We start from the raw sequence: 57,527 nt of genomic DNA on the forward strand, positions 1-57,527 counted from the left end.
CGAATTGGAAGTGGTTCGTGTCTTGCTCAAACAAGCGGAGCGCATATACTGCTTGTTTGGTGATCCGGATTTGGGAATGGAGCGGCTTTCCTGTCCGGGCCGGGATCATTTTAAACAGTTGTACCAGTTTTTCGTCCAGGTGCCAACTGTTAAAAAAATCCACATGGATGCATTGGCCAGAAAGCTGCAATGGAAAAGAAATCTATTGGACGGCATGATTGCCATCTTTATGGAGCTGGAGTTTTTAGTAGAAGAGGCCGAACAGTACACGTTGCAGGCCAACACTGCGAAAAGACCGCTCGAGAGCTCTATGCTCTACGCGAATTGGAAGGAAGAAGCACAGCTTGCTACGGATTTATTGCTTTCTTCTTCTGATGCAATGATTCAAGCGCTTCATCAATTGGTGGAACCAACCACCGTTTAGGAGGAATTTTTCATGGATTTTAAACAATACATTCGTGTTATCCCAGATTTTCCACAGCCAGGTATTCGTTTCAAGGACATCACTACTCTCTTGAAGGATGGCCCTGCTTACAAAGCTGCGATTCAAGACTTGGCTGTGTTCGCGCGTGAAGTACAAGCAGACGTGATTGCGGGTCCAGAAGCACGTGGATTCGTAGTAGGTGCTCCACTGTCGTATGAAATGGGAATTGGCTTTGTGCCGATCCGCAAGTCAGGTAAGCTGCCATATGAATCCATCAAGGCGGATTACGACCTGGAGTATGGAAAAGATGCACTGGCTGTACACGTAGATGCTATCCAACCAGGTCAGCGTGTTCTGATTGCTGACGATTTGCTGGCGACAGGTGGAACGATTGAGACAACAATCAATTTGATTGAGCAACTCGGAGGCAAAGTGGTAGGAGCTGCCTTCTTCATCGAACTGTCCTACTTGGATGGACGTAGCAAAATAGGTGAAATTCCTATCAAATCGCTCGTTCAATATTAATTGATGTAACAAGGAAAAACGGGTGAAATGCCCGTTTTTTTCTTTTTTCTGGGGCTGTACATACTTTACAGGGGAATTCAGCTTTACAAGACGAACGACATACAAGATAATAGTATGAAATAGACAGACATGATACGTGCAAGTAAGCCTTCGCCTGCGCCAAAAGGCTTGGCAAAGCCCAAGTTTTCTAGACGTATAGGAAAGTTCAAGTGCTTCACAGTGCGAAATGCGTCCAGGCTTAAACTTTCCGGAGCGCATCACGAAGTGCCTCAGCGTCTGCTTCCGGCAATACTTCGGTGAAACTTTCCGCTATAATGCGGTCGCTCCTCCGTGAGAAGGCCTCGAACGAGGTTATTTTACTGAGAGGATAAGGGAAGGGAACTATGATTACCGGCATTGATGAGGTAGTAAAAAAAGCAAGCACCTATTTATCACAATCGGATTTGGACCTGATTACACGTGCCTATCAGCTTGCCGAAAAAGCGCATGAAGGGCAAATACGCAAATCAGGTGTTCCTTACATTATGCACCCAATCGCTGTGGCGGGTATTCTTGCAAACCTGCACATGGATGCCGTTACGATTGCGGCTGGATTTTTGCATGATGTCGTGGAAGATACCGAGATTACGCTTGATCATCTCCGTGAGCAGTTCGGACCGGATGTAGCTCTCCTGGTAGATGGAGTGACCAAGCTGGAAAAAATTAAATACAAGTCCAAGGAAGAGCAGCTCGCCGAAAACCACCGCAAGATGCTGGTTGCCATGGCACAGGACATCCGCGTCATCATGATCAAGCTGGCAGACCGTCTGCACAACATGAGGACACTTCGGCACATGTCCGAGGAGAAGCAACGCGAGATTTCCGATGAAACGCTGGAAATCTTTGCGCCACTTGCCCATCGCTTGGGGATCGCTTCCGTCAAATGGGAATTGGAAGATACGGCGCTTCGGTATTTGAATCCGCAACAGTATTATCGGATTGTGAATTTGATGCAAAAGAAACGGGTGGAGCGCGAAGCCTACCTGAATGAAGCATCGGATACGATCAGAGAAAAGCTGGGCGAGTTAAATATCGAGGCTGAAATTTCGGGACGTCCGAAGCATATCTACAGCATCTTTAAAAAGATGACGAGACAAAACAAGCAGTTCAACGAGATTTATGACCTGCTTGCGTTGCGGATCATCGTGAATGACATCCGCGACTGTTATGCGGTTCTGGGTATCGTGCACACCTTGTGGAAGCCGATGCCAGGCAGATTCAAAGATTACATTGCCATGCCAAAGACGAACATGTACCAATCACTTCATACCACAGTGATTGGGCCAAAAGGTGAGCCATTGGAAGTGCAAATCCGCACTTGGGATATGCACCAGACAGCTGAGATCGGGATCGCGGCTCACTGGGCGTACAAGGAAGGCAAAAGCATCGTGCAAGGCTCTTTTGCAGAGAAGCTCGGTAGTCTGCGGGAGATTATTGAAGGTGGATCGGAAGAAGCTCCGAACGCGCAAGAGTTCATGGAGAGTCTCAAGCAGGATCTTTTCTCCGATACGGTTTTCGTCTTCACGCCAAAAGGCGATGTAGTCGAGTTGCCGAAAGGCTCTGTACCACTGGACTTCTCCTATCGGATTCACTCTGCGGTAGGAAACAGAACGATCGGCGCCAAAGTGAACGGCAAGATTGTCCCGCTCGACTATGCGATGAAAACAGGCGATATCGTCGAAATCCTGACCTCGAAGCATTCGTACGGTCCTAGTCAGGATTGGCTAAAGATGGCCAAATCCGCGCATGCTCGCAACAAAATTAAACAGTGGTTTAAAAAAGAGAAGCGGGAAGAGAATGTCGCCAAAGGTCAGCAGATGGTGGAAGCGGAGATCAAGTCGCGTAGCTTTGATATTAAAGAAGCGATGACGGAAACAAACCTGAAGGAAGCGGCAGCCCGGTTTAATTTCCAAGGGGCAGAAGACATGTTTGCCGCAGTTGGCTATGGTGGCATTACGGCTTCGCAAATTGCGACTCGTCTTGTAGACAAACTCCGTCGGGAGCGCGAAGAACAAAACCCGACGATTCCTGAGGTCAAACCAAATCCAGCAGACCGTTCTGCCAAGAGTGAATCTGGCGTCAAAGTCCGTGGCTTGGATAATTTGCTCGTCCGTATTTCTCGTTGCTGTACACCTGTTCCAGGCGACCAGATTATCGGTTTCATTACAAGAGGTCGTGGGGTATCGGTGCATCGACTGGACTGTCCGAACGTACTGACAGACGAATGTACAGAGCGCTTGATTGATGTCGAATGGGATACCGATTTCAAACATAATTTCCATGTAGAGATCGAGATCACGGGCAATGATCGGAGCGGACTGTTAAACGATGTATTGCAGGTTGTGGCAGAGACAAAGACAAACATTGCGGCTGTCAGTGGCAAGTCAGATAAAAATCGAGTGGCAACGATTCATATGACCATCTCGATTAGCAATGTGGATCATCTGTTGAAAGTAGTAGAGCGCATCAAGCGCATCAAAGATATTTATTCGGTTCGCCGGATACTGAGCACCTGATCCTTTGTGGATTGGGTGTTCTTGTTTAGCTAACAGGAAGGATGAGTCAGTGTGAGGGTTGTCGTACAAAGAACGAGAGAAGCGAGTGTTACCGTAGCAGGAGAGATCGTCGGACAAATTGAACACGGCTTAATGCTGCTGGTAGGCATTACGCATGAAGACACAGAAAAAGAAGTAGAATTTGTCGCAGACAAAATTGCGAACTTGCGTATTTTTGAAGACGAGGAAGGCAAAATGAACTTCTCTATTTTAGACAAGGGTGGCCAAATTTTGTCCGTATCACAATTTACGCTGTATGGTGATTGCAGAAAGGGCAGAAGACCCAACTTCATGGCTGCCGCACGACCAGAGCAGGCTGAACCGCTGTACGAGCTATTTAACGCCAAGCTGCGTGAAAAAGGGCTTCAGGTGGAAACAGGACGCTTTGGCGCAATGATGGACGTACGTCTGTTAAATGATGGCCCTGTCACGCTGATTGTCGAATCGTAAACACAACCATCAGGGGGATGAAAACATGGCCAAAGAAGCATTGGTGATTGGTGCTAGTGGCATGCTTACAGAGGTCTCCCGCTGGCTGGCTCGCCAAGATTATCAAGTAACCGTGCTTGGTCGTGATCCAGTCAAATTAAGCCGTGTCAGAGACGGTTCCACTCATCCAGAATCGATTCATTTGCTGCCTCAAGACTATCACCAGACAGACGGCTTGCGTCAGGCTATGGAAGAGCTCGTAGAGAAGAGAGGGCCGATGGATGTGGTTGTCGCGTGGATTCATTCGACTGCACCGCATGCACTGCCTGTGATCGTGGAAGAACTGTCGCGTCCTGAGAAGCGCTGGCAATTGCTGCATGTGTGTGGGAGCGGTGCTTGGAGAAATCCACCAATAGAACTTACATCAGAAGTTTGTATATATCGGCGAGTCGTCCTCGGGTTTAGATGTACAGATGAGCATTCACGCTGGCTGACGAATGATGAAATCGCGGTTGGGGTGATTGACGCTCTGCAAACAACTGAACGGCAAATGATTGTCGGTCAGGTCGAGCCGTGGGAAAAACGTCCGACGTTGTAACACAGATAGCGAAGTCAAAAACAAAAACGATTGCCGGATGCAATCGTTTTTGTCGTTTCAGTACTAATCGGGTCAGTGAATGAAAGTGGTTGCAGGGAGGATCAGATTTTTGCCGATCAGGTTTGCGGAAATCGGCTTTTTCCCGATTTCTCGTGCCCATATGGATAGCTGCCCGACATGGTGGATTTCATGAGCGATCATATGCCGCATAATTTCACCCCATGTGTACGTAGCAATGCTTCCGTCTGGCTTCGTATCCTGAAAGGCTCTTGTTTCCATACTTTCATCCCAATTGCGCAAAAATTGAAGCACATCCGGGCGAAAAGTCGCCTCCAGGTCACGAACTTTTTCCAACCGGTTGTGCAGGTCGAAGCTCTCTTGAAATTCAGGTCTCCCAAGCATGACTTGAATCCAGCTCCACTCTACATCAATGACATGGAACAGTGTGTGCAAAATACCCCCGACACCACCGACGCGCGCACGAAGCAATTCTTCCATGGGGACATCCTCGCACCATTTCAGCCATTCTTCACGAACGATCCAATTGTACTCAAACATCGTTTTAATAGAAATCACTCCATTTTCAAAGGTTAACTTGTGATCACCTGCGTCCATACCGTACGTTTGTTGATGTTGTGATTATTTTTCATCCGTCATCACTCCTTTCGATGACTTATGATATTCGCAAACCCTCTTGGAATTCCTGCCTGTCTTGCTTTGATGCAATCGGGCGCGCCATAAAAGAACCCCCATACGAGAGAGCTTGAGCCAGCTTCTTTCGCATGGGGGTGGAAGAGAGGGATCAGCCTCCCTGATTGCTTTGTGTATTAAAGTACTGGACAATCCCTTTGAACAGACCTTCCGCTGCAAGATCCTGCTGTTTCTCGGAACGTGCGCGAATCTCGTCGTTGTAGTTGGATAAGAAGGAGATCTCGGCCAAAATGGATGGCACCGGGTTTTCGCGTAGAACGAAATAGTTTCCGTATCGATAATTCATGTCCTTGTAGCTCGTCGCTTTCACCAGCTCCGTTTGAACCAGGGAGGCGAGTTTACTAGAGTTACCTTGGCTGTAGTAGAAAATAATCGAGCCATTGGTTGCTGAGTTTGGATGCGTATTATGATGGACGCTGACAAAAATATCAGCCTGATTTTGAATCGCGATGTCGACGCGCTGTTGCAGGGTCAATTTGCGATCATCAGCCCGTGTCATGATGACTTTGGCACCTGCTGCTTCCAACTTGTTGCGCAGGAGCAGGGAGACTTGCAGATTGACCGTTTTCTCTAAAGTAGAGAAGCTGGAGCCGGTCGAACCACCATCTGTACCACCATGACCAGCATCGACGACGATGACTTTGCCGGCAAGATCATTACTGCGTACCACTGCTGGCGCACCATTAGCAGAAACGAGCCAGCCTGCAATGTAGCCTGTGGAGCCGTCAGGGAAGTTTACTTGGAACCACTCGCCCGATTTATTGGCAATCCCGTATTTTTCGCCAGGCTGTACCTGTTTGATAACATTGTGATCGGTACTCGGACCAGAACGAACATTGGTATCTGGATTCATAATCGTTACGTATGGGCCACTCGGAGTAGGCATACTTGGTTGATTCACCGTAATGTGCCAACCTGCCACCCAGCCAGTTTTTCCGGCCGCCGTGTTGATGCGGTACCAGTCTCCTTGTTTTTCCAAAACAGTCAGCGTGCTTCCGGCTGGAAGTGTCGCTTGAATGGCACTCGTTGTGTTCGGTTCACTACGCAGATTCAATCCGTCCGTTTTTACTGTGGCGGTTTGACTTGAAGAAGACGGTTGTCCAGTCTGAGGTTGCGTGCTTCCGTTTCCATTTTCGGGCAGAGTCGGTTGACCAGTGTCCGGGTTCGTTTGATCGGTGGAGAGCCAAGCGTTGACTCCATCATAAGGGAATTGAATCCAACCATTTTGTCTGTTCAAGACCGTGATTTTCTCGCCCGCATGTAGTTGACCGATAGCCGGTGTACTGGCATCTGGCGTGGCGTATACGTACGGAGCGAAATCCAAGGTTAGGCTGGCTCCTTGTACGGCGGGAGGCTTCGGTTGTGAGCCTGTACCCGCAGGATTGGTTGTTGGGGGTGTGCTACCAGTAGAGGGAGGAGAAACTGCTTGTCCCGCACCTACTTCTTTTACAAGCCAGTTTGCGACCCAGCCTTTAGTTCCTGCGTTGAGTTGGATTTGGATCCATTCGCCACTCTTTTGCACGATGGGGTAGCGCGTACCTGGATTGATTGTTTGAACGACTGCATATGTCTGACCGGGTCCAGAACGAACATTGAGATTCGTCGTGTTGCTCTCCACTTGCTTGGCAGATGCAGTAGCTGGTTTCTGTTGCTGTTGCTGTGTGCTGACGAGCCAGTTTGCTACCCAACCGCTTTGACCGTTCGGAAGCTTTACCTGAATCCAGTCATTTTTTGTGGAGATGACGGGCAACACAGTTTTGTTCGGCAGTGTAGTGACGATAGTGTCTTGGAGGCTAGGACCTGAACGGACATTGAGCTTGTCCACGGTGACCTGAACAGAACCGGCGGCCCAAGCTGCAGAAACGGGGAGGAAAATGGCACAGACGACAGTCAGGAGACTCCTCAGGATCTTTTGACGAACAAACACGATAGACATCCTTTCCGAAATACGTAGCTTTTTGATTTCATTGCGATCTTGCATGTTTTTACCAAAACAATCACTTCGCTATTTCTCCTGCTTTTTCCTGCAAAATACGACAAAGTTCTGCATGGGTTCCCTGATTGCTTTTCGGCAGGCAAGGCAATACTAGATTTTACTAGATGCTAGCGAACGCAGCTTTTCAGGAGGAATTCATCGTGAGACAGTCAAAGAAGGAAACATTCGCGCAAGGATTGAATCGGCAGTTTTTGTCTGTTGATTTTCAAGACGATTTAGAGAAAGAAATGTCACTACAAAATGTAGAAATGGCCAAAGATTTTCATCCAGGCTTGCGGGATATCCAACATCCTCGGCAAAAACGGAAGTGATCGATTTTGCCACCTTGCACACGATGCCACAACTTGTCTAGTTGACCCGAGTAATTCTCGTCGGCTATGATGAGGAGTGGCATTTTTGAAAAAAGCAGGTGAACTCCATGATACAGATCATATGTGAGGGACACGCATTCGAGCGGGAACTCTCCTTAATTCTCGCGTTATTTTATGAAGATCCAGCACTCACTTTTGTGCCCGAGTGGACAGGTGAGGCTAATTTGAAAATCAAGCTGGCACTGGCCGTGCAAGAAAATGGAGTCGTAGCTTCGGGAGAGTTAAACGATGGCAAGCAAAGCATCTCCCATCAGGTGGAGCGAGACTACGTAGCACGTGATGAAAAAGCGATGAAAAAGACGGCTAAGCAAGCTCTTTGCTATGCGCTGCTATTGATGCTGGAAGAATACACAGGTATGGAGCAAGGTTGGGGTATTTTGACCGGGATACGCCCGACGAAACTGCTGCACCAGTTGAACGCCGCTGGTGTAAACAGACAGGAAGCACACAGGAGATTGCAGCAGGATGTGATTTTGCGTCCATACAAGCTAAAGCTATTGCAAGAAATCGTAGACAAGCAGCTCTACGTCGTGCCTGATTTGTATCAAATTGATCGCGAACTGTCCGTGTATATCGGCATCCCATTCTGTCCGACGAAGTGTGCGTACTGTACGTTTCCTGCTTATGCGATTCGCAGTCACACGGCTTCGGTTAATCCGTTTCTCGAAGGTCTCCATTACGAGCTGGAGCGGATGGGAGAGTGGCTTCGTGCGAATGACCAACGGATTACGTCCATTTATTTCGGTGGCGGAACCCCTACAAGTATTACCGCAGATGACATGAACCAGCTGTTTGAGACGATGCATCGCTCTTTTCCACATATGGGAGATGTGCGTGAGCTGACAGTTGAGGCGGGAAGACCCGACACGATTACACGCGAAAAGCTCGATGTGATGAAACAGTGGGAAGTGGATCGGATCAGCATTAATCCACAGTCGTTCACACAGGAGACGCTCCAGGCGATCGGACGTCATCACACCGTCGAAGAGACGATTGAGAAATACCATCTGGCTATGGAGATGGGCTTGACTAATATTAATATGGACCTGATCATCGGGTTGCCAAACGAAGGCGTAGCCGAGCTGGCCCACAGCCTCCAAGAGGTAGAAAAGCTGATGCCCGCCTCGCTGACGGTGCATACGCTGTCTTTTAAAAGAGCCTCAGAGATGACGCAGAACAAAGAGCGCTACAAGGTCGCCAGTCGCGAAGAAATTAGCAAGATGATGGAGATGGCCTCCGAGTGGACAGCGGCGAATGGCTATGACCCGTACTATTTGTATCGGCAGAAAAACATTTTGGGAAATCTGGAGAATGTAGGATATGCCCAGCCAGGGCAGGAGAGCATCTACAACATCATGATCATGGAAGAGGTACAAACCATCCTTGGTCTCGGCTGTGGTGCAGTATCCAAGCTGATGGCTCCAGGAAGCGGCAAGCTGACGCGCTTTCCGAATCCAAAGGACCCGAAAACGTACAATGACACATACAAGGTTCTAGTGGAAAACAAGATCCGTGATTTGGATGAAATCTATTCAGGTGCGAGAACGGCTGGGCAGGTATCTGGCAAGTGAGTGATGGATATACTTGTTATTAATAAAAAACCCTATCGAGGCTTTTTCAAGGAGGAGCGACCGTGTTTTTGCGGAAAGTTTTACCGAAGTAATGCCAGAAGCAGACGCTGAGGCACCTTGTTATGCGCTCCAGAATTTATTAGTATGTCACTAATAAATTCTTACACGTTAAAAAAAGTTTTATTCGAGCGCCTGTTGACGGCTGTTGGCGGGTTTGCTATGATTCACATTAAGCTTTTTTATTGAATAAGCAATGATCTGATGACGGGAACAAGTATCCAAAGAACCGATACCCAGAGAGAAAGCGCCGTGGCTGAGAGTGCTTTCGTATAACGGCTTGGTGAATGACATCCCTGAAGACCGCAGTGAACGGCTGAAAGAAATCTCTTTCCCCAGTAACTGGCAGGCGTGTGCCGGCGTTAACGGCTAATAAGTGGGATAGCCTTTGTGATGTAGGGCTATTCAAACAGGGTGGCACCACGGGAGTATAACCAGTCTCTCGTCCCTGACATGCGGCGATTTGCTAAATGTCAGGAGACGAGGGACTTTTTTATTTGGTCATAAATAAAGGTTCCTTGATCCTGAAGGTTTGGCTTTAGCCCGAGTTTGTGAAAAGACATGGAGGTTCGAGAGGAATGACAAGAATCCAGATCCCACGCGGTACGCAGGATATCATGCCTGGTACTGTAGAGCTGTGGCACTACGTGGAGGCCAAGGCCCGCGATCTGTGTCGCCGCTCCAATTACGCGGAAATTCGTACGCCGCTGTTTGAGAGCACAGAGTTGTTCCAACGGGGTGTAGGCGAGACCACGGATATCGTGGAAAAAGAAATGTACAGTGTAGCCAATCCGCGCAGTACGGATGCTCTCACGCTGCGTCCAGAAGGGACAGCGGGTGTTGTTCGCTCTTACGTGGAAAACAAGCTGTACGGTGTGCCTAATCAGCCTACCAAGCTGTACTACTTAGGACCGATGTTCCGTCACGAGCGTCCGCAAGCAGGCCGCTATCGCCAATTCGTCCAATTCGGTGCAGAAGCGATCGGTTCAAGCGATCCAGCGATTGATGCAGAAGTCATTGGCCTTGCGATTCGACTGTATCAGGAGCTCGGATTGACAGGACTTTCTGTGGAATTGAACAGCGTAGGTACGGTAGAAGACAGAGCGCGTCACCGTGAGCATTTGCTCGCACATTTGAACGGTGTTCGCTCCGAGCTGTGCGAGGATTGCCAATCTCGTATCGATCGCAATCCGCTGCGTGTGCTCGATTGCAAAAATGAAACATGCAAAAGACTGACGATGGACGCTCCGTCCATTTTGGACTACTTGAGCGAAGAATCTGCGGCACACTTCGAAGCCGTACAAAACTATTTGACCGCGCTGGATATTCCGTTTCATGTAAATCCACGTCTGGTTCGCGGCTTGGATTACTACACGCTGACCGCATTTGAAATCAAAATGGCAGAGATCGGTGCGGTAGAAACGCTTTGTGGCGGTGGTCGTTACAACGGACTGGTTGCAGAGCTCGGCGGTGACGATATGCCGGGCATCGGCTTCGCACTCAGTATCGAGCGTCTGCTGTTGGCACTGGAAAAGCAAGGTGTTCAACTGCCGATCTCGGGTGGCATCGACTGCTTCGTAGTGGTGCAGACACCAGAAGCAAAAACAACAGCTTTCGTACTCGTCGACCAATTGCGCCAAGCAGGGATTGCGGCTGAGCTGGATTATCTGGATCGGAAAATGAAAGCACAGCTAAAGCAAGCAGATCGTCTACAGGCTCGTTTTACCGCGATCATCGGTGAGTCTGAATTGGCAAATGGCACGGTTGTTCTGAAGGAAATGGCAACAGGCGAGCAACAAGAAGTGAAACGCGAGGAACTTGTTTCGGTACTCGCTGCAAAAGTAAATCAATAAAACAAATCGTTGGGGGAAATGATCATGTCTTGGCAATATCGCACCGTACATGGTGGAGAAGTAACAACAGCACACGTTGGGCAGGAAGTCGTACTGAACGGCTGGGTACAAAAGCGTCGTGACCTCGGAGGCGTCATCTTCATCGACTTCCGTGACCGCACAGGTATCGTTCAAATCGTATTCAACCCGGAGTACAACAAAGAAGCTTGGGAAGCGGCTGACAAGGTTCGCAGCGAATACGTACTGGTTGTAAAAGGGAAAGTGGTAAACCGTGCACCGGAAGCAGTCAATCCGAAGCTGAAAACCGGCGAAGTAGAAGTGCACATCTCTGAAATCGAAATCCTGAACGATGCAAAAACGCCTCCGTTCCTGATTGAAGACGAGATCGATGTAGATGAACAAGTTCGTCTGAAATACCGCTACCTGGACTTGCGCCGTCCAGAAATGCAGCGCTCCCTGATTTTGCGCAGCAAAGCAGCGAAAGCGTTCCGTGACTACCTGGATGAGAACAACTTCGTGGAAGTAGAGACACCAATTCTCCAGAAGAGCACTCCTGAGGGCGCACGCGACTACCTCGTGCCTTCCCGTGTACATCCAGGAGAGTTCTACGCACTGCCGCAATCGCCACAGTTGTTTAAACAGCTTTTGATGGTATCCGGTTTGGAGCGCTATTACCAAATCGCACGTTGCTTCCGTGACGAAGACCTGCGTGCTGACCGTCAGCCTGAATTTACCCAAGTGGACATTGAAACCTCTTTCCTGTCTATGGAAGAAATCCTGCCAATGATGGAAAAGATGGTCGCTCACGTATTCAAGCAAACGGTTGGTGTAGACGTACCGACTCCATTCCCTCGTCTCACGTATGCGGATGCAATGGCGCGTTACGGTTCTGACAAACCAGACGTACGCTTCGGCATGGAGCTGACAGACGTATCTGATCTGGTTGCGACAAGTGACTTCAAGGTGTTTGCAGCAGCAGTAGCTGGTGGCGGACAAGTAAAAGCGATCAACGCAAAAGGGTGCGGACACTACTCCCGTAAAGAAGCAGACGACCTGGGCAAATTCGCTTCCCGTTATGGTGCGAAAGGCTTGGCTTGGATCGGCTTCAAAGATGGCGAAGTCAAAGGGCCAATTGCGAAGTTCTTTAAAGAAGAAGAACTTAACGAGATGAAAGCACGCTTGGCAGTGGAAGAAGGCGACTTGCTCCTGTTCGTTGCTGACAAACCAAAAGTGGTAGCAGATGCACTGGGTGCTCTTCGTTCCAAGCTGGGTGCTGAACTCGGTCTGATTGACCAAAGCCAGTTCGCATTCCTCTGGGTAGTAGACTTCCCGCTGGTTGAGTGGGATGAGGATGCAAAACGCTACGTTGCCCTGCACCATCCGTTCACACGTCCAAAAGACGAAGACTTGCACCTGTTCGATACTGATCCAGGTCAAATGCGTGCACAAGCGTACGACATGGTTCTCAACGGATACGAGCTCGGCGGAGGTTCCATGCGGATCTTCAAGCGCGACGTGCAAGAAAAAATGTTTACTACACTTGGCTTTACCCTCGAAGAGGCGCGTAAACAATTCGGCTTCCTCATGGATGCATTCGAATACGGTACACCTCCACACGGTGGAATCGCTCTTGGCTTGGACCGCCTGATTATGCTTTTGGCTGGCCGCACTAACCTGCGCGAAGTCATCGCATTCCCAAAAACAGCAAGTGCGAGCGACCTGATGGTAAACGCTCCAGATGTAGTAGACGGAAAACAATTGAAAGAGCTGTCCATTGCAACAATTGTCACAGAAGAAGAAAAGGTGGAAGCGTAATCGACTTGCGCAACTGCATTGCTCTTTGATACATTGGTAATACTATGATGAAAGCCCTGCGATGCCCGTGACATCCGATAGTTTTGAGCCACAAAGTTTGTTTAGGGAGTTTTTCGTCCGTGATTGTAAAGGCATGCCTCCTTAGAGTGGACGTCTGTAACAGTTCGGCAAGACACCCACCTGCGATGAGCAGGTTCAAAACTAAGGAGCAACACGGCATAATGGGGCTCCTTTTTTCTACTTCAATCCTACTTTTCCGATTGACTATAAGTTGCGCGTTGAACTGCCCAATAATCTCGCTTGCGAATGAAAGGTGACACGAAATATGCTTCATCAATTTTCTCGTTGTGAATTGGCCTTCGGTCCTGAAGGTTTGGAAAAAATGAAAAATAGCCGCGTTGCTGTATTAGGAATTGGCGGAGTTGGTTCCTTTACAGTAGAAGCACTCGCGCGTACAGGTGTAGGCAAGCTCGTTTTGGTAGATAAGGATGTAGTAGACATCACGAACATCAACCGCCAAATCCATGCGACTCTGAACACAGTTGGTCAAAAAAAGGCTGAGCTCATGAAGGAGCGTATTGCGACGATCAATCCGGAGTGCGAGGTCGTAACTCTCCATATGTTCTACAATGAAGAAACAGCACATGAGCTGTTTGAGCATGAACTGGATTACATCGTGGATGCCATGGACACCATGTCCGCGAAGCTCCATGTAATTAAAGAAGCAAAGCGCCGCAATATCCCTATTATCTCTAGCATGGGTGCGGCCAACAAAATGGACCCGACCCGTTTTGAGGTTGCCGATATTTCCCAAACGAGTTATGATCCGATTGCAAAGGTCATTCGTCGTGAGCTGCGGAAAAGCGGTATCTACAAAGGGGTAAAAGTTGTATACTCCCGTGAGATTCCCGTCACCGTACGTGTAGATGTACGCGAACAGATCGTTTCCAACCCGGATTCACCGATTAGCAAAGTGCGGATGCCTCCAGCAAGTAATGCTTTCGTGCCTTCTGTGGCTGGTTTAATTTTAGCCAGTGTAGTGGCAAGAGATATTTTGGAGTGGCAGCCTGTAAAAGGATAGTGGAACATGGATGATTTATTCACGTTTGCCTACGACCAGCAGGGTGGTGGCAAACAGAAGCCATTGGCTGCACGGATGCGGCCGCAAACGATTCAGGATGTAATCGGGCAATCGCATATTTTGGCTCCTGGAAAGCTGCTCCGACGCGCGATTGAAGCAGATCAAGTGTCCTCTGTCATTTTTTACGGACCTCCAGGTACAGGGAAAACAACGCTGGCAAAAGTCATTGCTCGAACCACACGCACGCATTTCTCTGAGTTAAATGCCGTTACGGCTGGTGTCGCTGACATCCGCAAAGTGGTAGATGCGGCAAAGGAGCGGCTCGTCATGGACAGTCAGCGGACAACGTTGTTCGTAGACGAGATTCACCGCTTCAACAAATCGCAACAGGACGCCCTTCTTCCTTATGTGGAGGAAGGCACAATCATTTTGATTGGCGCCACGACGGAGAATCCTTTTTTCGAGGTGAATCCGGCGCTTTTGTCGCGTTCACAAGTGTTTTCCCTTCAATCGCTTTCCCATGAGGAATTGAAGCAGGTCATGGATCGGGCACTTCGTGATGAAGAAAATGGATTGGCGGAGCTATTTGTCACCGTTGAACCGGAAGCGGCAGAGCATTTGATTCAATATGCCGAAGGGGATGCCAGACGTTTGCTGAACGCATTGGAACTGGCAGTGACAACGACGCAACCAGGTGTGGATGGACGCATTACAGTGACGCTGGACGTCGCCGTAGAATCCATTCAGCGCAGGGCTGTACGCTACGATAAGAGTGGGGACAACCATTACGACACGATCTCTGCTTTTATTAAATCCATTCGTGGTTCTGATCCGGACGCAGCTCTTTACTGGCTAGCGAGAATGATCGATGCCGGAGAAGATCCACGGTTCATTTCTCGCCGTTTGGTCATTTCGGCTTCAGAGGACATCGGAAATGCTGACCCGCAAGCGATCACAGTTGCGATTTCCTGCTTTCAGGCGGTAGAATTGGTGGGAATGCCTGAAGGGCGTATCCCTTTAGCACAAGCGACGACGTACCTGGCAACCGCCCCCAAAAGCAATGCCGCTTACAACGGAATTAATTCTGCGTTGGATCGTATCCGAACGGATGGTCACAAGCAAGTGCCGATTCATCTGCGAGATTCTGCTTACAAGGGAGCTGCGAAGCTGGGACACGGTCAGGGATATCTGTATCCGCATAACTATCCATATGGCTATGTACCTCAACAGTATCTGCCTGACGGTGTAAACTACTCGTTCTACCAGCCAAAGGACCACGGCTATGAGCGTCACATTCGCCGCTTCCAGGAAGAAAGACAGAAGATGGATGAACGTGGATTGCCAAGGAAAAACTCCCCCGAATAAATAGGGGGAGCTAACATTTACGTGCGGACATTTCCGCCTGGTTTATTGGGCAAATCACCGTTTTCATTCGGCTGTTTGCTCTGCTCACTCGCACCGTAACGGGCTTTGTGAGCAATCGTGCCTGCGGGTTGGTCGTACAAGGTTTCGGACGGGTGGTTGGGACCTCGTTCCGAGCGTTTGTTCGTTGTCATCTGCATATCACCCCCTAAGATGTTAGTGTGTCCCTCGATACAGAAGACATGTAGGGGGCGGGCGCGTATTACCGATACAAAGAGGAGAGTTGTTAACGTGAAGATTTCGACGAAAGGACGTTACGGGCTGACGATCATGATGGAATTGGCCAACCGTTGCGGAGAAGGGCCGACTTCACTGCGGAGCATCGCCCAAAAACACGATTTGTCCGAGCATTATTTGGAGCAATTGATTGCACCTCTGCGTAACGCGGGTTTGGTAAAAAGCATTCGCGGCGCATATGGCGGTTATGTTCTGGCGAAACAGCCGGATGAGATTTCTGCTGGCGATGTGATTCGCGTGCTGGAAGGGCCGATCAGCCCTGTGGAATTTGCAGAGGAAGAAGATCCGGCTAAGCGTTTTTTATGGCTGCGTATTCGGGATAGTATTTCTGCTGTTCTGGATTCGACTTCACTTCAAGACTTGATCAGTTTTGAAGGCGATGGTCCTGCTGATAATTATATGTTTTACATCTAGAATATAAGTTGGTAGAAGGTGACAGCAGTGTCAGATCTAATGTATTTTGACCATGCAGCTACTACGCCTGTACATCCGCGGGTTGTTGCTGCTATGACTCCCTATTTGACTCAAGTTTACGGGAATCCATCCAGTGTCCATGGTGCAGGTCGCGAAGCGCGAAAAGCGTTGGAGCATGCGAGAGACACGATTGCCGACTTTATGGATGCTGATCCGCAATCGCTCATCTTTACGAGTGGCGGGACAGAAGCGGACAATATGGCCATCATCGGTGCTGCAATGGCACAGCGCGAACGTGGTCGTCACGTCATTACTTCGCAAATCGAGCACCATGCAGTCTTGCATGCTTGTGAATTTTTGGAGCAGGCAGGATTTGAAGTGACGTACCTGCCTGTTGACCAGACAGGCATGGTTTGCTTGGAAGACCTGAAACAAGCGGTTCGCCCAGATACGGTACTGGTGTCCATTATGTACGGGAACAACGAAGTAGGAACGATCCAGCCAATCGAGGAAATCGGTACCTTCCTGCGGGAAAAAGGGATTGTTTTTCATACGGATGCCGTACAGGCTTTTGGTGTACTGCCTGTCCATGCACGAAAGCTGCCTGTGGATATGCTCTCGGTATCCGCTCATAAAATTAATGGTCCAAAAGGAGTCGGCGCTTTGTATTTAGCGCGTAAGGTTCCGTTTTCCCCGATTTTGCACGGCGGTTCACAAGAGCGCAAACGCAGAGCGGGAACGGAAAACCTGGCTGGGATTGTTGGGTTTGCCGAAGCGACAAAGGTCGCTGGAGAGGAAATGGCCGAGCGGGTTGAAAAGTATGAGCAGATGAAAGCTGCGATGATCGCAGTCTGGCAGGAAGCAGGAATTACGTTCTGCTTGAATGGACATAGCGAACAGGCATTGCCGCATATTTTAAATGTGTCCTTCCCTGGTGCCCATACAGAAACCATGCTGATGAATCTGGATATCGCCAAGATTGCAGCCGCGAGTGGCTCAGCTTGTACATCCGGATCATTAGAGCTGTCACATGTTCTGAAAGCGATGCACTTGGACGATAAGGTTGCTCTTTCAGCTATTCGTTTTAGCTTTGGGATTACGAATACAGTGGAAGAGGCGAAGCAGGCTGCTATAATGATTGCTGCGATTGTAAAACGTTTGGTTCGTGAATAACGAAGGGTGAAAGCCGTTTGGATAAGCCAAGCGGTTTTTTTCATTTGAGCAAAAGTTGGTTTCTTATTGGAGTTTGGTGGTGAATTGTGGAAGAGGATGGTAAAATAATTCTGTAGTACTATTCCTGAAGAACTATACAACTCGGACCATCCGATAAGGAGAGGACTTTCATGTTGGCCAGACGCTACTCTATTCGCTACAAACTGGTGTTTACGATACTGATCCTAACCATGCTCCCACTAATGGTCGTCGGCTATATCCAATTTGAAAATGCACGCAGTGCGCTATATAAACTGGCGGTATCTGACTTGCGATACATAACGGAAATGAAGGCACGTGAACTGGCTGTTTACGCTCAAGAGGCAACGATTAGTGAGGGAAACAGACAGAAAATTAACGAAATAACACGCGAGGTGGCGGAAGACTACTACAAGCCAAATGGTATGGTTGGCTACGCCTATATCTTGGATGCGAGTGGAATTGCCATCTTTCATCCAGACCCGAAAGTCGAGAATACCTCTTTGGCGAATGAAGAATTCACGCAAGTCATGCTCGCTCAAAAAAACGGCTGGATCGAATATGAATTCGGAGGCTCTACCAAAGTGGCGGCCTATAAGCAGCTACCGAACGGGTGGATACTAGTCATTGGCAGCTACGAGAATGATTTGCTGACGACGATTGAGAGCAGTCGTCCGATGATGTTTCTCCTCAACCTGATAAGTGCCACCTTAGCGCTGGTCACAGGTATTTTTATTGTCAACAAGCTCGTTCGACCGCTAAAAGAGCTGGTATTGGCAATGAAGCGTGCAGAGACAGGAGATTTAACCACCCAAGTGACTGTCCGTTCCCGGGACGAGCTTGGGGAATTATCGTCGATGTACAATGAGATGATGGGGGTATTTCGCGGCATGGTCAACGAGGTGCAGCGAGTAGCCCAGCAGGTCGCGGCAGCTTCGGAAGAATTAACAGCGAGTGCGACAGAAAGTGCACGTGCTTCCGAACAGATTTCCATGGCTTCCTCGGAAATCGCTACGGGTTCCGAACAACAAAAACAAACAGTGACAGATACAGTACGCTTTTTATCTCGCATCGGTGGAGATATCCAACTCATTGCGGCCTCGACCTCTCAAGTAAATGCTGATGCCACAGACGCGAATCGATTAGCACAGGTTGGGGAAGGCAAGCTGCAAGAGCTCGTACAAGAAATGGATCAAATCACGGATCATGCCCGTCGAACGGAGCAGGTTATCCGCGAGCTTGGCTCTCAATCCGAGCAAATCATCGGAATCATCACGACCATTCGTCAAATATCCAACCAGACGAATCTATTGGCTTTGAATGCCGCCATCGAGGCAGCACGGGCGGGGGAACAGGGACGCGGCTTTGCGGTTGTGGCCCAGGAGGTACGTAAGCTGGCTGAGCAATCGGGTGAGGCGGCAGAAGAGATCGCAGGCTTGATTCATACGATCCACACAGATATTCTCGCGGCTGTGTCGGAAATGGGAACGACTGCTGTCGCTATACAGGATGGACGCGAAGGAGTGGCCCAGGCAGGAGATGGCTTCCACCAAATCCTGGTGGCCGTTCAAGACGTCAGCCAGCAAGTACATCGTATGAACGATGCAGCCCAAGCGATTCATCGAGATACAGTCCAATTGGTGAGTCACTCTGAAAAAATAGCAGGACTTGCAGAAACAGCGGCCAGAGATACACAGGAAGTGGCAGCAGCGTCTGAAGAACAGTTAGCAACCTCCGAGGAAATGACAGCAGCATCGGAAACGCTTGCGAAAATGGCTGAGCAGTTGTCAGAACAAGTAAAACGATTTACAATTTAAGACGAGCATATGAGAAATCCACTTTCGAGAGAAGTGGATTTTTCCTTTCTGGAACGGTTTTTATGTAAGGAGGCGTTTAGATGGACGAGCAGCAGTCAATCTCGCTGTTTGCGGAAAGCTTCATTCGAGGATTTGTTTCTCAAGAAATTTTTTACAAGGAAGAAACGTGGTACGGAGTTATCCGTCTTAAGATAGAAGAGACTACCGAATCGATTAAAGAATCGGAGGTCATTATAGTCGGGAATTTTCCTCGCCCGCATCCAGACGAGCTGTACACCTTTTACGGTGAATGGAAGACACATCCTCGTTTTGGCCAGCAGTACGTAGCAAAGCGCTATGAACGTGAAACGCCGAAAACATTGGCTGGGGTTGAGCGATACTTAGCCAGTGGCTTGTTTCAAGGGATCGGAAAGAAGATGGCCAAACGAATTGTCGAGCAGCTCGGGGTAGATGCGCTGTCGATTATCGCGGACTTCCCGGAGCGATTGGCTGAGGTACCCGGCATTTCTGAACAACGTGCCAAAACGATCTACGATTCAGTAGTCGAGCATCGTTCCTTGGAAAGTGCCATGGTTTTCTTGTATGACTTCGGCATTGGTGTGAACATGGCGCTGCGTATTTATCAGACCTACAAGCTGGAAACGATGACAGTGCTGAAGGAAGAGCCTTACCGGTTGATCGAGGATGTCGTAGGAATCGGCTTTAAGCGGGCAGATGACATTGCACGAGCAACAGGAATTGCTGCTTCCTCAGAAGAACGGGTGAAGGCAGCGGCTCTCTTTGTCTTGCAGGAGGCTTCGTATTCAGAAGGACATGTTTATTTGCCTGTGGAGGAGCTTTGTGAAAAAACACTGCGCCTTCTCGAAGAGTGCGGGGGGCACGACTTTTCTGGAGACGATATTCAACTGGCCGTGGAAGCTCTGTTTGTGTCGAGTAAGATTGCCTGGGAAGATGAGCGGGTGTATTTGCCCTCGCTGTTTTTTGCCGAGCTCGGTCTTGCCAAAAGACTGCGCCACTTCGCTGAGCGGGATGAATTCGGTACGTTCCCGACATCAGAATTTTACCGTGCGTTAGGGGCGGTCGAGGATGAGCTGGGGATTACGTATGCCCAGACGCAGCGTGATGCCATTGAACAGGCGATCAAAGCGGGTCTGATGCTGTTGACAGGTGGACCTGGTACGGGGAAAACGACAGTCATTCGCGGGATATGTCGCGTCTTTTCTCAGCTCCATGGATTGTCTTTGGACTTGAAAAAATACAACGAAGAAAATCCGTTCCCGATCGTTCTTGTGGCTCCTACTGGACGTGCAGCAAAACGTATGACAGAGACTACGGGTTTACCAGCAATGACCATCCATCGCTTGCTCGGTTACAAAGGGGAGAGCTTTGAGCATGACGCGGAGCACCCAATCCGTGGTCGGCTATTAATTGTGGATGAAATGTCCATGGTCGATATCTGGCTCGCCAATCAATTGTTTCGTGCGGTCCCAGACGACATGCAGATCATCATGGTTGGTGACCCTGACCAGTTGCCTTCCGTAGGACCGGGCAACGTCCTGTTGGATATGATTCGATCTGAATTGCTGCCGTTGGTACAGCTGACAGAAATTTATCGGCAAGCAGAAGAGTCCACGATTATTCGGTTGGCCCATGATGTACGAAAGGGGAATGTACCGGCAGATTTGCTTCACACCACCCCGGATCGGCGATTCTTCACAAGTTTGCCACAAGAAGTTCCGGAAGCAGTGAAACAAATTTGCTTCGGAGCCGTAAAAAAAGGATATACGGCAAAAGATGTTCAGGTATTAGCCCCTATCTATAAAGGTAATGCCGGTGTGAACCGGTTGAATGAAGAATTGCAGGAGTTGTTTAATCCAAAAACGCCGCAAAAGCGTGAAGTTACTTTCGGAGAGACGACTTTCCGTACAGGAGACAAGGTCCTGCAATTAGTGAACAATGCTGAAGAACAGGTGTTTAACGGTGACATGGGTGAGATCGTCGCCATCTTTTTCCCGAATGAAAATGCGGAGAACCAGGAGATGTTGGTCGCTGCCTTTGATAACAGGGAAGTGGTGTACAAGCGTTCGGATTATCATCAGCTGACGCTTGCCTACTGCTGCTCGGTGCATAAGTCTCAAGGCAGCGAATTTCCGATTGTGATCATGCCGTTTGTCAAAAGCTACTATCGTATGCTCAGACGTAAGCTGGTCTATACCGGGATTACCCGGAGCAAATCATTCCTCATCATGTGTGGAGAGCCGGATGCGTTCCGTGCTGCTGTAGAGTCTGATGAGGAGGGGGTACGGTACAGTTACTTGGAGGAACGGCTGAAGCAAGAGTGAAGTTGGAACCATTTGCGCCGAATGGACGTGTTCATTTCGCCTGATACTAACAAGGCGGAAGGGGGATGTCCCACATGCGCAAGGCAATGGATGCAGTCGGATTGCCAGTTGTTTGCCTCCAAACAGGGGAGACGATTGGAACCGTGCGTGACATTCTTTGCGACTCCACTTGGCATGTACGAGGAGTCTTGCTGAGCGAACAGGGCTGGTTCCAATCAGGTACCTATATTCCTACCGAACATATTCATGCGGTCGGGGAGTCCTGCCTTACCGTATCGGGAAAAGACGCGATCACGCCCTTACCTCATCTCGCCGGACTAGAGCCTGTCGGCATTGTGACGGGAAAGACGAAGTTAAAAGGAAAAGCGGTGATAACCGCATCCGGAGAGTGTTTGGGGAGGCTGGAAGACGTTTACTTTTCAGCCAACTGGGAGAAACTTGTAGGGTACGAACTATCGAATGGCTGGCTTGCAGATATTACGGAAGGACGAAAGCGCCTCCCTGCACCAGCATCCGTTATCATCGGGGAAGAAAACCTGATCGTGCCGGACTAGTTCGTGGCCAGGCGTGAAAGGGAGGAAAAAGCGTGATGCGTGTCATATGCCCGAATTGCAGTTCCAAAGACGTAGGAAAGATTGGAACCAATCAATACTATTGCTGGAACTGCTTTATAGAAATGAGCGTTTCCAATGAGCAGATCGCTTCTGTCTACCAAGTTGAGGAAGATGGATCTTTGCATTCGCTCAACGATCTGTTTATTGAGGAACAGACAGTAACCGCTCACTTGAATATGTAGTGGATTTGAGCGGCAAAACCAATGGAGGTGGCACGATTGTTCATTCGAGGCCTGTTGCGGATTCTTGCCACAAGCGGAATTGTGGCGATCATTGGTTATTGGATGGCTCCGCGACGTCGCAGTCGGTTTTCATTGAATTGGAATCAGTTGCCCTTCTCCATGCGTGATATGACGCGTATGTGGAAATCAGGTCGCAAGCTGATGCGTGCCGTTACTCGTTAACACAAAATGTGCAGTGGAACGTAAATAAACACCCGAACATACACTGTGTTCGGGTGCTTTTTTTCTACGTACATGAAAAAGCTCCGTCGCGGAAACGACGGAGCCTTGCTTTGCATTAAGATTGTTCTGCCAAGCGTTTTTGCTGTTGGCTTTTCATGCGTCCGATCAACAGGACACCAACCACAACAGCTACGATGAATACCCATTTCACCCAAGGATAAGCGGCAAAGAATGGTGTGAGGAACTTCTCGCTTGTTACCATGCTCGCAGCGGTATACGCCAATACGGCAGAACCGATATATATCACAATCGGATATTTCTCGATCAGCTTCAAGATCAATGTGCTACCCCATACCATGATCGGAACACTGATGATCAAACCGATAACTACCAGAAGGAAATCACCATGTGCGGCACCAGCAACCGCGATAACGTTATCCAAGCCCATTACTGTGTCGGCTACGATAATCGTCCAAATCGCTGCTCCAAGTGATCCGCTTGCCTTCATATTCTCATGACCATTATCTTGAATCAGCAACTTGAGGGCGATCCAAATGAGAATCAAACCACCTACAAGTAGCAGACCAGGAATCTTCAACAACCAAACGACAGCGAGTGTCGCCAATGCACGAATGACAATTGCACCAACGGTTCCCCATATGATCGCTTGCTTTTGCTGATGAGCAGGCAGGTTACGAGCCGCCATCCCGATGACGAGGGCATTGTCCCCGGCCAGCACCAGGTCGATAATAACGATAGAAAGTAATGCGGTCCAAAACTCAGGGCTTAACAATAAATCCATTTCTCTTCCTCCTCCTAATCCATTTTGGAAGCGAATAATCCGCTGGCCGTTTTCTTGATACCTCCTATAGTGTGTGTAAAGGGGCGAAAAAGAAAACGACCTTTCCCGGGACAGGAAAAGGTCATTTGAAAAACAAAAATAGACCTTTTACCTGGCCGGCAAAGGTCTTGCTTACAACATTTACGAAAATGTTGCCAACATAGCCGGGGAAAAATCCCGTAATGACGACTATGTTGCGAAAAAGCTACTCCCCTTTGGAGATATCCTCTTGTAATTACATACTACTGAACACGAAATTGTGTGTCAATAGGTTACATGAAATTTATGTGAATGAGACAAGCTAAAAAAGATGTTTGCAAATAGGGAGGAGTTGGGGAACGTGGATGAACTTCGGCGAAGTCGTCTATTTGCTGCTGCTGTTTGGCTCATCGCACTTTTGGTCATCGGCAATCTGCTTTGGCTGCTCCGACCAGTCCTGTCACAGTTGTTTTCGCTCATAAAGGAAGTGCTCGTTCCCGTCATATTGGGACTCGTCATCGCTTACTTGCTCCATCCGGTCGTGCAATTGCTGGAAAAAAGAAGAGTTCCGCGCTTGATGGCAGTTCTGCTCATTTATGGCTCATTTGTATTGGTGATTACCATTGCGATCATCAACGCGATTCCTGTTTTTACGAAACAATTGGTGGAGCTGTCAGACGACATTCCCCGCTTGATGGATTGGTACTATACATGGATGAGTGAGTGGGAAGCGCGAAAATATTTCTTGCCGGATAGCATCTCGAAGGGTGTCGACCGGGTGATCATCCAGTCGAATGAAGGGATGTCTCATTCCGTATCGAAAATCGTGGATAATGCTCGTCATTCGATGGGAAAGCTGTTTGCTTTTGCTATCGTGCCGTTTATCGCTTTTTACTTTTTGAAGGATATGAAGCAATTGCATGAGACGGGGATGTCGATTGTTCCGAAGGCTTATCGGAAGCAAGTGCTGATTGTCTTGCGGGATATTAATGAATCCTTGGGTAAATACATACATGGACAAATGATTGTCGCCCTGATCGTAGGCGTTTTCGCATACTTGGGCTATTGGTGGATCGGCATGCCATATCCTTTTGTACTGGCTGCATTTGTATGTCTTACCAACATCATTCCGTACATTGGACCCTTGATTGGGGCGGCACCGGCAGTTGTAATCGCGATTACGATTTCCACCAAGACACTGCTACTCGTTCTCGTTGTGAATCTCATCATTCAAATCGTAGAAGGGAACATTTTGTCCCCAAACATCGTTGGTCGTTCTTTGCATTTGCACCCGCTTCTCATTATCTTGGCACTGCTGGTAGGGGAGACGGTAGGGGGGATCATTGGGTTAATTGTTGCTGTTCCGATCCTTGCCGTTTGCAAAGTGATCGTTAGCCGAATCGCTGTCATGATGCACGAAAGTTGACAGTGATCAGGGAAAATATTTATAATATGGACAAAGTGATTTATGTGAAATCAATGAGGGAACGAGTATGTTGCAGACCTTTTACAGAGAGGGCGCTCCATGGTTGAGAGGGCGACCAAAAGAAGAGCAGCAGAAGGCTACTCCTAAGACCGGGCAAAACCCGGCGGCTTGGCACCGTTAGACGCCACTTAAGCGACAGGCCTTGGCTAAGATACGTGTAGCGAGCCTGTAAGCAGGGTGGTACCGCGAGAAAATCAGTTCTCGTCCCTGAGGGGATGGGGACTTTTTTTATTTTTAGATGAGGAGAATGTAGATGAAGAAACTGACAGGCAATCAAATCCGCCAGATGTTCCTCGACTTTTTTGTAGAAAAAGGACATCGCATTGAGCCTAGCGCTCCATTGGTTCCAATCGACGATCCTTCCCTTCTGTGGATCAACAGCGGTGTGGCGACCCTCAAGAAGTACTTTGACGGTCGAATCATCCCGGACAACCCACGCATCACGAACTCGCAAAAGTCTATTCGTACAAACGATATTGAAAATGTGGGACGTACTGCTCGCCACCATACCTTTTTTGAAATGCTGGGTAACTTCTCTATTGGTGAGTACTTCAAGGAAGAAGCGATTGAATGGGCATGGGAGTTTTTGACGAGCCCAAAATGGATCGGCTTTGATCCGGCTTTGCTTTCCGTTACGATTCACCCAGAGGACGAAGAAGCATTTGAGCTGTGGAGCAAGAAAATCGGTGTTCCAGAAGAGCGAATCATCCGACTGGAGGGCAACTTCTGGGATATCGGAGAAGGCCCGAGTGGACCGAACACGGAAATTTTCTATGACCGTGGTGAAGCGTTCGGAAACGACCCGAGCGACCCTGAGCTGTACCCAGGTGGGGAGAATGAGCGCTACCTGGAAATATGGAACCTGGTATTCTCCCAGTTCAACCACAATCCAGACGGTACCTACACGCCGCTGCCTAAGAAGAACATTGATACGGGGATGGGTCTTGAGCGCATGACGTCTGTCATCCAAGGCGTAGACAACAACTTTGAGACAGACCTGCTGTTCCCACTGATCGAAAAGACCACGGAAATCTCCGGTGTGAAGTATAAAACAAGCCCTGAGATGGATGTAGCATTGAAGGTTATCGCTGACCATGCACGTACGGTTGTGTTTGCGATCGGTGACGGTGCGCTTCCATCCAATGAAGGACGTGGCTACGTCATTCGCCGTCTGCTTCGCCGTGCCGTACGTATGGGGAAAAAGCTGGGCGTAGAGAAGCCATTCCTGTACAGCTTGACTGAGACAGTAGGTACGATGATGGGTGAGTTCTACCCAGAGGTAGTCCAAAAGCGTGCGTTCATCGAAAAAGTCATTCGTGCCGAGGAAGAGCGTTTCCACGAGACATTGAACGACGGTCTGGCGATCCTGTCTGACATGGTGAAGGCAGCAAAAGAAAGCGGAAAGACAAAACTGTCTGGTCAAGATGTCTTCAAAATGTACGATACGTATGGATTCCCTGTTGACTTGACAGAAGACTTCGCAGACGAGCAAGGGCTGACTGTCGATCGCGATGGCTTTGATCAAGCGATGGAAGAACAGCGTGAGCGTGCACGTGCAGCACGTCAAGATGTAGACAGCATGCAAATCCAAGGTGGTCCATTGTCTGATTTGACGGTTACGAGCCAATTTGTTGGTTATACTGAATTGGTAGCAACAGGTAAAGTTGAAGCGATTATTTTGGACAACCAGCTGGTAGAAGAAGCAGAAGAAGGTCAAACCATACAAGTCGTTCTGAGCCAAACTCCTTTCTATGCAGAAAGCGGCGGTCAGATCAATGACGAAGGTTTCCTGATTTCTGATATCGTGAAAGCACGTGTGACAGATGTACAAAAAGGACCAATGGGTCAAAATGTACATTCCGTCATCGTCGAAGCAGGTACCCTGCGCAAAGGCGATGAGGTTCGCGCGGAAGTGAACCGTGAAGCACGTCTGGCTATCACCCAAAACCATACAGCGACTCACTTGCTGCATCAAGCACTCAAGGATGTCCTGGGAACGCATGTCAATCAGGCAGGTTCCTTGGTAGCACCAGAGCGTCTCCGTTTTGACTTCACTCACATTAGCTCCATTACGCCAGAAGAGCTGGAACGTATCGAAGCGATCGTGAATGAGAAGGTGTGGGCAAACCTGAGTGTCGAGATCTCCAACAAACCATTGGCTGAAGCAAAAGCGATGGGCGCGATGGCGTTGTTCGGTGAAAAATACGGCGACGTTGTACGCGTCGTAAAAGTGGGCGAATACAGCTTGGAGCTGTGCGGTGGATGCCATGTGAACAATACCGCGGAAATCGGTCTGTTCAAGCTGGTTAGCGAGAGCGGTATCGGCGCAGGTACACGCCGGATCGAAGCAGTAACAGGACGCGGTGCTTACCAGTTCTTGAACCAGCAGTTCACTACACTCAAAGAAGTGGCGCAAGCACTTAAAGCACCAGTGCTGGCAGAAGCACCTGCACGTGTAGAAGGTCTGCAACAACAATTGAAAGAAGTTCAGCGCGAAAACGAGTCCCTCCGTGCAAAACTGGGGAACATCGAGGCAGCGTCGTTGACGGATAAACTCCAACAAGTAGACGGCATGAATGTACTCGCTGCACGTGTTTCCGCTGTCGATATGGACAACCTGCGCGGCATGGTAGATGAGCTGAAAAACAAACTCGGTTCCGCTGTCATTGTGTTGGGTGCAGTCGATGGGGACAAGGTGAACCTCGTTGCAGGTGTAACCAAAGATCTCATGGATAAAGGTATCCACGCTGGCAAGATCATCAAGGAAGTCGCAACTCGCTGCGGTGGCGGCGGTGGTGGACGTCCTGATATGGCACAAGCTGGCGGTAAGGACCCATCCAAGCTGCAAGAAGCACTGGATGCAGTGGTTGACTTCGTGAAGAGTCAAGCAGTATCGAAATAGTGCGATTGCGTGAGAAATTTGTATTATCGACAGGAGTAAATGAAATCCGAGTCGAATACAAAAAAGAGTAGGTAACCAAAAGAGTCTCAAAGGAAATCGAGGTGTTGATTGTGAGTTCGTTGGATAATACCATGAAATTCACGGTGCCCAAGGAAGCGAATGCGGCGGATGTGCAAGAAACATTGACAGAGGTGTACAAAGCCCTGCAGGAAAAAGGATACAACCCGATCACCCAGATCGTAGGTTACTTGCTTTCTGGCGACCCGGCGTTTATCCCACGCCACAACAACGCGCGGAGCCTGATCGGCAAATTGGAACGGGACAAAATCATAGAAGAGTTGGTGACCGTTTACTTGTCAGAGCGCAAGTAGACCTTAACGATGACACGATTGATGGGGTTGGATGTAGGCGACAAGACAATTGGAGTGGCTGTCAGCGATGAGCTGGGATGGACTGCGCAAGGAGTAGAGACCATCAAGCGACAATCCAAGGAAAAGGATCTTGCCCGCCTGAGCGAATTAGTTTCGCAGTATCAAATTGGGGCTTTCGTCGTTGGTTTGCCCAAAAACATGAACGGAACCATAGGCCCGCGTGCTGAAATGTGTCAAGCATTTGGCAAGCTTTTGGAGGAACGCATGTCTCTTCCTGTCCACATGTGGGACGAACGCTTGACGACGATGGCGGCAGAGCGTATGCTGATTTCTGCTGATGTCAGCCGTCAAAAGCGAAAGACAGTGATAGATAAAATGGCGGCCACTTTAATCCTCCAAGGATATTTGGACGCGAAATCGAGGTGACCACAATGAGTGAAGAGATGATGGAAGAGTTCGAAGTGGGCGATGTGATCGCGCTGACGGAAGAAGGTACCGAGGAACCGCGAGATTTTCGTATCATGTACATTTTTGACATTGAAGACCGCAGCTATTTGGTGCTCGTACCAGTAGATCAGGAAGAGGAAGAAGAGTATGAGGTTCACTTCCTGCGTTATGACGGTACAGACATGCTCCAGCCAATCGAGGATGATGAAGAGTGGGAGCAAGTAGAAGCTACCTTCGAAACTTTGATTGCTGATTTGGAGAAAGACGGAATTTAATAGATTCGTGGAAAGAGAGTCCGCAACTGGCGGACTCTTTTTTATGTCTTTTTTCGCCAAAATCACCCATGAAGTGACAGTTGGATAAGCCTCTTGTATAATGAATGGGATGGAGATAAAGAGACCCTAAAGGGAGGATTTCTAGCTTGAAACCAATGTCAGCGAAGCCTGATTTTAACCCCGGACGCCCTGTGACAAATCGACGCAGACGTGGCGGACGAATTGTGATGTGGCTGGTAGCCTTGTTGTTGTTGATCATTTTGGCTGCGGGGGGAGCAGCGTGGTACGCGTACCAGCAATTACAGCCAGTTGCAGGTGAACAGACGGTGAAGAACGTGGCAATTCCGTCCGGTTCATCCGTACAAAAAATCGGTCGACTTCTGGAAGAACAAGGTCTGATCCGAAATGCCGATGTATTTAATTACTACGTGAAGTATAAAGGCGTGGCCCCTGATCTTAAGGCAGGAGAATACCAATTTACGACTGGCCAAGCCATTGACGAGATACTAACTGCCATGGTGGAAGGAAACACCGTGATCAATGCGAACCGATTTACGATCCCAGAAGGCTGGAATGTCGAACAGATCGCAGATCATCTCGATAAAGAAGGCATTGTAGAGAAGGCAGCATTCTTAAAAGAAGTAAATGAAGGTGCATTCCCCGACTATCCTTTTGTCGCAGCCATACCGAAGCATGCAGATCGAAAACACCGTCTGGAAGGGTATCTGTTCCCGGAAACGTATGAGGTGGACAAGGATGCTACAGCACATGATGTCGTCTCGCGTATGCTGGCTCAATTTCAAAAGGAATGGAAGCCAGAGTGGACAGAGCAACTGAAGCAGCACGATTTAACCCTGGATGAAGCGGTTAATCTCGCATCGATCGTTGAGCGAGAAGTAACAGTAGACAAGGAGCGTCCACTTGTAGCAGGCGTGTACTACAATCGGATTCGTGATAAGTGGCCGTTGCAGGCTGATGCTACCGTTCAATTTGTACTCGGCAAACAACGAGACCGTCTGACCTTCGAGGACCTAAAAGTAAAAAGCCCGTACAACACGTACACAAATCCTGGCTTGCCACCGGGGCCGATTGCAAGCCCAGGCAGAGCTTCACTTGAAGCAGTCGTCAATCCGGCTAAACACGATTACTTTTTCTACGTGACGAAAAAAGACGGAACGTCCGAGCACTACTTTTCCAAAACACTGCAAGAGCATGAAGCAAATGATAAGAAAAGCAGGGGAAACTAACCAAGTTTCCTCTTTTTTTTTGCATGCGATCAACGGTGCTTGACGTAGCCAAGCTTTCTCAAGGTGTGCTATAATAATTCGGTTGTAACGAAAGAGGAGTGAAATCATGATTACCAATCCGGCAATTGACGACTACGTGTCAAGCCTGGTTCCCGAGCGTTCTTTGCTGCTCAAGCGATTGGAGCAGGAGGCGGCAGAGGAAAACATTCCGATTGTGCAGCTCCCGTCCGCTCAAGTCATGCGGATGTTGTTGTTGCTGCATCGTCCCAAAGCGATTCTTGAAGTGGGTACGGCAATTGGCTATTCCACCATTTGGCTTGCAGAAGCTGCACCGGAAGCGCGAATTGTCACAATGGACATAGATGAAGATCGATTGGTGAGAGCACGGGAAAATATAAAAGAAGCTGGATGTGCAGATCGTGTGGAAATACTCTCACGTGACGCCACTTTAGGGCTGCCGGAGTCGTATCAATTTGACTGCTTGTTTATCGATGCAGCCAAAGGGCAGTATCGAGTATTCCTCGATTTGTATCTACCGCTTCTTCGCGAAGGCGGTTTGGTAATCAGCGACAACGTCCTGTTCCGAGGACTGGTGGCGACCCCAGAAGAAGCGGGCAAGCGCCAGCGTCCGATGGTGGACAAGCTGCTTTCTTATAATTCACATCTGATGGAGCGTCCTGATTTAGAAACGACATTTATTCCAGTAGGAGATGGGCTGGCCATCAGTATGAAAAAGAAGTAAAAACATAGGGTCGTAAACGTGTAAAGCATCATGAGGAAGGGGACATGAAGCATGGGTAACCCCGTATTGATTGGGGTAGCGGGAGGCAGTGGTTCTGGAAAAACGACTGTTGCAAAGGAGCTGTACCGCCAGTTCCAAAATGATAGTGTAACGATGATTGAGCAGGATTCCTACTACAAGGATCAAAGCCATTTGAGCCCAGAAGAGCGGGCGTTGACGAACTATGACCATCCCTTCGCTTTTGACAACGATTTGTTGCTTGCGCATTTGCAAGAGCTGATGCAAGGAAAAGCGATCCAAAAACCGATCTACGACTTCAAGGTGCATAACCGCAAGCCAGAGCAAATCCAGGTCGACCCGAAGGATGTCATCATTCTGGAAGGAATGCTGATTCTGGAGGATGAGCGGATTCGTGATTTGATGGATATCAAGGTATTCGTCGATACGGATGCGGATGTGCGTATTGCACGCCGAATCGTACGTGACATCGAAGAGCGCGGTCGTTCCCTCGATTCAGTGGTGACACAGTACTTAAACGTTGTTCGACCGATGCATTTGCAGTTTATTGAGCCGACCAAGCGATATGCAGACGTCATCATCCCAGAAGGCGGCTACAACCGAGTAGCATTGGATCTGTTATCCACGAAGATCAGCAATATTTTATTGGAGAAGCAACAATTCGCCAATCAATCATAAACACCTAAAAGTGCACCGTGACGTACGGTGTGCTTTTTTCTTTGTTCGTTGTTTCTGACGCGTTCATTCCGGCAATACTGGTGAAAAAAGCCAGGGAGGGAATTCGATGCAGTTGGATCGACGAATCAAAAGACGTCACTTTCTTGTATTGCTGTCCATGTCGTTGTTATGGCTCGGTTTGGTCGCGCGCTTGTGGTGGATTCAACTCGGATCGCCCCATCGGTTTTCTCGGCATGGCGTTGATTTGGTAAAGGCAGCAGTAAAACAAAGACAGCAAAGCATCGTACTGCATAGCGGGCGTGGCGATATCGTAGATCGAAATGGGTACGCCTTTACCGGAGAAGAGCATCTCGCCTTGATTTTGTTCCCGTTGGCACGTGGGAGCCTGCAAGGAACAGATGGCTTGCAGCGATTGGCTCAAATAACCGGAGAATCTAAGGAACGGCTGTCGGAGACGATGGAAAAGGCAAAAGTACCGCTGCTCATGCGAGAGGAATCCGGCAAGCTGGTGATGCTCACCGAGCGGCAGGCCGAGGAAATCAATGCACTTGCCATCCCAGGAGTAGTGGCATTGGCGGTGACAGAACGATACAGCGCGGATGAAGTAGCCAAGCATCTGATTGGTTTTATCCATAAAAATCCCGACATGGTACAGAAGCTGTATCCAGATGAATGGACCAGCGGGAAAATGAATGCCGAGAGCACGCTGGGAGCATCGGGTCTGGAGCGAAGCTTCGACCGGTTTTTACAAGGGGTAGAGCCGTCTGTCTTGTCCTATTATGTAGATGGGCACGGACAACCGCTCCGAGGGTTGGATATTCGCTATACAAAGCAGTCGAATCAATACTATCCGCTGTCATTAACGACTACCTTGGATGCAGCAATCCAACGAAGCATGGAGGCAGCAGCCGATCAAGTAGGCTTAAAAGAGGGCAGTATCGTCGTTTTGGACGTACAAACAGCCGATGTTCTTGCAGCTGTGAGCCGCCCTACCTATGATCAAACAAATGTCACGGGAAACGCAAGCGACTGGAAGAATCGCGCATTCAAGCAACTCCCGCCTGGTTCTGTCTATAAAACAGTGGTAGCAGCCGCTGCGTTGGCGGAAGGGATTGTTTCACCAATTGACCGTTTCACATGTACAGGGGAGTACGGGAAGTACCAATTCTCCTGCTGGAAAAAAGAAGGTCACGGCAGTGTGACACTGGAAGAAGCGTATGCCCAATCCTGCAACATTGCGATTGCCCATATTGCCAAGCTGGTGGGCGGAGAAAAGTTGGAGGAATATGCAAAAAAGCTGGGCTTGACCACTCAAGTGGGGCATGTTACTCCCAATCTGTATAAACTCAAAAACTTCAAGCAGCTGGATGGCGAAGAGCCGGGGAGAGTCTTTGCAGAGGGAGTATCCCGCGACGATGAAGGCGTCCTGATTCAAAGCGCCATTGGTCAACGGGATGTACGAATATCCCCCTTGCAAGCAGCCAACATGATGGTAACGATTTTGCGTGGCGGTCAAAGCTCTCAAGTACGGCTAGTAAAAGAGATCGCATACCGAAATGGTCAGTCGTTCCATACGTTCCCAGAGCAGGACCTCGCTTTGGACGGAATTGACTACGTCACAGCTTATAAATTGCGAAAAATGATGCGTAAAGTCGTCACCGAGGGAACAGGACAGATGCTCATGAATTCCACTTGGCAGGTGGCAGGCAAAAGCGGGACTGCACAAATCGGGGATGCGAATGGAAACAACCATCTGTGGTTTCTCGGGTACGCCCCGTTAGAAGAGCCGCGTTACGCCATTTGTGTCGTGGCAGAAAATCAGCCGAGCTGGGGGAAAAACCAGGCTATGGAGCTTTTTCACCGAGCTGTTGCTGAGCTTGCCGATCATACAGCTCAATCTTGACCTCGCGAAGAGTATTTCCGAGGATGAAGCCTCTTGCGTTAATTTGATTGTTTTTACCTAGCCCGACGATCAGCATGAGGGGAGAGGAGGACATGTACATGGACTGTGACGCTTTTGCCCAAATGGTTCTCTTATCACCTTTGCTGGGAGATAGGCGTTTTACCGTATGACTATGCCAATCACCAATGTATTTCCATTGTCGATGTCTGCTTAATTTTCGGACGAGCTTATTGAGATGCGTGTCATCGAAAAAAATAGAATGTGGCTGGTGAATCGCATTTGGGCCTGGTTCACTTGCATACGTAACGACCCATCTATCTTCACCAAGTGGGTATCCCATCATGACCCCTCCTGTTTCAAGCGAGGGTTTTTTTCGTACGGCCTGCTCAATCTGTTTCCACGCTTTTGGTGTGATGTACAGCGTCGTCATGAGACGTTCGTCCCTCCTTGATAAAACCACTGACATTTGCTTGATATCATATGTATGCGAATAGTGAAAGGTCCCGGCGTCCAGCAAAGTTATGAATTGTCGAAAAAAAGATTGTAACTCATCCTCTTCCTTTCTATAATTTGAGTAAAAGTGTGAGTTCAAAAAGTCGACTTTTTGAACAACCTCTAAAAAGACGGAGACTGGAAAGGTTGATTGTATGCCTTTGGCACCTGTTGATCTCTCACTGATTGGACAAGTTTTAGCGGCTGATTTGTACACCGAACAAGGAATTTTGCTGCTGGGACAAAACACGACGGTCACGCCTGCCCATGTGATCCTATTACAAAAGCAACGAGTCCGTGAGGTTGACATTATACAGAGTCTAACGGAGGGAACCGGTGAAGAAGTTACTTCTCAGCTATTCCAGCTAGAGGCAGATTCCGAGACTGTTGCTGCTTATGTACAAGCCCTCGACAAAACGAGACTACTCTTCGATGAATTGACAGTTGGCGGGGCACCGAGTCTTGAGCATTTTTCCAACATCTTTTTTGATGTAGCAGAAAAATCGACGAAGCATTTGGGGTTGTTCCGGAACTTGTACGTACTGGAAGGGGCAGACAGCTATACATACCGACATTCATTAAATGTAGGCATTCTCTGTTCGCTCATTGCTCGTTTGATGAAATGGGATGAAGAGCGAATAGCATTCATGGGGACGGCCGGATTTTTGCATGACATTGGGAAAATGAGGGTACCGAAGGAAATATTGCTTAAGCCAGGCAAGCTAAGTGAAGAAGAATTTGCGATCATGAAGAAGCATACCGTCTACGGCTATGAAATGATTCGTGAGATGGAGGGTGGATCTGAGCTGTTGGCTTTGTGTGCCTTGCTACATCACGAGCGACTCGACGGGTCTGGCTATCCGGAGCAAAGAAAAGGCGATAGCATTCCGATCGAATGTCAGGTGCTCGCCGTTGCCGACATGTTTGATGCGATCTGTTCTGATCGGGTGTACAAAGGGAGGACGTCCCCATTCGAGGCAGCACAGCTCTTGTGGAAGGAAGCCTGTAACGGGGCGTTAAATGTTGAGATCGTTGCACAGTTTGTCCGCTACATTGCCTTGCTGTACGTAGGTGCGAAGGCGAGGTTGAGTAGTGGGGAAGAAGTCGAAGTGATTCTTATCCATCAGGATGAACCGATGCGGCCGTTGGTCAGAAGAATGGGTGAATTCCTCGATTTGCGGCATGATCGCAAGCTGACGATTGAAAAAATGATTGGATAGGAAAGACGACGCGAAAAAGGTGAAACCGCTCTTGGAAAATGAGAGCGGTTTCATTGTTGCTGATCTGTGAACGATCGTCGGGAAAGCTCGATCAGTTTGGCAGATTGTGACACAATGAAAGTGTGCATGATAGACAAAGAAACGAAAAGAGCCGTGTCGTGCGAATGCTCGAAACGCAAGGAGGAAACACATGATACGCAAAGCGGAACCCACAGATGCAGCTTTTGCTGCGCCATTAATTTATGATGCCATTGGCGATATCGCGCATACGTTAACAGGTGCAACGGAGGCAGCAGATGCGATTCGCATGATGGAGGAGTTTTTTGCGAAGGAAAATAACCGGCTCAGCTACGAAAACGCGGTGATTGCCATGGATGGAGATGTACCGGTAGGACTGGCGCTCTTTTATCATGGAAGCCAAACAGAGGTGCTCGATCGTCCCTTCGTTGAGCATGTCCAACGTTTGACTGGCGAGACGATTACGCTTGTAAAAGAAGCAAAGGATGACGAATTTTATTTGGATTCTGTCGCGGTTGATTCCTCATGCAGAGGGAAGGGGATCGGATCACTTCTGCTGGATGCCTTTGAAAAAGAAGCGATTCAGCGCGGGCATGACCGAATCGCTTTGCTTGTTGACGAGGAAAAACCACGTGCACGCAAGCTGTATGAATCACTCGGCTATCGTGAGGATGGGACAGTGATCGTAAGCGGTCATAAATTGAGCCATATGGTGAAGGACCTATCGGATAAGGCGTAAGAAAACTTCTATCAAGGCTAGTTACAAGAAAAAAACGTTTCCCATTGGACACAGAGTGAAAAGTCCGAGGGAAACGTTTTTTCGTAAGCTTAGCTGCTAAAAGAAGGCAAGTTTTCTACTTGAGGGGAGGGCAAGTAAGGTGTGAGATCAAACTTCCAGTCAAATTCACGAATCGGACTGTACTTACCCGTCAGGAGCTTCAAAATATGAGCTTCGGTTGCTTTACTCGTATTTTTGGATGCGCCTGCTTCGTCGAAAAGATTGCCGCATGCATACGCAAATAAATACTCTTCCCAGCTCGAATATGCGAGTTGGATTCGCTTGGCTATGTCCAGCATGCTTTCTACAGCATCTGCCTTGGGAATATAGGACTGTTGGGCGCCCGCTTTGCAAATAATGAGATACCAGGCGTAATCAAAGGCGGCAATGCCGGCATGTGGGAGTCTGTTCATGTACGAGTACACAACCAACTGCCGGGCTGACTCCATGTCGCCTTTTTTTAAGGATGCGATGTAGTTGGAACAATTGGCAGCGCTGAGTGCGGATAATACGTGGCGATGCTGATCAAATTCAGTTCTTCGCCCATGTTCCAAAAACCAAGTCAAGCGCTCTTGCGTTTTGGCTGCATCTCCCGTATCCCATCTGTTATCGATTCGAAGCCGCAGAAAGGTATCGCGCAGGCGGTTGTATTCGTGGATGGCCAAATAATACGCGAGCCGCTTCTGATTTAAGCAAACAGAGGAGAGAGCATGCAAGTAGCGCCTTAACTTCGGGTCGATCTCTTTTTCGTTTTCTGCCTCTTTTGTCATGGAAGTCCTCTCTGCCTCCTTTAGTGGAATGTCAATGCTTTGCGAGTTTTGGGAATCTCACGAATGATACGGATGTAATACAACAGGGAAATCATCGCGAGAATGCCCAGAAGCCATGACCCTGTCCATCCTTTTTCTTCTAAGTCAGTCTTGGCATTGATATACGTATCGGTCACGAGAACCGCATTGTGCGGATGCCTGCGTTTGTCCAAAGCATTTACTATGACAGGCAACATCTCACCATCGGGTATCGCCTTGTGCGTTCCTCGCATCGTAATGGAATGCTTGTCATGAATTTCTTTGGCATGGTCGTAGTCCGTAATGACTATGATCGCTTGTTGATCCAGATACCCCACATTTACATAACCGGTGTCAGCGTTTAAGAGATCTCGCTCTTCGGCTTTGGTAGCAGGAATGAACTCGGCTTTTGGCTCGGGATGCTTCTCTTTGTCATAGACGCGGAGCATATTGATATAAGACGCTTTGGTCAATGTAAATTCCACCTGGTAGCCAAGCGGAGTTTGTTTTAACTCGTCGATCGTCTTAATTTGGACAGGTTTATATGTATTGACCAAGGAGTCAAACATCTGCTCCGGAGTCATCTCCAGCTTCATGGAGACAACAGCAAACATAGCGTAATGGAGCAGAAGGAGAAAAATAATCGTCCAAATGTTACGTCTGGTGTAGATGGCAAAAAATTGCTTGAACGTTGATAGATTGCCAGGCAGCCCGAGTGCGCGTAAGGTTTTTCTCCTAGCTCCTTTGGCCAGCTTGTTCGTAGCGGGCTCGGTCACCTTGTTAAACGGTGACTGTATTTGTGTCAGGCATATCTTCGCGTCGATATCGGAGGGATTATGCGAAAGTATCTCCTGAAAAACCTCTTGAGCCTTCTCCCATTCCCCTAGCTGAAGATAGCCTTTCCCCAACAAGCTGCGAGCGTCCCATAGTTCTGGCATGCGAGCGAGGATTTCCTCGCAATCCTTGATCGCATCAGCAGCATCTCCCTTTTCGAGGAAAAGTCGCGCACGATACAGATACGCATCGATGTTATCTGGATCAAGACGTAATAATTGATCAAAAGCATGAAAGGCACGATTCTTATTGCCGGTTCGCAAAAAATATTCGCCCTGTAAACGGATCAAATCGGGGTCAAGAGCGTACAGGGCATGGGCTTTTGCCAAATAGCCCTGAGCCGTTTCCCAATCATTTTCCATGAGGGCAAATAACGCATCGCTGCGCCATTCAAGAAACGCTTCAATATCCAAGTCCTCGCGATTCTCAAAAGAGTGGTAACGCAGCGTGAAGGTCCGATTGAGCTGCCCGTTCAGGTAAGCGATAAAACGTCCTGAGAGCTGGCTTGCGAGCTTTTCCGATTTCTCCCGCCATTGAAAATGGGAATCGAGCAGCATCCACACCTCATGAGGCAAATGGTAGTGTTCTTCTAAAAAGTGGAGAAATCGCGTATCGATGAGTTGATGGCAGCCGACATTCCACATGGCCTCGTCATTCAGCAACTCACGCCAGTTTTCAAGCTGGATACGCTCGTAATAGTTATCGTACAGCTCTTGCGTACGGCGGAAAAAACGCTCCACCATATCATCGGGGTTCAAGGAGCGTTCGGAATGATCGTACCTCTCCGTGAAATCGTACCGCTTGGGAATGGGGATTTCTTCTTGAGAGACTACTTCTTGCGTTGTTTCCTCTAAAAAACTGTGAAACAGTGTGAGCCGCTGTGGTGGATCGAAGATAGGTTGCTCTTCTTCCGGTTCATGCTCCTCCCGCTCATCCAGTCTTTCCGGTAGAGGCGTTTCTTCGAACATACGATTCCGCTTAGTATTGCGTGTGTACTTCAGGGCGAGGTCATACGCCTCTCGCAATCGCTGAAAGCCTTCAGGATCAACTTCCGGATTGTGCACCTTCAACTTTTTGGCATAAGCCTTTTTTATCTGGGCAGGATTGTCCGTCGGTTCAATCCCGAGAATCTCCCAAATCCCCATTAATACTCATTCCACCCTTCAAACATGTCCAGTTGCTGCTTTAATTCTTCTGCTGCTTTGGCGATGTCTCTTTCATTTTGGGTGGAGAGGACACTTTCGAAGCGGCGTAAGTAATTCGCAATGATCATCCGGTCTTCGCCCAACGCTTCCTCATACATACGTTCGCCTTTTGCCAGAAGTAATCGATTTTCGGTTCGCTCTCTAGGGTGGATTTTAATGTTTTGAAGAGCTTGAAAACGCTCCTCAATTTCTTTTTTTGATAGGCTACCTGGACTTTTTTCGATGACGGCCTTGGTTTTAACGCCTGTAGAGACGACAGTCACTTCGACTTCCAGAATTCCGTTGATGTCATATGTATAACGAACATCGATAGACTCCTCGCCCTTTTTGGCAGGGGGAACTTTTACATTCAATTCGCCAAGCTTGAGGTTATGTTCGACACGTCGGCTTTCCCCTTGATATACATCAACGAGAATGGAGCGTTGATAATCGTTAACGGTATATAGCCGTTCTACCCGGCTGACCGGGATGGGCGTATTGCGCTCGATGATCGGAAAAAAGTAGCCATCCTCGTGTTTGCCGTTTGCCATGGTTTGTACAATACCCGTACCGAGTGTGTATGGGCAAACATCGGTCAAAACAAGCTCGTTTAACGCCTGGTTGCGTTCCTTGAGTGCTGCCTGAATCGCTGTTCCCAATGCAACAGCCTCATCAGGATTAATATGCGAATAGGGCAGTTGGCCAAATATTTTGCTTACGATGGATTTGATAAGAGGCATGCGCGTTGCACCGCCAATAAGCACGATTGCGTCCAGTTCCCGAGGGGAGATGGATGCGTCTCGCAATGCACGCTCGATCGGCTGACGAAGTCGTTGCAGCAGAGGAAACGCGAGATTTTCCAGTTGATTCCGGCTGAGAGTCGTTTCAACCAGCGCTCCCTGAATATTGACACTCATTTTCCCTTCTTGGTCGGAAAACATAGCGCGCTTGCACAACTCAGCTTGTTTGTGGATGGACGAACGTGTTTTGCTGTCAAGCGAGTTGATGTCGAGTCGATGGGCTTCTATAAAATAAGAGGCAATCAGATCGGTAAAGTCTTCGCCGCCCAAAAAGTTGTCTCCAGCGATTGATTTTACTTCCATCACACCTTCGAACATTTCCAAAATAGAAACGTCAAACGTTCCGCCACCTAAATCGAATACGAGGAATTGTGTCTCGGATTCCTCCTGATGGAGGCCATATGAGATCGCGGCGGCAGTCGGTTCGCTAATCAAGCGTTCTACTTTCAGCCCAGCAAGCTCTGCTGCTCGTTTCGTTGCTTTGCGTTGTGTGTCGTTGAAATAGGCAGGCACACTGATAACCGCTTCGTGAACGGGGTGCCCTAAATGAGCCTCAGCATCCGCCTTCAACGATTTAATCACAAACGAGGAAAGATCTTCGGCAGAAAGGGAATATCTCCCCAATTGGTACCTTTTTTCTGTCCCCATAAACCGTTTGAAGGTAGAAGCAGTCCGATCAGGGTGAGTTAAGAGGCGCTCTCGGGCGATTTTTCCAATCAAGATCTCGCCGTTCTCATCGACGCTGACTACAGAAGGAGTCAGTGTTTCTCCGAGCGCGTTTGGAATGAGCACGGGTCCATTCTCAGTCCAGTAGGCCACCAGACTGTTTGTCGTGCCCAAATCAATTCCAATGGTGGTCATCAGTTAGGTCCTCATTTCTGTGTTTTTCTACTAATATCGGTAAAAGTAGAGGCTTTGTAGATCATTTTACCATGAAAAAAATGGATATAATTGGTGCTTTAGTAGGATATGAAATCGAATTTTAGATAAAGAAAATAGAAATAGAATTCGTAAGATAGAAAACGACAAACGAGAGAGGTCGTTGTGCCGATGCAGCAGCGAATGGAAAAATGGTTTGAAGCGTGGAAATTACTTATGCACGATATGGAGCGACAAGGTGCTCAGGTTTGGCCGCTCACGATAGAACCACCAGCGGCGCTGGAAGAAATCGAAAGAAGAGAGGAAAGTCTCGGGATCCGCTTTCCCGCGACGATCCGTACTATTTTGCTTACGGGCAGCAGTCAAGTTCAAATAAATTGGTCGTTGCCATCTCGAGCGTTAGATCCTTTTTCACTCAGTGGAGATTTGGGATGGTCATTGGATGCATTTGAGTGGCCGTACTTTGGTGGAGACGAAGCGGATGAGGACGAGAAAAGGTATCTTTGTTTTCACGTCGGCGGTAATGGCGATATGCTGCTCATCGATTTGTCGACAGGCGCAGATGACCCACCCGTCTATTCATGGGGGCATGAGACAGACGAATTTTTATTGCTCGGCAAAAGTTTTACAGAGTTCGTAGAGCGAGTCACGGAGCTCGGCTGTATTGGGGCAGAGTGCTGGAATTATGAAGCGCTTGCCGGGGTAGAAGGCCTCGATGTTGAGGGGCAAGTCGCACAAGAGTGGAAAGAATGGCTGCAAATCTATCGGACGCTAACCTTTGAAGAGGCCGCACAAGATTTCGAGAAGCTGGTCTTGTTTGCAAAAATGCATGGTGCAGGAGATTCACGTATCCAAGAGGCATTTGTTCAGTATGATTGGGAGCCGATTTTGCATAAATGGGTAGCACAAATCGAGCAGGAAACCTCATCAAGCAATTTGTTACTCTGGTGCCAGCTCATTGTCGAGACAGTAGGCAAGAAGGCAGGGAGCTGGGTACGTTCGCTCTGGGAGTCCGAGCCACATTATGAACGGATAGGCTCGAGTCTACGTGCCTATGTAACGGCAGCTTGTTTGCCAGAAGAAGAGGGCTTGCAGCGAGTTTTGGCTGAAATGGACGAGGTCGTTGCCAGAAAAGAATGTCTGGTTGGCTATGCTGCCAACAGTCATTTGCATCACTTTCGCTCCCGTGAAGTCATTTTGTGGATGGAACCGCATGTGGCGTACCCGATCGAAGGCTGGGATGAGCTATTCGCGGTATCACGTCCACAATGGGATGATCTGATTCGCTGGCTGGACGGAAATGAAGCACAGCGGCAGATTGCGTTAAGTGCTTGGGGCAAAATGCTCGCAAGTGGTGAGTCCCCCTCCGGTGAAGCGAATTGGCAAGAAATCAATCGGTTGCTGGATGTAGCGTACGAAAAAGCCATTCTGCGCAAGGAAAAGGAGCGTGTAGATCGCATTCGCGCTTCCTTGGAAATAGCAAAGCATTAGACGAAGGGGCATGAACCCGTGTTTGTACAAGAGGAATGGAGCGAGGGGGAAAGACAATGAGAAATGTGGTAACGGTATGGGGAACAACCTTGCAGTCTTCTGATGAACTAGCGGATTTTCTGACTCCGGTTTACGATGAAAACGGGGATGTGATACCGTCTGGCTTTTTAACAGCGTCGGGCCTTGAATGGATAGACGAGGACTTTTTTGAAGTGCATGAGGTACAGGATGCAGAGGCCAGAGCGGACTTCTTCACGTATTTGGAAAACGAATATGCGATGAATGCAACACTGGATAGAAAAGAATGGCCCAAACAGTTAGAAGAGGAGATTGGCAAGTACCCACATGTGATTTTGCTGTACGGCAATGAATCGCGGTACGGTCCGATTAACGAAAAATTGTTCGATCTCACTGAGGGCGGGCAAGAAAAAGAGGCACCAGTGGTCCTGCTCGCCAAGCTAGTATTTGAGACAGAGGAGCAATAAGGAGCAGGAAGGAGTGAATATGATGGGAGAGACAGAGATGACTTATCATTTCGCAGATTTATATGATGCAGCCGAACTGGGAGACCTTGAGCTCGTAAAAAAGATCGTCACGCAACAGCCGGAATTGCTGCATGAGAAGGATGAGTATGAGTTTTCCGTACTGCATGGAGCTGTGATGACAGACGATGTCGACCTTATTGCGTACTTGGTAGCACAGGGAGCAGATGTCCATGCGAAAAACGATGAGGGCATTACCCCGTTGCATATTGCACTCTATCCAGAGGTTGCAGAGGCGCTCATCGCGCACGGTGCAGACATACATGCCAGCGCTCATGATGGAAGTACCCCGCTGCACACACAGGTAGCGGATGGAGAGGAGCGTGTGGATGTGGTAGAGCTGCTCCTGGCTAAAGGTGCGAATCCTAACCAAAAGGATATGGAGGGGCAAACACCATACGATATAGCACGAGATCGAGAAGACGAAGAGATGATGGCTTTATTTGAATAGGGGAAAAAGGAAAGCGTCCGTTATGATTTCGGGCGCTTTCTTTCTTGCTCGAGTGCTGCGACACGTTTTTCCAGCTCGTCGATGGCTTTTTGCTTGATTGCCTTGCGTTTTACGATGAACAAGCAGCAAGCAATGACAAGTGCTATAGGCAGGAAGAGGATGACGAGTTGAATGAGTACAGTACCCCATTCGATCGACACGGCGCCAAATTCTATCATGGGTAATTGCTCCCATCATTCATTTTGTTCATTTTACCAAGATATCCGATTTTTTTTAAGCTCCATCCATATGCAAAAATGTGAATCCTTTACCATACAAGCAACAGTGAATTAATCGACAACAACTCCCTGCGTACAGGCACGCATAGGCGACCGCCCACATAAGGATAGAAGTAAGCTATTCCAGACGTGGAGGTGGCAGCCATGTCCAGCATTATCGCGGCGCTTTCCCTTGTTTTTAAAGAACTTCTTGTTTTTGTGGCTTATGTCAAGAACAATGCCTTCCCGCAACCGCTTCAGGACACCGAAGAAGAAAAGTACCTCCGACTCATGGCCAAAGGCGACCCTTACGCCCGCAACAAGTTGATTGAGCACAATTTGCGTTTGGTGGCGCATATTGTGAAGAAATTCGAGAACACGGGTGAGGACAGTGAAGATCTGATTTCCATCGGTACCATCGGCCTGATCAAAGCAATCGAGAGTTATCAGGTGGATAAGGGCACCAAGCTGGCTACGTATGCTGCGCGTTGTATTGAGAATGAAATCCTCATGCATCTAAGAAGCTTGAAAAAAACAAAAAAAGACGTATCCTTGCACGACCCAATCGGGACGGATAAAGAAGGCAATGAAATTACCTTAATCGACGTCCTTGGCACAGAAACCGACGAAGTGGTCGACGCAGTACAGCTCAAGCTGGAGTCCAATAAAATTTACCAGCACATTCACATCCTTGATGAGCGCGAAAAAGAGGTCATCATCGGCAGATTTGGGTTGGATCAGGACAAAGAAAAGACACAGCGCGAAATTGCACGTGAGCTGGGCATTTCTCGTTCGTATGTATCCCGTATCGAAAAGCGAGCGTTAATGAAGTTGTTTAATGAGTTTTATCGGACGAAACAGCCGCAGAATCGGTAGTTTGTTCGCAGCGGAGGACGCTATTTTGAGGTAACATTTCGTAGCTCGTTCTCTACTTCCATTCAAAGTTAAGGATAAACAGATGTGAAAAATGACATTTCATTACAAAAGTTTACACAACATGCGTTTTTTTGTGGATATTGGGATGAAGCCACTCGGATGCCGGGTGGCTTTTCTATTTGCTTGCTGATCAAGACGCTCTTATTGGATCAGTCAAAACGCAAGTGGAAGGGGTGATTGTACGAATCCAAGGAATGGAGGACCAAAAGAAATAGCGTAGGGCAAATTACTATTAGAACTTAAAAATGAAAATTATGCCGATAACGGAACTTTTCAATAAACTAATAACTAAAAAATTCACGGAGACAATACTCCTTTTTCTAGGAGTGTAACGCGGGAGGATAGGACAAAAAAAGCAGGGCACACAAGCTCAATTAAGTTAAATCACTCATTATTTTTGCTGAATTATGTAAAAACACTCCAAATTCCAATAGCTAAATAAAGAAAACCAAATAAACCGTAGGCATTTGAGGCAAAAAAGTAAAAACTCCCCCTGGTTCGGAGGAGACTTGCAACTAACTATATTGGCGCAACACGAAACATTCCTGTTAAAGCAGGGTACTGTTTAAAGTCGTATTTCTCATACAGTATCTTACCTTCGTTAGAAGAAAAAAGACCAATAAAAGCTTTATCGGGAGCATTCTCTTTTAGATAGGACATAAGGTTGTCCATAATCATTGTCCCTATCCCCATTTTTTGAAACTCCGGAAGTACAACAATATCTTGGAGGTAAAAATAAACGTACCCATCGCCGATAATTCGGCCCATACCAATTATTTTACTTTCGGAGAGAACAACAACTGAATACAAAGAATTTTCAAGTGAGTCTTTGATCACTTTGAAATTCATCATCTTTTCCCAACCAACCGAAACGCACAATTGATGAAACTCTTCAAGAGTAGGGGGGCGTTCTATAATCTCAAATGACATATAACTCCTCGCTTCCAAATTTTCTATGTCTGAGGATATAACTTCATTTGAGACACCCCCTAAAAGTTGATTAGTGAAGATATTACCATTTTTTGCTTGGAATATCTACAATCTCGTAAAGTCTTGGGGAAAAGTAGATTGTGTCACATTTACCTTCCCTACAATAGTAATAGTACCATCAGTGTTTAATTTGCGAAGTTGGTATCTAACATCAGATGAATAACTGTCATCATGTGCAACTTGATTATGAACCAATAGATATGCTTTTCCTGCATTTAGATTAAAGCCTGGGCTATAAACATAGTTAGCATTTGGAATTGAGTATGAATAGTTAGAAAGGTTCGTAGCTGGAACATTCTGTTGGCTTAATGTTGGAGCTTTCTCTGCTGATGCGGAAGCAACAGCCCCAGAGAGAATTAGTCCCATTGACAACAGAGGAACGGTAACCATTTTCCTTACTTTACGAAAAGTCATTTCATAGCACTCCCTATTCTTTAATTAAAATACAATTACCGTTATACATATTAATTGGTGTTTTTTACAATATTTTGTTTTGTTTGTGATCAAACGGATGAGTAATAAGTAGAGCCTTAAGGCTTCGGTAATGACAGCAAGTCATTCATAGAGATGATACAGCAAAAGCAACGTACAACTGGGAATGAATGGATTTATCAAAATAGTTAATGAGCAAATATCAGTTCTCGAAGTTGCGTTAAAACATTAGGTAAGTATTCTTGTGGATGCAAAAAAATCGCCACAAACACGCTTATTAGTATGGCTACAACCCAAATCAGACTTTTGAATACTCTTGATTTTAATTTTTGAGTGATAAACAGAGAAATTAACAAAATAGCAATATTTAAAATTAATGTTATTGGAATACTTACAATTCTACCAAGACCTGTATAAGGAAAGTAATCGAGCAATAAAAGTATGGTAGCTATACTCGGAATCACGGCTAAAAAGAAAGTTATTACTGGCTTCTTCATTTGGTGACCTCCTAATCTGGTTGTTTGCAGTTTCACTTAATTTTCGTGCTGCGATTCCCATAATAAGGTACTCGTGAAATGAATAAATCTATCCTGTCCGTTAGGGTAATTTGTCTTCAGTCTCAAACGATATTTTCATCGAATACTTGGAGTGCAAGTCTTTACCAATAGCGATTTACCAAGCTGCTATAAAAGTGGCTGCTTAACAAAACGGTAATTTAGAAAATGTACTCTAAGGCTGTCAAAAGTATCCCGAAAAGCAAGAGTATCCAGCCAATCACTAATGTTATGTAGGTTAAAAGCTTCCAGATTCCATAAACAGAGCCTTTTCGTAAACTAATACGACTCCACAGAATCATCCATAATCCAATCAGGGTCGCTTCCTTTTGAAGGACTGGAAAAGCAACACATATTAATAGACCTGTGATGAAACCTAATAGTATCAATTTTTTTGAGCGAGTCATATAAAGTACCTTTCGAATCCCAGATTTATGTTTCAAACACTATATACATTAAAATGATTATTCCTTGAAGTAAATACAAAATTTGACACAACACGCGATTTGATAAATGGGGAGGGCATCGCCATGAAAGTAAATCTGTACTACATCGCTCTGATCGCGGAGTTTATTCGATAGAAGATCGGAAACAAGACACCATTTCGATTATCACCCAAGAGGAAGCGATAACAACTTTGGTTGCCGCAGATTAACAAAACAATCGATTTGTTAAAAAGGGGGGGTGAATTGTGCATGATGAACTGGTAGAAGTGTTCGACTCGTTGTATAGCGCCATCGTATACAGCCCTGCGACGCCGACATTCAAGACCAAATTCATCACAATTACAGTCATTTATCTCCTTAAAATGTGCTTAAATAAGATATCTGGTGAAGGCGTTATTTATGGAAGCAATCATTTCAGATGTTAAAACAGAAAGGAGCTCGCTATGATCTGGATTGTTCCACCTTATGAAGTAGACAAAGTATCTATTATTACTGTAACGGAATGGGTAGAAAAACAAGCTAGATATATTAGACAGGCAGGGGCAGAACACTATGCCATCGTTGATTTCGTAATTGAGCCATGTCAAGGTCACATTGGCTTTAAGAATGAAGCATTGATTCAAGATGATTTGAAAGGAAATAAAGAGTGGGAACAACTGTTTCCAATATTGATATGTTGCATTTATGACGCTTTAAAAGAGTTTATTCAATATCAATATCACGAACGAAATCTGGCAATTGGTAATTTCATGTTCAAGCTCATGAGCCTTGAAATCCGTCCTGGAGATAGTAGAGTGACGGATTTCAAAATAGCAACATATATCGGTCTGAGAGAAATATTTGAAAATAATGAAGCAAAGACTAGTACAACTTAGCGATCAGTATTTCGTTCTACAGATGATTAACTGAATAGCCGAATTTGTTAGTGATTTCTACAAGTTGGGGAGAGTAGGATGCAAGCAAGGAATCTATTTGGAATATGAGCATTTTCGAGAGGGGAGATATTTGGTCTGTCCCTCAAACGGTTAGTCTATCGTTACTTAACAAAAGAGAAATTGTGATGAGTCGGAATCAGAGCAAACTTTTCTCTTATAAACGATTAATTTCTCGCATAGAAAACACAGCTCTTGTATCGTTAGGGGTTGCCCTGAAGCCAATCAACTTGCCTTCTGCTTCTCACTTGTAAACTTCTTCTTTTGGAATGCCTAATGCGTTAGCAACTTGTGTTGCAGTTAGGTAAACATCTTTCTTACCAAACATGTTTGCTCATCATTTCTGCATAACTAGATAATCTCCATGTAAGTAAGATCGCAATCAAAAGCTATCTGTTTAACAATATATTGTGAAAGAAGGAAACAAAAAAGAGTCCTTCTGTTAGAAAGAAGGACTCTGGTTTAATATCTTATTCAACACTAAAGTAGAGCGTCTTTTCCACGCCACCGTACTCAACAGTAAACCAGCCAACATCATTTCCTGTAGATCTTGTCGCTTTAACCATAGCATATGCAGTTTTAGGTTGTTTGATATACTCGCATGCTTGTTCATCCGTTACGTTAACTTCATTTGATACAAGCTTGGATGTTCCGTCCGAAAAATGAGCAGTTACCCAAATAGGAGCATAGTCATAAGGATAGAAATTGTAAGGGATATCTTCTTCAATAACAAGCTTGGTGACAGTCGCTTGGGCCGTAACATTTGATTGAACAGCTTGAGGTGTTGCGGCACTCGCTGATGAAATAATGGCAAAGACTGAAAAAATGGATAAAGCTACAGATGCTAATCTTTTCATTTCTGTCATCTCCTAATATTTGAATTCGTATAAAGATTACCTTTGGATACAAAAAAATACAATATTTTTAATTCCGAAATATTCTTTTATTTCGAATAGAGAACAGGATGGAACACAATATTTCGGGAGTGAACTGAAGATTTTAGTCATCCCAGTTTTCGAAAATCGAATCGCCAGCACACCACTTCTCGTAATCAAAAAGTTCAGGATTTTGGATGAGTGGAAATGAACGGGCTACCCATTGTTGGATGAACGTATTTCGATTGGAAGAAGCCTGTTCTACAAAAGAACGAACTTCTTCAAGGTGGTTTTTATTACTTTTAATTTTGACAGCATCACCTACTAATAGATATAGACAAGCTAGAAAGACTTTTCGCTTATCCTTTGCTACTTTCGGGTTAACAGATAATGATAATAGCAAAGGAGCAGTATCTATAGTAGTGATAAATAGGTCCCAATCTTGATGTGGTAACTCTGAATCATTTGAGAACGCTCATTCGCGGATGTCATAAGTCATCGTATCAACTACTTTCTATAAAAAAATAGCCCCCAGCTGGGAGCCCGTATATATGTGTAGATGAACTGCGGGTGTTGAGGGATGTTAACAAATCGTTAGGTGAAAGTCTACAAAAGCAACGACGAGAGTATGATCAGTTGCAAGGTGAAGTGGTAGCAGCAGAGACGAGCAAGGGCGTGAGGATGAAAGAAAAGAATTCTTGGGTTTCATGAAACACACATTTGTTTCTCAGTATTGCAATTATGCGGAGGCAAAAAGCAACTAACTGTAGTTCATGAACAAGCTGGGTCGATGGTAGTCAATTACCCTGCATGCAACTTATCCGGGCAGCAAGGAGTTTTGCTTGCAGGAGCCTTTCCGCAGTGTTTTGGATTTGCACGGGTATATGGCAATCTGCCAACAGGGGCGATTGTGGCATTTGCCGATCTGGTGGGTTGCCATAAAGTTATCGGGAATAAAGGTAACGTATCCGCGTATCTCAGCAACTCTAAAGTTGTAGACGGGCACGAATTGCTCTTTGGTTATTTCGACTTTGGACGTTACGCCTGGGAGATGGCGAATGTAAAGCCTATTGATCCGGTGCCAACAAAAGGGTAGCAAGGACTCTGGAATTGGAATTAGGACACCTAAAGAAAAGAAAAAGCACCACTAAGGGTGCAATCTCCAAACGATTATCTTATGTCTCTACCGCTAAAGGTTCATACCAAGAGCGAGGGGGAACCCTATGCATACTTACAACTGTAAAAGTGAAGTCATGTCTTTTCAGAGTACAACAAATAGTAACAGTCTTATTTTAGAAGTGCGAAAGACTCATTTATTTTTAAATCACCATACAGTTGGTCAAATAGCTTGCCGTCTTCAGATTGGGAATCAAACGGATTGGACTGTGGCGTTGTATACACATACACCATGTCATTTGATTCTGCAATGGATGTCCCTACAGGCGGCCCTTCTTCGCCAGAGAGGCGAGTCCAATCAGTTTTCGTAAAAACGGAGATCATCAGAAGCGCTTCAGAACCTTTTCCATCTTTGGTCGAATAGTCGAATTGCACTACATGCTTGGCTGATGGCAGAATTTTGTCTGCATCTGCACCTTCGTATTGGTTCACCTTGTAATGCCCGTTCCAAGAAGTTGGCGGCTTAAAGCTGAAATTTGCTTGAGGGTTAGTGTAAAGGTCAGTTTTTCCGCTTTCTTGCGCTACAGGCTGTACTGGCTGTTCTACTTTGGCCGCTTGCTGAATCTTGTCTGCATCTGCACTTGAAGGTTCGTTCACCTTTTGATGCCCGTTCGAGGAAGTCAGGGGCTTAGAGCTGAAATGTTCTTGAGATTCAGGTTGTTCTACTTTGCCATAGTTAACAGCGAGTAAGATGCCGATCACTACGACGGATGTCAGTATGATGCCGATAATGATTTTTTTGAAATTCATGTTGGTTCCTCTTTCTTTGTATAAGGAGTGATGTTGCTTATAAGGTTATTATAAATGAACAACATATGAAGATAGTTACAGATAAGTGACATTTTTCTATTTCATAAAACGTTTTGACTGGCATTTAACATAAGAGAAAAAGTGATTCTGAATGGAATCACTCGGCAAATATCACAGGGACATTCATATGAGTAGCAAGCTGCATGAACTTCCCCAATTCAACTGGGTTACGGGAGATTCGCTCTGCACTATTACAGATTACCTTGTTTACCAATCCGGCCTCTATGTCCGCAATCATCTGAGACAGATCAGGACGATCAGAGTCAATGGTTTTAATGTTGATTTCCATATACACCTTATGGCTGCATCTTGGACAAGTGGCATGCAGGACTCCAATTGTTTTTCAGTCTTTCGAAAATCGTTGGAGGCAGTGCGGATAAATACAGCAACCATTATGATCACCTCAAATTGAACTCTTGCGTCTAGTTTACAGCGCAAACAGACAAAAAATAGCCCCCAGCAGGGAGCCCTAATAATTTCTTTCGCCAAGAAAATTATAGCATTGGCTGCCACGAGGGGGAATTGGAAAGATGAGCGCACAAGAGCAACTGTCATTTCTGGAACCAGTAGACGAAAAAGAAGTCAGAAAGGCTGTTGTCAAAGCATTAAAAGAATATAAAGCCCTTCGTGTTGCTGTACAAAATAAAAAGGAGCGACAGGAAAAGGGCATTGATCAACTGTTTCCACGGCTTCAAAAATCTGAGTCCACGAATGAGTTGAAAGCAAGACAGATTGAAAGGGCGTTGCAGTACTCGTTAGATGAAGTAGAGCGCCAGATCATCGAAGAGAAGTATCTCTGCACGTCCAGGGTGAAGGACATCAATGTATATCTGGACTTAGGTCTGACAAAAGACCAATTCTACACAAAAAAGAAAGAGGCAATTATGTAAATAGCTACGGCACTCGGGATGATCTGAGTGCCCTTTTTTGTGCGAAAAAGCCCAACAAAATCACGATAAAATGCAGGATAAATCTCGGACTTTATCAGGGATAAAAGGCAGGACGATTTGAAATGTTATGGACGGTAATCTTGAGTCAAGAGCAAGCGACTCCGGCTCTTGGGAGATACCGCCTATCCCTTATCAATGGTGTACCTGAGCGAATCTATGGGTGATGACGAATGTGACCTTACGAGAGGGGGACATTCTGAGCCTGAACGCACCAGTTGCGACGAGCGTAGCAGGGAACCATACAATTATTTTTTTGCATTGTCTTACAGCGGTTTTCAAGTTTTGGGAACCCCTCTCGGAACTTTGGAAAATCGCGAATTACTCTGCTGGGATTTACCGGACAGGGGACTACATGCGAGACCTACGGCTCCGGCCACTCGCCCCTTGTCCAGTATCTCTCATATTCGTATACGCCGATCCTGTCTCAAGTGTGCAGAAGCGTAGCATTGGCTATAATCCAGAATGTTTTAAATAATACAGTTGTAATGTTTTGGGGTGTGTGCTATGATGTCTTCAAAAATGTAAAAAAATGGAAAAGTGTATTGTTTTAATTTGTAGCCCTTCGTACACACCACGGTAGTCAATGAAACAATTCGGTAGATAGGAAATATGAAAAAGGTATGTTCGAAAAAATTAAGGGAAATAGGAGTGTGGATTATGATTAAAAAGTTAATAACTTTGGGTGCAGTTGTTTCCGCATTGACTTTCGGTTCGCAAGCTGCCTTTGCAAGTGATATCAAACAAACTCAAAATCAAACTCTACAATTAAATCAAGGGCAGAGCAAGGTTCAAGTTGAAAATCAAAGTCAGGACGACGCTTTCTATTGGTTCCATCTTTCAAGATTAGATAGCATAGCTTCATCAGGAACATTCACTATCGACTCAAAAACGTCAGTTAAGGTAGTAGCTTTTACTGGTAGTGTAAATCCCGGTACGCCAGCATTCATTGATGCAAAAGTCACTATTGTTACCCCATATGGAGATAACTTCCATATGTCGTTATATGGGAATCAATATAAAGAAGGATATTTTGTACTTGAGCCCGGAAGCTATTATTTAAAGTGCACAAATTATGCAGGTCGTCCTATTTTTATGAACGTAAATTTATATAAAAATTAGTATTTTTCCGATTTTAGTAAATGAAGGAATAAGTGCCTTCATGGAGGTGGGTGAGATGTAGTTCGCCAGTATGCTGACTTAGTGACAGGATAAAACTATCACTTAGGGGAAGTGCTGCGCCGGTCGGACGAGATTGTAAAAGTATTTTCGTCCATTAGGTCGCAGTTCAAAATTCGTAAAGATCAAGGCCAGCCAAAAGGCAAAGAGATGGCTACGAAAGCTGTCACTCGCTGAGGTTGGCTTTTTAATATATTTGAAGGAATTTGTAGGGAATTGACTATTTGGGTCGAATTATTCGTAACAATGACAACTTAAGGAGTAATTCGAGGATGAAAGATATATTAAGCAAAGTTATCGAATTCCGAGATCAACGAAATTGGGCACAATTTCATAATCCGAAAGATCTAGCGATCTCAATATCATTAGAAGCTAGTGAGCTGCTAGAAAATTTTCAATGGAAGAGTAGTGAAGAGGCTGTTGAAAAGAACCATCAGAATATAAAAGACGAATTAGCTGATGTATTGATTTACTCACTTCTTATGTCAGATGCGCTAGGAATCGATATAGAGCAATGTATTCGAGAGAAAATAGCAAAAAACGAAGCTAAATATCCAGTAGATAAGGCTTTTGGTTCTAACAAAAAATATGACGAGTTGTAGGTGTGACTATGAATAGCGTAATTCTCCAGCCGGCCGGAAATGGCGATGCCAAACAACACTATATAGATACCATCATCAATCCTGTTGAACTATCTAGAATCGCTCGATATTTGGAGGATGAACAAGTAGAGAGACTTAAAGAACTTTATCCTGATCAATTGATACCCACTTGGGGAGTAACTCCAGGAAAAACCAATGGGAATATAAAAAAATGGGAAAGAATTCAGACTGGAGATATAACATTGTTTTCGGGCAATGGAGGTATCTTCTCGTCTGCTGTCTCCACATATAAGCTACACAATAAAGAACTAGCCTTAGAACTTTGGGGCACAGATCCTAACGGTCAGACTTGGGAATACGTATATTTCTTAGATGAAGTAAAGCAACACAGTATTAAGTACATCGATTTCAATAAAGCAGTTGGATATAAATAGAACTTCATTATTCAAGGTTTTAGCATCTTAGATCAAGAAAAAAGTATACGAGTAACTGAAGAATTTGATCTTCAGAGTGATACTCACTATCAGAAATTCCGTTTGAGACATTCCCTGTTAACCTTTTGGTAGCAGCCCATATCAAAAAGAGAGCGAAATGTTCCAATGATGAGAAACTCGATTTCGAAAACATTGTGATGCCTATGTGTAAGCTTGGCTGCGATGATTTATACGAAAAAGGGTACATAAAGGTTCAGGATGGAAAGATCGTATCAAATACCAAAAAGATCGTTACACCGGTTTTGCAAAACTACATTGAACCGCTTGTAAATAAAGAATGTATTTATTGGAACGAAAGCTCTAAGCCGTATTTTGAATGGCATTCGAAGTTACATATCTAATATTGTCAAATGAAAGCCACTATGGAGTGTACATCCAAGTATCCGAATTGAGTTCAGCTCAGAACTTTATTTAGTCAAGTAGTATGACTTTGTTAGCAAAAGTTTAATCTGTAGGAGGCATTAATCTTTGGAGTTAAAAGAAATAGGAACCTTATTTATACAGGCGATATTTTCTGGATTGTTTGCTGTTGCAGTTGTAAATAGTATAGTTAACACGCGATTAGAAAAACATAAGAGAGACTTAACAATAAAGGTAGAAGAAATTAAGTATGATAATCAAAGAAGGTTTCATGATTTTGGATTGTATGCATCTAAAAGGCATAGTGCTTATGCTGAATTTTACAAATTGATCTTAGTGGCAGATAAAAAGATTGGTGGATTACTTGTAAGACAATATCCCAGTTTCAATGGTTTCGGGGAGAAAGATATCAAAGATTATTTAGAGAAGAAAGAATGTCCTCAAAAGCTCAGTGAGGAAATTGTATCTCAATGGGAACTTGATAGAAGGGCAGCGATAGAGAAGATACATATTTATTTAGAAGAACAAGATTTTTCAGAAGCAGATCGTTTATTTGATGAGGCTCAAATGTACTTTTATTCATCTGAACTCTACTTTTCGGACCTTGTAGCAACGAATGGAGAGGAACTTTTAGCTCACATGGGTATTTTTTTACATGATGTTAAGCGTTCGGAGTCCGATGTTAAAAATATAAATGATCAAGAAAGTAAGATAGAAGATATGAAGAGCGATTTAGGTAATTTAATGAGAAAAGAAATAAGTTCGGCGTACAACGAAAAATGAATTTCATATTTAGGATAAAGAAGGACTTAATTTGCACCCACGAGGTGCTTTTTCTTTTGCAAAACAAACTCAATAGGTGGTGATAAAATAGTGAGAGATTTTACTAACCTAACTATGGGAGATGTATTTTACTAGGAGTAACTCTTCCCGGTCAGATGCGATTGTAAAGGTTTTCAAGCTATTAAGCACTGTGTGCACATTTAACAAAATCTAGAAACTCTTACGTTTCCATCTCGTAAAAATACGTGGAGGGATTAACATGGAAAAATGGGTTGTGCTTGGTGCTGCATTTATGGTTTGGATTGGTGTTCAATATTGGTTTGGTAAGAGAATCTTCGAAAAAGAAGTATCCAATACATACATTGTTTTACATTGGAAACTGCTTTTTGCACGTAGACGAGAATTTGGTAGCTATGTGAAAGTTGAAAGATATCTAAGGTTGAAAAAGCTAAATGATGATCAACTTGAAAAACTTCACCTTTTAGTAAAAAGTAAAATACCAAATGTAAATGTTAATACACAGATATTCGCTGCGATTTTTACGTCCCTTTTAACGATTGCAACATTATTATTTGGAGGAGTGTTTTCGGGTTTTCTTGGTGGATTAATTAGTAGATTCATCGATGAAGTTTTTGGGTCTAATAATACATTTAAAATTGAAAAACTACGTGAAAGCATGAATAACATTATAGAGTCGTCTACACTTCAATTCGGTGTTTTGATTATCACGTTTTTTCTAATAGTAAGTATATGGGGACTTGTGCAAATTAGATTAAGTGAGGCAAAAATCATTTTAAGTAAAATTATTGAGCAAGAAATAAAGATGAGAAAATGATTTCAAGAGTACCTTGGTTATGCCAGGTACTTTTTTGATTATATTAAGCAGATTTTATTCATTAATATATTTGGAGGTGAGGTGACTTGAGCTAATGGCACGTGCGAGAGATCCTAATCGAAACAAAGCATATGAAATATGGAATCAGGCTAACGGTGAAATTAAACTGAAGGATATTGCAGACCAACTTGGCCTATCAGAGGGGACAGTACGAGGTTGGAAAAACAAGGACAAATGGGAGTCTCCTAGTAGAAAGGGAGAGGAACCTCCTGTACGTGAATCAACAGTGGAAAATGATGGATTGTATGAAAAAGCTGTCAGTATTGTAGTAGAAGCACAAACAGCTTCTGCGAGTTTCCTGCAACGGCGTTTACGAATAGGATATACTCACGCAGCAAGGCTTATTGAACTGATGGAGCAGAAGGGTGTTGTTGGCCCATGCAAGGGTAGCGCACCGCGCAAGGTATTCCTAAAGACGGCGCCTTCACCTCAGCCAACGAAAACAGGTACTGTTCCAAGACCGATGGAACGTTCCAAACAGGTAATTGAACGAACCGATCCTCTACCAGAAGAAGATAACGAAGACGGGTCTCTGACAGAAAAGCAGAGGCTTTTTGTTTTGGAGTACCTTCGAGACTTCAACGCCACTCGTGCTGCAATGGCTGTTGGTTACAGCAAGAAAACAGCACATGTAATTGGCTGGGAAAACCTTAGAAAACCTTAGAAAACCTTAGAAAACCTTAGAAAACCTAACATCCAAGCAGAGATTAAGAGGCAGAAAGAACAACGTACAGTTGAGATAGGATTGGACATTCAGAGAGTACTTTCGGAATACATGAAGATTGCCTTTGCAGACATCTCTGATTACCTGGAGTTTGGGCAAAAAGAAGTTCCAGTAATGAGCATGTTTGGTCCGTTAAAAGATGATTCGGGCAACCCTGTGACTCAAATGGTTAATTACGTTTCGTTCAAGGATAGTATTGAGGTTGACGCTACGCTGATCAGCGAAGTCAAACAGGGTAAGGATGGAGTGGCCATCAAGCTCTATGACAAAATGAAAGCTTTGGAGAAGTTAGAGAAGTACCTTGGTTTCATGACAGAAGAGCAGCGTCTGAAGGTTGAGAAGCTTAAACTAGAGGTAGGGAAGTTGCAGTCGGGTGATGATGATCGACCAACAGAAGTGGTTATAAAACGGTGGTCACAATGAAGACGATCCATGTAGATCCCTTTGAGAGTTGGGCGCCACATTGCAAGCAAGTCGAAGTCATGATGTGTGATGTACGAAACATCGTGATGAATTGCGGCCGGCGCGGCGGTAAAACAAATGTAGGTGCAAGAAAGTTTTTCGATAACATCCTTGCTGATATTGAAGCAGGGAAGGGTTTGCCCTATAAGCCACCGTTAAACCTGAAAAAAGTGAAGAAGCCCAAACCACGGCTGGAATACTGGTGTGTCGCGCCTGATTACAACATGTCAGAGATTCAACAAGAGGAGCTCTCGCAAGTCATCCCCGAGGATATGATCGACACTTGGAACGCATCGGGGAATTTCGTTTGGTTAACGGGATACATTCTGATTCGGTTTAAGTCGGCAGAAAATCCGAAGAAGCTTGTTGGTCGTGGTTTAGACGGCGTATGGCTTGACGAGGCATCGAAAATGAAGCCAGAAACGTGGTCAGGCTACCTTGCGTATGCCCTAGCTGACAAAGGTGGGTGGTCTATCTGGACAACTACACCGGAGGGTATCAACTGGTTTGCAGAAGAAATTATTTTACGTGGTCAATTTATTGATGCAGGGTTGGATGACGATCGCTACCAGGATGATCCCGATTGGCGGAATTTTTATTGGACATCAAAGGATAACCCTATCCCGGAATTGCAGAAGAACATTCAGAGGATGGTCGAGACGTACCCTGAGCGTTATGTGAAACGTGAGATTTATGCGAAATTCAACGTTTTCCATGGTCAGGTGTATGAGGAGTTTGACCGAAGTGTTCACTGTGTTGATATACGCCCCGTTGATCTTGTGCGGCGTTTATTTGTCGTTACCTATCCGAACGGCGAGGAACGAGAGGTAATCTTCAAGCG

General features: G+C 46.4%; 57 protein-coding genes, 1 other RNA gene, 3 pseudogenes and 1 other annotated feature (1 of these 62 running past the window's edge). Of the genes and pseudogenes, 46 read left to right on the forward strand and 15 right to left on the reverse strand.

What is annotated here, in order from left to right:
• From HP568_RS06785 to HP568_RS06805, 5 genes are all read left to right on the forward strand, one after another.
• The coding region (locus HP568_RS06785; protein ID WP_173628703.1) for a single-stranded-DNA-specific exonuclease C-terminal domain-containing protein at positions 1 to 424 on the forward strand (424 nt) is incomplete at its 5' end.
• Between the two features lie 12 nt (positions 425 to 436).
• Positions 437 to 949, forward strand: coding sequence for an adenine phosphoribosyltransferase (locus tag HP568_RS06790; RefSeq protein WP_017247577.1), 513 nt, complete (start codon positions 437 to 439; stop codon positions 947 to 949).
• Positions 950 to 1,332: 383 nt separating this feature from the next.
• Positions 1,333 to 3,504 carry a RelA/SpoT family protein gene (locus HP568_RS06795; protein WP_048032144.1) on the forward strand — a complete coding sequence of 724 codons (2,172 nt, stop codon included), beginning with the start codon at positions 1,333 to 1,335 and terminating at the stop codon, positions 3,502 to 3,504.
• A gap of 51 nt (positions 3,505 to 3,555) precedes the next feature.
• Positions 3,556 to 3,993 carry a D-aminoacyl-tRNA deacylase gene (gene dtd / locus HP568_RS06800; protein ID WP_173628704.1) on the forward strand — a complete coding sequence of 146 codons (438 nt, stop codon included), beginning with the start codon at positions 3,556 to 3,558 and terminating at the stop codon, positions 3,991 to 3,993.
• 25 nt (positions 3,994 to 4,018) lie between these two features.
• Positions 4,019 to 4,570 carry a short-chain dehydrogenase gene (locus HP568_RS06805; protein WP_048032146.1) on the forward strand — a complete coding sequence of 184 codons (552 nt, stop codon included), beginning with the start codon at positions 4,019 to 4,021 and terminating at the stop codon, positions 4,568 to 4,570.
• Positions 4,571 to 4,642: 72 nt separating this feature from the next.
• Here HP568_RS06805 and HP568_RS06810 read toward each other — a convergent pair whose 3' ends face one another.
• Positions 4,643 to 5,137 carry a DinB family protein gene (locus tag HP568_RS06810; RefSeq protein WP_173628803.1) on the reverse strand — a complete coding sequence of 165 codons (495 nt, stop codon included), beginning with the start codon at positions 5,135 to 5,137 and terminating at the stop codon, positions 4,643 to 4,645.
• Positions 5,138 to 5,372: 235 nt separating this feature from the next.
• A complete protein-coding gene (locus HP568_RS06815) occupies positions 5,373 to 7,262 on the reverse strand; it encodes an N-acetylmuramoyl-L-alanine amidase family protein (RefSeq protein WP_173628705.1) in 1,890 nt (629 codons plus the stop codon).
• A 155-nt stretch (positions 7,263 to 7,417) separates the two neighbouring features.
• On the opposite strand from HP568_RS06815, the gene HP568_RS06820 reads away from it, so the two are divergent.
• The 7 genes from HP568_RS06820 to HP568_RS06850 all read left to right on the forward strand — a co-directional run bounded on the left by HP568_RS06820 (position 7,418) and on the right by HP568_RS06850 (position 15,390).
• Positions 7,418 to 7,588, forward strand: a complete 171-nt coding sequence (locus HP568_RS06820) for a hypothetical protein (RefSeq protein WP_173628706.1) — start codon at positions 7,418 to 7,420, stop codon at positions 7,586 to 7,588.
• Between the two features lie 107 nt (positions 7,589 to 7,695).
• The gene (locus tag HP568_RS06825; RefSeq protein ID WP_173628707.1) at positions 7,696 to 9,219 is read left to right on the forward strand and encodes a coproporphyrinogen III oxidase; all 1,524 of its coding nucleotides are present in this window, start codon (positions 7,696 to 7,698) and stop codon (positions 9,217 to 9,219) included.
• A 252-nt stretch (positions 9,220 to 9,471) separates the two neighbouring features.
• Positions 9,472 to 9,729, forward strand: a binding site (T-box leader).
• A 125-nt stretch (positions 9,730 to 9,854) separates the two neighbouring features.
• Entirely contained in the window at positions 9,855 to 11,129 is a 1,275-nt protein-coding gene (gene hisS, locus HP568_RS06830; protein ID WP_048032149.1) for a histidine--tRNA ligase, read from the forward strand.
• Positions 11,130 to 11,153: 24 nt separating this feature from the next.
• Positions 11,154 to 12,944 (forward strand): aspartate--tRNA ligase, encoded by a 1,791-nt coding sequence (gene aspS / locus HP568_RS06835; RefSeq protein ID WP_048032150.1) that lies wholly within the window; start codon positions 11,154 to 11,156, stop codon positions 12,942 to 12,944.
• 50 nt (positions 12,945 to 12,994) lie between these two features.
• Positions 12,995 to 13,176: non-coding RNA, 6S RNA (gene ssrS / locus HP568_RS06840), on the forward strand.
• 93 nt (positions 13,177 to 13,269) lie between these two features.
• Positions 13,270 to 14,025: a tRNA threonylcarbamoyladenosine dehydratase gene (locus tag HP568_RS06845; protein WP_048032151.1), complete on the forward strand. Its 756-nt coding sequence runs from the start codon at positions 13,270 to 13,272 to the stop codon at positions 14,023 to 14,025.
• Positions 14,026 to 14,031: 6 nt separating this feature from the next.
• Complete coding sequence (locus HP568_RS06850) at positions 14,032 to 15,390, forward strand: replication-associated recombination protein A (RefSeq protein WP_048032152.1); 1,359 nt, start codon at positions 14,032 to 14,034, stop codon at positions 15,388 to 15,390.
• A 17-nt stretch (positions 15,391 to 15,407) separates the two neighbouring features.
• On the opposite strand, the gene HP568_RS06855 is transcribed toward HP568_RS06850, so the two are convergent.
• Positions 15,408 to 15,581: a hypothetical protein gene (locus tag HP568_RS06855; RefSeq protein WP_016739245.1), complete on the reverse strand. Its 174-nt coding sequence runs from the start codon at positions 15,579 to 15,581 to the stop codon at positions 15,408 to 15,410.
• Positions 15,582 to 15,678: 97 nt separating this feature from the next.
• Between HP568_RS06855 and cymR the strand changes: the two genes are divergently transcribed.
• From cymR to HP568_RS06890, 7 genes are all read left to right on the forward strand, one after another.
• Positions 15,679 to 16,098: a cysteine metabolism transcriptional regulator CymR gene (gene cymR / locus HP568_RS06860; RefSeq protein WP_048032153.1), complete on the forward strand. Its 420-nt coding sequence runs from the start codon at positions 15,679 to 15,681 to the stop codon at positions 16,096 to 16,098.
• Between the two features lie 27 nt (positions 16,099 to 16,125).
• A complete protein-coding gene (locus HP568_RS06865) occupies positions 16,126 to 17,271 on the forward strand; it encodes a cysteine desulfurase family protein (protein WP_173628708.1) in 1,146 nt (381 codons plus the stop codon).
• A 170-nt stretch (positions 17,272 to 17,441) separates the two neighbouring features.
• Positions 17,442 to 19,106 (forward strand): methyl-accepting chemotaxis protein, encoded by a 1,665-nt coding sequence (locus HP568_RS06870; RefSeq protein ID WP_048032155.1) that lies wholly within the window; start codon positions 17,442 to 17,444, stop codon positions 19,104 to 19,106.
• 80 nt (positions 19,107 to 19,186) lie between these two features.
• Positions 19,187 to 21,448 (forward strand): SF1B family DNA helicase RecD2, encoded by a 2,262-nt coding sequence (recD2, locus tag HP568_RS06875; RefSeq protein ID WP_173628709.1) that lies wholly within the window; start codon positions 19,187 to 19,189, stop codon positions 21,446 to 21,448.
• A gap of 74 nt (positions 21,449 to 21,522) precedes the next feature.
• Positions 21,523 to 22,002: a PRC-barrel domain-containing protein gene (locus HP568_RS06880; protein WP_048032157.1), complete on the forward strand. Its 480-nt coding sequence runs from the start codon at positions 21,523 to 21,525 to the stop codon at positions 22,000 to 22,002.
• A 35-nt stretch (positions 22,003 to 22,037) separates the two neighbouring features.
• Positions 22,038 to 22,244, forward strand: a complete 207-nt coding sequence (locus HP568_RS06885) for a hypothetical protein (protein ID WP_012685613.1) — start codon at positions 22,038 to 22,040, stop codon at positions 22,242 to 22,244.
• Positions 22,245 to 22,271: 27 nt separating this feature from the next.
• Complete coding sequence (locus HP568_RS06890) at positions 22,272 to 22,466, forward strand: hypothetical protein (protein ID WP_235617730.1); 195 nt, start codon at positions 22,272 to 22,274, stop codon at positions 22,464 to 22,466.
• A 115-nt stretch (positions 22,467 to 22,581) separates the two neighbouring features.
• On the opposite strand, the gene HP568_RS06895 is transcribed toward HP568_RS06890, so the two are convergent.
• A complete protein-coding gene (locus HP568_RS06895; RefSeq protein WP_048032159.1) occupies positions 22,582 to 23,268 on the reverse strand; it encodes a TerC family protein in 687 nt (228 codons plus the stop codon).
• 379 nt (positions 23,269 to 23,647) lie between these two features.
• Between HP568_RS06895 and HP568_RS06900 the strand changes: the two genes are divergently transcribed.
• From HP568_RS06900 to HP568_RS06940, 9 genes are all read left to right on the forward strand, one after another.
• Complete coding sequence (locus HP568_RS06900) at positions 23,648 to 24,712, forward strand: AI-2E family transporter (RefSeq protein WP_048032160.1); 1,065 nt, start codon at positions 23,648 to 23,650, stop codon at positions 24,710 to 24,712.
• A 313-nt stretch (positions 24,713 to 25,025) separates the two neighbouring features.
• Positions 25,026 to 27,674 carry an alanine--tRNA ligase gene (gene alaS / locus HP568_RS06905; RefSeq protein ID WP_173628710.1) on the forward strand — a complete coding sequence of 883 codons (2,649 nt, stop codon included), beginning with the start codon at positions 25,026 to 25,028 and terminating at the stop codon, positions 27,672 to 27,674.
• Positions 27,675 to 27,784: 110 nt separating this feature from the next.
• Positions 27,785 to 28,045, forward strand: a complete 261-nt coding sequence (locus HP568_RS06910; RefSeq protein ID WP_007727936.1) for an IreB family regulatory phosphoprotein — start codon at positions 27,785 to 27,787, stop codon at positions 28,043 to 28,045.
• Positions 28,046 to 28,054: 9 nt separating this feature from the next.
• Positions 28,055 to 28,471 (forward strand): Holliday junction resolvase RuvX, encoded by a 417-nt coding sequence (gene ruvX / locus HP568_RS06915; RefSeq protein ID WP_047072727.1) that lies wholly within the window; start codon positions 28,055 to 28,057, stop codon positions 28,469 to 28,471.
• Positions 28,472 to 28,476: 5 nt separating this feature from the next.
• Positions 28,477 to 28,767 carry a DUF1292 domain-containing protein gene (locus tag HP568_RS06920; RefSeq protein ID WP_005832492.1) on the forward strand — a complete coding sequence of 97 codons (291 nt, stop codon included), beginning with the start codon at positions 28,477 to 28,479 and terminating at the stop codon, positions 28,765 to 28,767.
• A 146-nt stretch (positions 28,768 to 28,913) separates the two neighbouring features.
• Positions 28,914 to 30,014 (forward strand): endolytic transglycosylase MltG, encoded by a 1,101-nt coding sequence (mltG, locus tag HP568_RS06925; RefSeq protein WP_173628711.1) that lies wholly within the window; start codon positions 28,914 to 28,916, stop codon positions 30,012 to 30,014.
• Positions 30,015 to 30,120: 106 nt separating this feature from the next.
• Positions 30,121 to 30,756 (forward strand): O-methyltransferase, encoded by a 636-nt coding sequence (locus HP568_RS06930; RefSeq protein WP_048032162.1) that lies wholly within the window; start codon positions 30,121 to 30,123, stop codon positions 30,754 to 30,756.
• Between the two features lie 51 nt (positions 30,757 to 30,807).
• On the forward strand, positions 30,808 to 31,452 hold the full coding sequence (gene udk / locus HP568_RS06935; protein ID WP_048032163.1) for a uridine kinase: 645 nt from the start codon (positions 30,808 to 30,810) through the stop codon (positions 31,450 to 31,452).
• A gap of 106 nt (positions 31,453 to 31,558) precedes the next feature.
• Positions 31,559 to 33,355: a peptidoglycan D,D-transpeptidase FtsI family protein gene (locus tag HP568_RS06940; RefSeq protein ID WP_173628712.1), complete on the forward strand. Its 1,797-nt coding sequence runs from the start codon at positions 31,559 to 31,561 to the stop codon at positions 33,353 to 33,355.
• On the opposite strand, the gene HP568_RS06945 is transcribed toward HP568_RS06940, so the two are convergent.
• Complete coding sequence (locus HP568_RS06945) at positions 33,297 to 33,785, reverse strand: Mov34/MPN/PAD-1 family protein (protein WP_048032165.1); 489 nt, start codon at positions 33,783 to 33,785, stop codon at positions 33,297 to 33,299. The two genes, HP568_RS06940 and HP568_RS06945, sit on opposite strands and share 59 nt — an antisense overlap.
• A gap of 217 nt (positions 33,786 to 34,002) precedes the next feature.
• On the opposite strand from HP568_RS06945, the gene HP568_RS06950 reads away from it, so the two are divergent.
• Both HP568_RS06950 and HP568_RS06955 read left to right on the forward strand, forming a co-directional pair.
• Entirely contained in the window at positions 34,003 to 35,067 is a 1,065-nt protein-coding gene (locus tag HP568_RS06950) for an HD-GYP domain-containing protein (protein ID WP_048032166.1), read from the forward strand.
• Positions 35,068 to 35,257: 190 nt separating this feature from the next.
• Entirely contained in the window at positions 35,258 to 35,824 is a 567-nt protein-coding gene (locus tag HP568_RS06955) for a GNAT family N-acetyltransferase (RefSeq protein WP_173628713.1), read from the forward strand.
• 89 nt (positions 35,825 to 35,913) lie between these two features.
• On the opposite strand, the gene HP568_RS06960 is transcribed toward HP568_RS06955, so the two are convergent.
• From HP568_RS06960 to HP568_RS06970, 3 genes are read right to left on the reverse strand one after another with little or no spacing between them, the layout of a single operon-like run.
• Complete coding sequence (locus tag HP568_RS06960; protein WP_173628714.1) at positions 35,914 to 36,633, reverse strand: DUF1266 domain-containing protein; 720 nt, start codon at positions 36,631 to 36,633, stop codon at positions 35,914 to 35,916.
• A 20-nt stretch (positions 36,634 to 36,653) separates the two neighbouring features.
• On the reverse strand, positions 36,654 to 38,630 hold the full coding sequence (locus HP568_RS06965) for a J domain-containing protein (RefSeq protein WP_173628715.1): 1,977 nt from the start codon (positions 38,628 to 38,630) through the stop codon (positions 36,654 to 36,656).
• Positions 38,630 to 40,330 (reverse strand): molecular chaperone HscC, encoded by a 1,701-nt coding sequence (locus tag HP568_RS06970; protein ID WP_048032170.1) that lies wholly within the window; start codon positions 40,328 to 40,330, stop codon positions 38,630 to 38,632. The genes HP568_RS06965 and HP568_RS06970 overlap by 1 nt, the downstream gene beginning before the upstream one ends.
• 189 nt (positions 40,331 to 40,519) lie before the next feature.
• Here HP568_RS06970 and HP568_RS06975 point away from each other — a divergent pair, with 189 nt between their 5' ends.
• From HP568_RS06975 to HP568_RS06985, 3 genes are read left to right on the forward strand one after another with little or no spacing between them, the layout of a single operon-like run.
• On the forward strand, positions 40,520 to 41,839 hold the full coding sequence (locus HP568_RS06975) for an SMI1/KNR4 family protein (protein WP_217366456.1): 1,320 nt from the start codon (positions 40,520 to 40,522) through the stop codon (positions 41,837 to 41,839).
• 56 nt (positions 41,840 to 41,895) lie between these two features.
• Complete coding sequence (locus HP568_RS06980; RefSeq protein ID WP_173628717.1) at positions 41,896 to 42,324, forward strand: immunity 22 family protein; 429 nt, start codon at positions 41,896 to 41,898, stop codon at positions 42,322 to 42,324.
• A 19-nt stretch (positions 42,325 to 42,343) separates the two neighbouring features.
• On the forward strand, positions 42,344 to 42,832 hold the full coding sequence (locus HP568_RS06985; RefSeq protein WP_235617731.1) for an ankyrin repeat domain-containing protein: 489 nt from the start codon (positions 42,344 to 42,346) through the stop codon (positions 42,830 to 42,832).
• A gap of 20 nt (positions 42,833 to 42,852) precedes the next feature.
• Here the strand turns inward: HP568_RS06985 and HP568_RS06990 are convergent, their stop codons facing one another.
• Positions 42,853 to 43,050, reverse strand: a complete 198-nt coding sequence (locus HP568_RS06990; protein ID WP_173628718.1) for a hypothetical protein — start codon at positions 43,048 to 43,050, stop codon at positions 42,853 to 42,855.
• Positions 43,051 to 43,254: 204 nt separating this feature from the next.
• On the opposite strand from HP568_RS06990, the gene sigK reads away from it, so the two are divergent.
• Positions 43,255 to 43,965 (forward strand): RNA polymerase sporulation sigma factor SigK, encoded by a 711-nt coding sequence (sigK, locus tag HP568_RS06995; protein ID WP_007727902.1) that lies wholly within the window; start codon positions 43,255 to 43,257, stop codon positions 43,963 to 43,965.
• 579 nt (positions 43,966 to 44,544) lie between these two features.
• Here the strand turns inward: sigK and HP568_RS07000 are convergent.
• The 3 genes from HP568_RS07000 to HP568_RS07010 all read right to left on the reverse strand — a co-directional run bounded on the left by HP568_RS07000 (position 44,545) and on the right by HP568_RS07010 (position 45,944).
• Entirely contained in the window at positions 44,545 to 44,955 is a 411-nt protein-coding gene (locus HP568_RS07000; RefSeq protein ID WP_048032174.1) for a GNAT family N-acetyltransferase, read from the reverse strand.
• Positions 44,956 to 45,060: 105 nt separating this feature from the next.
• Entirely contained in the window at positions 45,061 to 45,429 is a 369-nt protein-coding gene (locus HP568_RS07005) for a hypothetical protein (RefSeq protein WP_173628719.1), read from the reverse strand.
• 206 nt (positions 45,430 to 45,635) lie between these two features.
• Complete coding sequence (locus HP568_RS07010; RefSeq protein WP_173628720.1) at positions 45,636 to 45,944, reverse strand: hypothetical protein; 309 nt, start codon at positions 45,942 to 45,944, stop codon at positions 45,636 to 45,638.
• Positions 45,945 to 46,890: 946 nt separating this feature from the next.
• Between HP568_RS07010 and HP568_RS07015 the strand changes: the two genes are divergently transcribed.
• Positions 46,891 to 47,322, forward strand: a complete 432-nt coding sequence (locus HP568_RS07015) for a hypothetical protein (protein WP_173628721.1) — start codon at positions 46,891 to 46,893, stop codon at positions 47,320 to 47,322.
• Between the two features lie 527 nt (positions 47,323 to 47,849).
• On the opposite strand, the gene HP568_RS07020 is transcribed toward HP568_RS07015, so the two are convergent.
• On the reverse strand, positions 47,850 to 48,236 hold the full coding sequence (locus tag HP568_RS07020) for a hypothetical protein (protein ID WP_048032180.1): 387 nt from the start codon (positions 48,234 to 48,236) through the stop codon (positions 47,850 to 47,852).
• A gap of 808 nt (positions 48,237 to 49,044) precedes the next feature.
• On the opposite strand from HP568_RS07020, the gene HP568_RS07025 reads away from it, so the two are divergent.
• Positions 49,045 to 49,350, forward strand: coding sequence for a hypothetical protein (locus HP568_RS07025; protein WP_053079563.1), 306 nt, complete (start codon positions 49,045 to 49,047; stop codon positions 49,348 to 49,350).
• Positions 49,351 to 49,541: 191 nt separating this feature from the next.
• Here HP568_RS07025 and HP568_RS07030 read toward each other — a convergent pair whose 3' ends face one another.
• Both HP568_RS07030 and HP568_RS07035 read right to left on the reverse strand, forming a co-directional pair.
• On the reverse strand, positions 49,542 to 50,180 hold the full coding sequence (locus tag HP568_RS07030; protein ID WP_048032181.1) for a hypothetical protein: 639 nt from the start codon (positions 50,178 to 50,180) through the stop codon (positions 49,542 to 49,544).
• Positions 50,181 to 50,337: 157 nt separating this feature from the next.
• Positions 50,338 to 50,529 (reverse strand): recombinase family protein, encoded by a 192-nt coding sequence (locus HP568_RS07035; RefSeq protein ID WP_173628722.1) that lies wholly within the window; start codon positions 50,527 to 50,529, stop codon positions 50,338 to 50,340.
• Positions 50,530 to 50,770: 241 nt separating this feature from the next.
• Between HP568_RS07035 and HP568_RS07040 the strand changes: the two genes are divergently transcribed.
• From HP568_RS07040 to HP568_RS07080, 10 genes and pseudogenes are all read left to right on the forward strand, one after another.
• A complete protein-coding gene (locus HP568_RS07040; RefSeq protein ID WP_173628723.1) occupies positions 50,771 to 51,130 on the forward strand; it encodes an ArpU family phage packaging/lysis transcriptional regulator in 360 nt (119 codons plus the stop codon).
• 717 nt (positions 51,131 to 51,847) lie between these two features.
• The gene (locus HP568_RS07045; RefSeq protein ID WP_173628724.1) at positions 51,848 to 52,309 is read left to right on the forward strand and encodes a hypothetical protein; all 462 of its coding nucleotides are present in this window, start codon (positions 51,848 to 51,850) and stop codon (positions 52,307 to 52,309) included.
• Between the two features lie 329 nt (positions 52,310 to 52,638).
• Positions 52,639 to 52,968 (forward strand): nucleotide pyrophosphohydrolase, encoded by a 330-nt coding sequence (locus HP568_RS07050; RefSeq protein WP_173628725.1) that lies wholly within the window; start codon positions 52,639 to 52,641, stop codon positions 52,966 to 52,968.
• Positions 52,969 to 52,976: 8 nt separating this feature from the next.
• On the forward strand, positions 52,977 to 53,402 hold the full coding sequence (locus tag HP568_RS29635) for a hypothetical protein (RefSeq protein ID WP_254551058.1): 426 nt from the start codon (positions 52,977 to 52,979) through the stop codon (positions 53,400 to 53,402).
• 528 nt (positions 53,403 to 53,930) lie between these two features.
• On the forward strand, positions 53,931 to 54,605 hold the full coding sequence (locus tag HP568_RS07060) for a hypothetical protein (protein WP_173628726.1): 675 nt from the start codon (positions 53,931 to 53,933) through the stop codon (positions 54,603 to 54,605).
• Positions 54,606 to 54,864: 259 nt separating this feature from the next.
• A complete protein-coding gene (locus tag HP568_RS07065) occupies positions 54,865 to 55,440 on the forward strand; it encodes a hypothetical protein (protein ID WP_173628727.1) in 576 nt (191 codons plus the stop codon).
• A gap of 94 nt (positions 55,441 to 55,534) precedes the next feature.
• Positions 55,535 to 55,675, forward strand: a pseudogene (locus tag HP568_RS29640) (phage terminase small subunit-related protein); the annotation flags it as partial.
• A 57-nt stretch (positions 55,676 to 55,732) separates the two neighbouring features.
• Positions 55,733 to 55,912, forward strand: a pseudogene (locus tag HP568_RS29645) (DNA translocase FtsK); the annotation flags it as partial.
• 132 nt (positions 55,913 to 56,044) lie between these two features.
• A pseudogene (locus HP568_RS07075) lies at positions 56,045 to 56,647 on the forward strand (terminase small subunit); the annotation flags it as partial.
• Positions 56,644 to 57,527, forward strand: the 5' portion of a protein-coding gene (locus HP568_RS07080; protein WP_173628728.1) for a terminase large subunit domain-containing protein. Its footprint extends 559 nt past the window's final position; 884 of the gene's 1,443 nt are visible here — the first part of the coding sequence; its start codon is at positions 56,644 to 56,646; its stop codon lies off the right edge, out of view. The pseudogene HP568_RS07075 and the gene HP568_RS07080, both read left to right, overlap by 4 nt.

Source organism: Brevibacillus sp. MS2.2 (assembly GCF_013284345.1).
GTDB lineage: Bacteria > Bacillota > Bacilli > Brevibacillales > Brevibacillaceae > Brevibacillus > Brevibacillus brevis_C.

Bases quoted from the DNA above. Each gene is read 5' to 3' on its own strand.
- HP568_RS06790 (WP_017247577.1), top strand. From the start codon at position 437: ATGGATTTTAAACAATACATTCGTGTTATCCCAGATTTTCCACAGCCA.
- HP568_RS06795 (WP_048032144.1), top strand. From the start codon at position 1,333: ATGATTACCGGCATTGATGAGGTAGTAAAAAAAGCAAGCACCTATTTA.
- HP568_RS06805 (WP_048032146.1), top strand. From the start codon at position 4,019: ATGGCCAAAGAAGCATTGGTGATTGGTGCTAGTGGCATGCTTACAGAG.
- HP568_RS06815 (WP_173628705.1), bottom strand. From the start codon at position 7,262: ATGCAAGATCGCAATGAAATCAAAAAGCTACGTATTTCGGAAAGGATG.
- HP568_RS06825 (WP_173628707.1), top strand. From the start codon at position 7,696: ATGATACAGATCATATGTGAGGGACACGCATTCGAGCGGGAACTCTCC.
- hisS (WP_048032149.1), top strand. From the start codon at position 9,855: ATGACAAGAATCCAGATCCCACGCGGTACGCAGGATATCATGCCTGGT.
- aspS (WP_048032150.1), top strand. From the start codon at position 11,154: ATGTCTTGGCAATATCGCACCGTACATGGTGGAGAAGTAACAACAGCA.
- HP568_RS06845 (WP_048032151.1), top strand. From the start codon at position 13,270: ATGCTTCATCAATTTTCTCGTTGTGAATTGGCCTTCGGTCCTGAAGGT.
- HP568_RS06850 (WP_048032152.1), top strand. From the start codon at position 14,032: ATGGATGATTTATTCACGTTTGCCTACGACCAGCAGGGTGGTGGCAAA.
- HP568_RS06855 (WP_016739245.1), bottom strand. From the start codon at position 15,581: ATGACAACGAACAAACGCTCGGAACGAGGTCCCAACCACCCGTCCGAA.
- HP568_RS06870 (WP_048032155.1), top strand. From the start codon at position 17,442: ATGTTGGCCAGACGCTACTCTATTCGCTACAAACTGGTGTTTACGATA.
- recD2 (WP_173628709.1), top strand. From the start codon at position 19,187: ATGGACGAGCAGCAGTCAATCTCGCTGTTTGCGGAAAGCTTCATTCGA.
- HP568_RS06880 (WP_048032157.1), top strand. From the start codon at position 21,523: ATGCGCAAGGCAATGGATGCAGTCGGATTGCCAGTTGTTTGCCTCCAA.
- HP568_RS06885 (WP_012685613.1), top strand. From the start codon at position 22,038: ATGCGTGTCATATGCCCGAATTGCAGTTCCAAAGACGTAGGAAAGATT.
- HP568_RS06895 (WP_048032159.1), bottom strand. From the start codon at position 23,268: ATGGATTTATTGTTAAGCCCTGAGTTTTGGACCGCATTACTTTCTATC.
- alaS (WP_173628710.1), top strand. From the start codon at position 25,026: ATGAAGAAACTGACAGGCAATCAAATCCGCCAGATGTTCCTCGACTTT.
- ruvX (WP_047072727.1), top strand. From the start codon at position 28,055: ATGACACGATTGATGGGGTTGGATGTAGGCGACAAGACAATTGGAGTG.
- HP568_RS06920 (WP_005832492.1), top strand. From the start codon at position 28,477: ATGAGTGAAGAGATGATGGAAGAGTTCGAAGTGGGCGATGTGATCGCG.
- HP568_RS06930 (WP_048032162.1), top strand. From the start codon at position 30,121: ATGATTACCAATCCGGCAATTGACGACTACGTGTCAAGCCTGGTTCCC.
- udk (WP_048032163.1), top strand. From the start codon at position 30,808: ATGGGTAACCCCGTATTGATTGGGGTAGCGGGAGGCAGTGGTTCTGGA.
- HP568_RS06940 (WP_173628712.1), top strand. From the start codon at position 31,559: ATGCAGTTGGATCGACGAATCAAAAGACGTCACTTTCTTGTATTGCTG.
- HP568_RS06945 (WP_048032165.1), bottom strand. From the start codon at position 33,785: ATGACGACGCTGTACATCACACCAAAAGCGTGGAAACAGATTGAGCAG.
- HP568_RS06950 (WP_048032166.1), top strand. From the start codon at position 34,003: ATGCCTTTGGCACCTGTTGATCTCTCACTGATTGGACAAGTTTTAGCG.
- HP568_RS06955 (WP_173628713.1), top strand. From the start codon at position 35,258: ATGATACGCAAAGCGGAACCCACAGATGCAGCTTTTGCTGCGCCATTA.
- HP568_RS06960 (WP_173628714.1), bottom strand. From the start codon at position 36,633: ATGACAAAAGAGGCAGAAAACGAAAAAGAGATCGACCCGAAGTTAAGG.
- HP568_RS06965 (WP_173628715.1), bottom strand. From the start codon at position 38,630: ATGGGGATTTGGGAGATTCTCGGGATTGAACCGACGGACAATCCTGCC.
- HP568_RS06970 (WP_048032170.1), bottom strand. From the start codon at position 40,330: ATGACCACCATTGGAATTGATTTGGGCACGACAAACAGTCTGGTGGCC.
- HP568_RS06975 (WP_217366456.1), top strand. From the start codon at position 40,520: ATGCAGCAGCGAATGGAAAAATGGTTTGAAGCGTGGAAATTACTTATG.
- HP568_RS06980 (WP_173628717.1), top strand. From the start codon at position 41,896: ATGAGAAATGTGGTAACGGTATGGGGAACAACCTTGCAGTCTTCTGAT.
- HP568_RS06985 (WP_235617731.1), top strand. From the start codon at position 42,344: ATGATGGGAGAGACAGAGATGACTTATCATTTCGCAGATTTATATGAT.
- HP568_RS06990 (WP_173628718.1), bottom strand. From the start codon at position 43,050: ATGATAGAATTTGGCGCCGTGTCGATCGAATGGGGTACTGTACTCATT.
- sigK (WP_007727902.1), top strand. From the start codon at position 43,255: ATGTCCAGCATTATCGCGGCGCTTTCCCTTGTTTTTAAAGAACTTCTT.
- HP568_RS07000 (WP_048032174.1), bottom strand. From the start codon at position 44,955: ATGTCATTTGAGATTATAGAACGCCCCCCTACTCTTGAAGAGTTTCAT.
- HP568_RS07005 (WP_173628719.1), bottom strand. From the start codon at position 45,429: ATGACTTTTCGTAAAGTAAGGAAAATGGTTACCGTTCCTCTGTTGTCA.
- HP568_RS07010 (WP_173628720.1), bottom strand. From the start codon at position 45,944: ATGAAGAAGCCAGTAATAACTTTCTTTTTAGCCGTGATTCCGAGTATA.
- HP568_RS07015 (WP_173628721.1), top strand. From the start codon at position 46,891: ATGATCTGGATTGTTCCACCTTATGAAGTAGACAAAGTATCTATTATT.
- HP568_RS07020 (WP_048032180.1), bottom strand. From the start codon at position 48,236: ATGAAAAGATTAGCATCTGTAGCTTTATCCATTTTTTCAGTCTTTGCC.
- HP568_RS07025 (WP_053079563.1), top strand. From the start codon at position 49,045: ATGGTAGTCAATTACCCTGCATGCAACTTATCCGGGCAGCAAGGAGTT.
- HP568_RS07030 (WP_048032181.1), bottom strand. From the start codon at position 50,180: ATGAATTTCAAAAAAATCATTATCGGCATCATACTGACATCCGTCGTA.
- HP568_RS07035 (WP_173628722.1), bottom strand. From the start codon at position 50,529: ATGGAAATCAACATTAAAACCATTGACTCTGATCGTCCTGATCTGTCT.
- HP568_RS07040 (WP_173628723.1), top strand. From the start codon at position 50,771: ATGAGCGCACAAGAGCAACTGTCATTTCTGGAACCAGTAGACGAAAAA.
- HP568_RS07045 (WP_173628724.1), top strand. From the start codon at position 51,848: ATGATTAAAAAGTTAATAACTTTGGGTGCAGTTGTTTCCGCATTGACT.
- HP568_RS07050 (WP_173628725.1), top strand. From the start codon at position 52,639: ATGAAAGATATATTAAGCAAAGTTATCGAATTCCGAGATCAACGAAAT.
- HP568_RS29635 (WP_254551058.1), top strand. From the start codon at position 52,977: ATGAATAGCGTAATTCTCCAGCCGGCCGGAAATGGCGATGCCAAACAA.
- HP568_RS07065 (WP_173628727.1), top strand. From the start codon at position 54,865: ATGGAAAAATGGGTTGTGCTTGGTGCTGCATTTATGGTTTGGATTGGT.